General features: G+C 43.8%; 54 protein-coding genes and 1 tRNA gene (1 of these 55 cut by a window edge). 25 read left to right on the top strand and 30 right to left on the bottom strand.

The genetic code is table 11. The features are described from left to right. Positions 1 to 3 precede the first annotated feature (3 nt). Positions 4 to 936, top strand: a complete 933-nt coding sequence (locus JS40_RS01310) for a hypothetical protein (protein WP_152558104.1) — start codon at positions 4 to 6, stop codon at positions 934 to 936. 100 nt (positions 937 to 1,036) lie between these two features. Here the strand turns inward: JS40_RS01310 and JS40_RS01305 are convergent, their stop codons facing one another. Further along, positions 1,037 to 1,837 carry a hypothetical protein gene (locus tag JS40_RS01305; protein ID WP_034257803.1) on the bottom strand — a complete coding sequence of 267 codons (801 nt, stop codon included), beginning with the start codon at positions 1,835 to 1,837 and terminating at the stop codon, positions 1,037 to 1,039. 1,257 nt (positions 1,838 to 3,094) lie between these two features. On the opposite strand from JS40_RS01305, the gene JS40_RS15620 reads away from it, so the two are divergent. Next, the gene (locus JS40_RS15620) at positions 3,095 to 3,217 is read left to right on the top strand and encodes a hypothetical protein (protein ID WP_262482535.1); all 123 of its coding nucleotides are present in this window, start codon (positions 3,095 to 3,097) and stop codon (positions 3,215 to 3,217) included. Positions 3,218 to 3,309: 92 nt separating this feature from the next. Here the strand turns inward: JS40_RS15620 and JS40_RS15435 are convergent, their stop codons facing one another. Together JS40_RS15435 and JS40_RS15500 are read right to left on the bottom strand one after the other, a co-directional pair. Beyond that, positions 3,310 to 3,450 carry a hypothetical protein gene (locus tag JS40_RS15435; protein WP_160172944.1) on the bottom strand — a complete coding sequence of 47 codons (141 nt, stop codon included), beginning with the start codon at positions 3,448 to 3,450 and terminating at the stop codon, positions 3,310 to 3,312. Positions 3,451 to 3,464: 14 nt separating this feature from the next. After that, the gene (locus JS40_RS15500; RefSeq protein ID WP_173402302.1) at positions 3,465 to 3,620 is read right to left on the bottom strand and encodes a hypothetical protein; all 156 of its coding nucleotides are present in this window, start codon (positions 3,618 to 3,620) and stop codon (positions 3,465 to 3,467) included. Between the two features lie 169 nt (positions 3,621 to 3,789). On the opposite strand from JS40_RS15500, the gene JS40_RS01300 reads away from it, so the two are divergent. Then, complete coding sequence (locus JS40_RS01300) at positions 3,790 to 4,275, top strand: ferritin-like domain-containing protein (RefSeq protein ID WP_034257802.1); 486 nt, start codon at positions 3,790 to 3,792, stop codon at positions 4,273 to 4,275. A gap of 81 nt (positions 4,276 to 4,356) precedes the next feature. On the opposite strand, the gene JS40_RS01295 is transcribed toward JS40_RS01300, so the two are convergent. After that, positions 4,357 to 5,367 (bottom strand): T9SS type A sorting domain-containing protein, encoded by a 1,011-nt coding sequence (locus JS40_RS01295; RefSeq protein WP_034257801.1) that lies wholly within the window; start codon positions 5,365 to 5,367, stop codon positions 4,357 to 4,359. A gap of 115 nt (positions 5,368 to 5,482) precedes the next feature. Further along, positions 5,483 to 6,868: an MBL fold metallo-hydrolase gene (locus JS40_RS01290; RefSeq protein WP_034257800.1), complete on the bottom strand. Its 1,386-nt coding sequence runs from the start codon at positions 6,866 to 6,868 to the stop codon at positions 5,483 to 5,485. 140 nt (positions 6,869 to 7,008) lie between these two features. On the opposite strand from JS40_RS01290, the gene JS40_RS01285 reads away from it, so the two are divergent. Both JS40_RS01285 and JS40_RS01280 read left to right on the top strand, forming a co-directional pair. Continuing rightward, a complete protein-coding gene (locus tag JS40_RS01285) occupies positions 7,009 to 7,338 on the top strand; it encodes a hypothetical protein (RefSeq protein WP_034257799.1) in 330 nt (109 codons plus the stop codon). Positions 7,339 to 7,344: 6 nt separating this feature from the next. Continuing rightward, complete coding sequence (locus tag JS40_RS01280) at positions 7,345 to 8,367, top strand: M28 family metallopeptidase (protein WP_034257798.1); 1,023 nt, start codon at positions 7,345 to 7,347, stop codon at positions 8,365 to 8,367. Positions 8,368 to 8,495: 128 nt separating this feature from the next. Here JS40_RS01280 and JS40_RS01275 read toward each other — a convergent pair. The 3 genes from JS40_RS01275 to JS40_RS01265 all read right to left on the bottom strand — a co-directional run bounded on the left by JS40_RS01275 (position 8,496) and on the right by JS40_RS01265 (position 10,542). Then, a tRNA-His gene (locus JS40_RS01275) sits at positions 8,496 to 8,571 on the bottom strand. A 76-nt stretch (positions 8,572 to 8,647) separates the two neighbouring features. Next, positions 8,648 to 9,364: a bacillithiol biosynthesis deacetylase BshB1 gene (gene bshB1, locus JS40_RS01270; RefSeq protein WP_034257797.1), complete on the bottom strand. Its 717-nt coding sequence runs from the start codon at positions 9,362 to 9,364 to the stop codon at positions 8,648 to 8,650. After that, positions 9,361 to 10,542 (bottom strand): trans-sulfuration enzyme family protein, encoded by a 1,182-nt coding sequence (locus tag JS40_RS01265; protein WP_034257796.1) that lies wholly within the window; start codon positions 10,540 to 10,542, stop codon positions 9,361 to 9,363. The genes bshB1 and JS40_RS01265 overlap by 4 nt, the downstream gene beginning before the upstream one ends. 59 nt (positions 10,543 to 10,601) lie before the next feature. Here JS40_RS01265 and hutI point away from each other — a divergent pair, with 59 nt between their 5' ends. The 5 genes from hutI (at position 10,602) to JS40_RS01240 (ending at position 15,071) form a co-directional block, all read left to right on the top strand. Then, positions 10,602 to 11,837: an imidazolonepropionase gene (hutI, locus tag JS40_RS01260; RefSeq protein WP_034257795.1), complete on the top strand. Its 1,236-nt coding sequence runs from the start codon at positions 10,602 to 10,604 to the stop codon at positions 11,835 to 11,837. Continuing rightward, on the top strand, positions 11,834 to 12,847 hold the full coding sequence (locus JS40_RS01255; RefSeq protein ID WP_034257794.1) for a formimidoylglutamase: 1,014 nt from the start codon (positions 11,834 to 11,836) through the stop codon (positions 12,845 to 12,847). Before hutI ends, JS40_RS01255 begins: the two co-directional genes overlap by 4 nt. Further along, positions 12,844 to 13,299: a GNAT family N-acetyltransferase gene (locus tag JS40_RS01250; protein ID WP_034257793.1), complete on the top strand. Its 456-nt coding sequence runs from the start codon at positions 12,844 to 12,846 to the stop codon at positions 13,297 to 13,299. The genes JS40_RS01255 and JS40_RS01250 overlap by 4 nt, the downstream gene beginning before the upstream one ends. Positions 13,300 to 13,360: 61 nt before the next feature. Then, positions 13,361 to 14,155: an MBL fold metallo-hydrolase gene (locus tag JS40_RS01245; RefSeq protein WP_034261887.1), complete on the top strand. Its 795-nt coding sequence runs from the start codon at positions 13,361 to 13,363 to the stop codon at positions 14,153 to 14,155. Positions 14,156 to 14,159: 4 nt separating this feature from the next. After that, positions 14,160 to 15,071 (top strand): hypothetical protein, encoded by a 912-nt coding sequence (locus JS40_RS01240; protein WP_034257792.1) that lies wholly within the window; start codon positions 14,160 to 14,162, stop codon positions 15,069 to 15,071. Positions 15,072 to 15,083: 12 nt separating this feature from the next. Here the strand turns inward: JS40_RS01240 and JS40_RS01235 are convergent, their stop codons facing one another. After that, positions 15,084 to 17,120, bottom strand: coding sequence for a S9 family peptidase (locus JS40_RS01235; protein WP_394332682.1), 2,037 nt, complete (start codon positions 17,118 to 17,120; stop codon positions 15,084 to 15,086). A gap of 93 nt (positions 17,121 to 17,213) precedes the next feature. Here JS40_RS01235 and JS40_RS01230 point away from each other — a divergent pair, with 93 nt between their 5' ends. Continuing rightward, positions 17,214 to 19,751, top strand: a complete 2,538-nt coding sequence (locus JS40_RS01230; protein WP_051957452.1) for a VPS10 domain-containing protein — start codon at positions 17,214 to 17,216, stop codon at positions 19,749 to 19,751. 78 nt (positions 19,752 to 19,829) lie between these two features. On the opposite strand, the gene ettA is transcribed toward JS40_RS01230, so the two are convergent. Beyond that, positions 19,830 to 21,521 carry an energy-dependent translational throttle protein EttA gene (gene ettA, locus JS40_RS01225; RefSeq protein WP_034257790.1) on the bottom strand — a complete coding sequence of 564 codons (1,692 nt, stop codon included), beginning with the start codon at positions 21,519 to 21,521 and terminating at the stop codon, positions 19,830 to 19,832. A 91-nt stretch (positions 21,522 to 21,612) separates the two neighbouring features. Beyond that, a complete protein-coding gene (locus JS40_RS01220) occupies positions 21,613 to 21,789 on the bottom strand; it encodes a CAL67264 family membrane protein (protein WP_233273971.1) in 177 nt (58 codons plus the stop codon). A gap of 226 nt (positions 21,790 to 22,015) precedes the next feature. Between JS40_RS01220 and JS40_RS01215 the strand changes: the two genes are divergently transcribed. After that, complete coding sequence (locus tag JS40_RS01215; protein WP_034257788.1) at positions 22,016 to 23,644, top strand: acyl-CoA carboxylase subunit beta; 1,629 nt, start codon at positions 22,016 to 22,018, stop codon at positions 23,642 to 23,644. Between the two features lie 91 nt (positions 23,645 to 23,735). Here the strand turns inward: JS40_RS01215 and JS40_RS01210 are convergent, their stop codons facing one another. After that, entirely contained in the window at positions 23,736 to 24,590 is an 855-nt protein-coding gene (locus JS40_RS01210; RefSeq protein ID WP_152558103.1) for a hypothetical protein, read from the bottom strand. Positions 24,591 to 24,938: 348 nt separating this feature from the next. Between JS40_RS01210 and JS40_RS01205 the strand changes: the two genes are divergently transcribed. Then, complete coding sequence (locus JS40_RS01205) at positions 24,939 to 26,246, top strand: MFS transporter (RefSeq protein WP_233273931.1); 1,308 nt, start codon at positions 24,939 to 24,941, stop codon at positions 26,244 to 26,246. 93 nt (positions 26,247 to 26,339) lie between these two features. Beyond that, positions 26,340 to 26,762, top strand: a complete 423-nt coding sequence (locus JS40_RS01200) for a DoxX family protein (protein ID WP_034257785.1) — start codon at positions 26,340 to 26,342, stop codon at positions 26,760 to 26,762. 3 nt (positions 26,763 to 26,765) lie between these two features. Here the strand turns inward: JS40_RS01200 and JS40_RS01195 are convergent, their stop codons facing one another. From JS40_RS01195 to menA, 8 genes are all read right to left on the bottom strand, one after another. Further along, entirely contained in the window at positions 26,766 to 28,082 is a 1,317-nt protein-coding gene (locus JS40_RS01195) for a M24 family metallopeptidase (protein WP_034261883.1), read from the bottom strand. Between the two features lie 97 nt (positions 28,083 to 28,179). After that, positions 28,180 to 29,637: a vWA domain-containing protein gene (locus JS40_RS01190; RefSeq protein ID WP_316932500.1), complete on the bottom strand. Its 1,458-nt coding sequence runs from the start codon at positions 29,635 to 29,637 to the stop codon at positions 28,180 to 28,182. Continuing rightward, complete coding sequence (locus JS40_RS15650; RefSeq protein ID WP_034257784.1) at positions 29,537 to 30,025, bottom strand: carboxypeptidase-like regulatory domain-containing protein; 489 nt, start codon at positions 30,023 to 30,025, stop codon at positions 29,537 to 29,539. Before JS40_RS15650 ends, JS40_RS01190 begins: the two co-directional genes overlap by 101 nt. Positions 30,026 to 30,148: 123 nt before the next feature. After that, positions 30,149 to 31,228, bottom strand: coding sequence for an AMP-binding protein (locus JS40_RS01180; protein ID WP_152558102.1), 1,080 nt, complete (start codon positions 31,226 to 31,228; stop codon positions 30,149 to 30,151). Between the two features lie 8 nt (positions 31,229 to 31,236). After that, positions 31,237 to 32,193, bottom strand: a complete 957-nt coding sequence (locus JS40_RS01175) for a CPBP family intramembrane glutamic endopeptidase (RefSeq protein WP_034257783.1) — start codon at positions 32,191 to 32,193, stop codon at positions 31,237 to 31,239. A 29-nt stretch (positions 32,194 to 32,222) separates the two neighbouring features. Beyond that, complete coding sequence (menC, locus tag JS40_RS01170; RefSeq protein ID WP_034261876.1) at positions 32,223 to 33,290, bottom strand: o-succinylbenzoate synthase; 1,068 nt, start codon at positions 33,288 to 33,290, stop codon at positions 32,223 to 32,225. Between the two features lie 42 nt (positions 33,291 to 33,332). Beyond that, positions 33,333 to 34,013, bottom strand: a complete 681-nt coding sequence (locus JS40_RS01165) for a metal-dependent hydrolase (RefSeq protein WP_034257782.1) — start codon at positions 34,011 to 34,013, stop codon at positions 33,333 to 33,335. Between the two features lie 29 nt (positions 34,014 to 34,042). Next, positions 34,043 to 34,945, bottom strand: coding sequence for a 1,4-dihydroxy-2-naphthoate octaprenyltransferase (gene menA, locus JS40_RS01160; protein WP_034257781.1), 903 nt, complete (start codon positions 34,943 to 34,945; stop codon positions 34,043 to 34,045). A 170-nt stretch (positions 34,946 to 35,115) separates the two neighbouring features. Here menA and JS40_RS01155 point away from each other — a divergent pair, with 170 nt between their 5' ends. Further along, entirely contained in the window at positions 35,116 to 35,493 is a 378-nt protein-coding gene (locus tag JS40_RS01155) for a DoxX family protein (RefSeq protein WP_034257780.1), read from the top strand. Here JS40_RS01155 and holA read toward each other — a convergent pair. Further along, positions 35,490 to 36,494, bottom strand: coding sequence for a DNA polymerase III subunit delta (gene holA / locus JS40_RS01150; RefSeq protein ID WP_034257779.1), 1,005 nt, complete (start codon positions 36,492 to 36,494; stop codon positions 35,490 to 35,492). The two genes, JS40_RS01155 and holA, sit on opposite strands and share 4 nt — an antisense overlap. Before the next feature lie 53 nt (positions 36,495 to 36,547). Here holA and JS40_RS01145 point away from each other — a divergent pair, with 53 nt between their 5' ends. The 6 genes from JS40_RS01145 (at position 36,548) to JS40_RS01120 (ending at position 41,259) form a co-directional block, all read left to right on the top strand. Further along, positions 36,548 to 36,997, top strand: a complete 450-nt coding sequence (locus tag JS40_RS01145) for a type I restriction enzyme HsdR N-terminal domain-containing protein (RefSeq protein WP_034257778.1) — start codon at positions 36,548 to 36,550, stop codon at positions 36,995 to 36,997. Positions 36,998 to 37,015: 18 nt separating this feature from the next. After that, the gene (locus JS40_RS01140) at positions 37,016 to 38,011 is read left to right on the top strand and encodes a glycosyltransferase family 2 protein (protein WP_034257777.1); all 996 of its coding nucleotides are present in this window, start codon (positions 37,016 to 37,018) and stop codon (positions 38,009 to 38,011) included. 93 nt (positions 38,012 to 38,104) lie between these two features. Further along, positions 38,105 to 38,959 carry an OmpA/MotB family protein gene (locus tag JS40_RS01135; RefSeq protein WP_034257776.1) on the top strand — a complete coding sequence of 285 codons (855 nt, stop codon included), beginning with the start codon at positions 38,105 to 38,107 and terminating at the stop codon, positions 38,957 to 38,959. 146 nt (positions 38,960 to 39,105) lie between these two features. Next, on the top strand, positions 39,106 to 39,966 hold the full coding sequence (locus JS40_RS01130) for an OmpA/MotB family protein (protein ID WP_034257775.1): 861 nt from the start codon (positions 39,106 to 39,108) through the stop codon (positions 39,964 to 39,966). A 115-nt stretch (positions 39,967 to 40,081) separates the two neighbouring features. Further along, entirely contained in the window at positions 40,082 to 40,687 is a 606-nt protein-coding gene (locus JS40_RS01125) for a DinB family protein (RefSeq protein WP_034257774.1), read from the top strand. Positions 40,688 to 40,761: 74 nt separating this feature from the next. Then, positions 40,762 to 41,259 (top strand): nuclear transport factor 2 family protein, encoded by a 498-nt coding sequence (locus JS40_RS01120; protein ID WP_034257773.1) that lies wholly within the window; start codon positions 40,762 to 40,764, stop codon positions 41,257 to 41,259. Positions 41,260 to 41,264: 5 nt separating this feature from the next. On the opposite strand, the gene JS40_RS01115 is transcribed toward JS40_RS01120, so the two are convergent. The 3 genes from JS40_RS01115 to JS40_RS01105 form a co-directional block, all read right to left on the bottom strand. Beyond that, positions 41,265 to 42,107, bottom strand: a complete 843-nt coding sequence (locus JS40_RS01115; RefSeq protein ID WP_034257772.1) for an alpha/beta fold hydrolase — start codon at positions 42,105 to 42,107, stop codon at positions 41,265 to 41,267. 97 nt (positions 42,108 to 42,204) lie between these two features. After that, positions 42,205 to 42,822 (bottom strand): L-threonylcarbamoyladenylate synthase, encoded by a 618-nt coding sequence (locus JS40_RS01110; RefSeq protein WP_034261873.1) that lies wholly within the window; start codon positions 42,820 to 42,822, stop codon positions 42,205 to 42,207. A gap of 65 nt (positions 42,823 to 42,887) precedes the next feature. Then, complete coding sequence (locus tag JS40_RS01105; RefSeq protein WP_034257771.1) at positions 42,888 to 43,100, bottom strand: hypervirulence associated TUDOR domain-containing protein; 213 nt, start codon at positions 43,098 to 43,100, stop codon at positions 42,888 to 42,890. Positions 43,101 to 43,178: 78 nt separating this feature from the next. Here JS40_RS01105 and JS40_RS01100 point away from each other — a divergent pair, with 78 nt between their 5' ends. Beyond that, positions 43,179 to 44,096: an alpha/beta hydrolase gene (locus JS40_RS01100; protein ID WP_262482534.1), complete on the top strand. Its 918-nt coding sequence runs from the start codon at positions 43,179 to 43,181 to the stop codon at positions 44,094 to 44,096. On the opposite strand, the gene JS40_RS01095 is transcribed toward JS40_RS01100, so the two are convergent. Next, entirely contained in the window at positions 44,093 to 46,411 is a 2,319-nt protein-coding gene (locus JS40_RS01095; RefSeq protein WP_034261870.1) for an ATP-dependent helicase, read from the bottom strand. The two genes, JS40_RS01100 and JS40_RS01095, sit on opposite strands and share 4 nt — an antisense overlap. Before the next feature lie 198 nt (positions 46,412 to 46,609). Here JS40_RS01095 and JS40_RS01090 point away from each other — a divergent pair, with 198 nt between their 5' ends. Together JS40_RS01090 and JS40_RS01085 are read left to right on the top strand one after the other, a co-directional pair. After that, positions 46,610 to 47,833 (top strand): amidohydrolase, encoded by a 1,224-nt coding sequence (locus tag JS40_RS01090; protein WP_233273970.1) that lies wholly within the window; start codon positions 46,610 to 46,612, stop codon positions 47,831 to 47,833. Beyond that, the gene (locus JS40_RS01085) at positions 47,834 to 49,450 is read left to right on the top strand and encodes an FMN-binding glutamate synthase family protein (RefSeq protein ID WP_034257768.1); all 1,617 of its coding nucleotides are present in this window, start codon (positions 47,834 to 47,836) and stop codon (positions 49,448 to 49,450) included. 3 nt (positions 49,451 to 49,453) lie between these two features. On the opposite strand, the gene JS40_RS01080 is transcribed toward JS40_RS01085, so the two are convergent. The 3 genes from JS40_RS01080 to JS40_RS01070 all read right to left on the bottom strand — a co-directional run bounded on the left by JS40_RS01080 (position 49,454) and on the right by JS40_RS01070 (position 54,780). Beyond that, entirely contained in the window at positions 49,454 to 50,197 is a 744-nt protein-coding gene (locus JS40_RS01080; RefSeq protein WP_034257767.1) for a LytR/AlgR family response regulator transcription factor, read from the bottom strand. Then, positions 50,194 to 52,959, bottom strand: a complete 2,766-nt coding sequence (locus JS40_RS15000; protein ID WP_084677411.1) for a sensor histidine kinase — start codon at positions 52,957 to 52,959, stop codon at positions 50,194 to 50,196. The genes JS40_RS01080 and JS40_RS15000 overlap by 4 nt, the downstream gene beginning before the upstream one ends. A 75-nt stretch (positions 52,960 to 53,034) precedes the next feature. Further along, positions 53,035 to 54,780 carry a T9SS type A sorting domain-containing protein gene (locus JS40_RS01070; protein WP_034257766.1) on the bottom strand — a complete coding sequence of 582 codons (1,746 nt, stop codon included), beginning with the start codon at positions 54,778 to 54,780 and terminating at the stop codon, positions 53,035 to 53,037. 173 nt (positions 54,781 to 54,953) lie between these two features. On the opposite strand from JS40_RS01070, the gene JS40_RS01065 reads away from it, so the two are divergent. Continuing rightward, a complete protein-coding gene (locus JS40_RS01065) occupies positions 54,954 to 55,478 on the top strand; it encodes a DUF7935 family protein (protein WP_034257765.1) in 525 nt (174 codons plus the stop codon). On the opposite strand, the gene JS40_RS01060 is transcribed toward JS40_RS01065, so the two are convergent. Together JS40_RS01060 and JS40_RS01055 are read right to left on the bottom strand one after the other, a co-directional pair. Continuing rightward, complete coding sequence (locus tag JS40_RS01060; RefSeq protein WP_034257764.1) at positions 55,475 to 56,389, bottom strand: patatin-like phospholipase family protein; 915 nt, start codon at positions 56,387 to 56,389, stop codon at positions 55,475 to 55,477. The two genes, JS40_RS01065 and JS40_RS01060, sit on opposite strands and share 4 nt — an antisense overlap. After that, positions 56,386 to 57,671, bottom strand: the 3' portion of a protein-coding gene (locus JS40_RS01055) for a M1 family metallopeptidase (RefSeq protein ID WP_034257763.1). The gene runs 772 nt beyond the window's last position; the window shows 1,286 of its 2,058 coding nt (coding positions 773–2,058); the start codon falls outside the window, past its right edge — the gene reads right to left on this strand; its stop codon occupies positions 56,386 to 56,388. The genes JS40_RS01060 and JS40_RS01055 overlap by 4 nt, the downstream gene beginning before the upstream one ends.

Here is a 57,671-nt window from a genome sequence, read left to right as displayed (position 1 = left end):
CTTATGACAAACAATAGATTAAATAACCTAATTATATTTCTATTATTCTTTAGTATTATAAGTTGTTCAGATAAAGAGAATAATAATGACCTCAAAGAATTGAATATAAATGGAAAGGTTTCATTTATTAAAAAATCTACATACCGCGCTGAAGAAAAATTTGGAGAGATTCAAAAAGGAGAAAGAGTTAATAGGTTTTGGATGGTAGATGGTAACAATTATAGTTATTCATTTAACGAATTTGGTAATATAATTGAAATAATTGAATACACATCAGATGATGAAATAGACACCAAAAAAGTTATAACTTATAATGAAAATAATAAAAAAGGCGAACGAAATGATTATAATGCAGAAGGAGAACTTGAAGGTCGAGCAAAGTATGTCTATGATGAAGAAAACAATATTACAACTATTAATTACTATACATCAGATGGTTCTCTTAAAAACCAATATAAAGACAAATATGAGGGGGAGAAATTAGTTGAAAGAAGGCAATACGATAGTGACGGAAAATTAATGATAACTGTGGAATATGAGTTTGATGAAAATGACAATCCTATTCGGTTAAGGGTGCTTGATGACGAGGGTTTTGTGAAACAATACGAAGAGGGAAAATATGACGATAACGGAAATCGGATAGAAAAGAAAGAATATAGAGACAAAAAATTAATGAACGATTATAAATACATGTTCGACAATAACAACAACCTTTTAGAAGAAACAAATTTTACCACTAGTTCTAAAATAAAGTATGAATACAATAATCATGGAGATGTTATCAAAGAGATTCATTACAAGTCTTTTGATAATTTTAATTATAAAATTGAATATAGAATTGAGTACGATGATAAAAATAATTGGGTGAAAAAAATCTCACTGGAAAACGACAAACCTAGTTATTTCAACGAAAGAGAAATAAAATATTTTAAATAAGCAAAGTTGCCAACAATGCCTATAAATAATTGCTTGTCCTTACCTGCTGCTCCAACAACAAAAAAGGGACCGTTTCCGGTCCCCTTCTGGGAATACAAAATTAAGCTACGGCCAGGACCTGCAGGGCCTGTTCACTTTGCAGCGTTAAATAATCGGCATTTACCTGCTTGTAAAAGAACACCCCCGCCACGGTGATCGAGATCGCCGTATCCGGTAAGGGCGCTTCCAGTCCCAGGTCCGTCACCATCGGCATCGGCGCCTCCGGTGCAACCCCGGCGTCCAGATAGTCACTGTACGTCACCGCACGTTTTATAAAGGCGGCATCGGTGAGCGGTGTATAGGTCTCCGTGAGTGCATCATAACTGTGATCACTCAAGACCACGGTCGCCAGTACAAATCGGTAATGCGTCGTGCCACTGGGCATTTCCAATTCGTGTTCGGGATCAAACACCGGTACGGTCCAGGTCACCTCGTTTCGGTTCGCATCCACCACAGGGGCATCATATAGAGCCGTAAAGATGGAATCAAAACGCTTGGCCTCATTGAACTGGAACCCGCTAAAAAGTTCCTTGTTCGGCAACAAGATCATATCCCGCTGTCCGGCCTTTCCGGTACCTGTGTTCAGCACCTTTCTAAAGATGCGCATCAACCGTGCCTGTACCGTTGTGCCTCCCAACTGCTTGATAAGAGAATTCAACGACTTTCTAAAAGTGGTCGCCACCTTAGCCGCAGCCGTAAACTCGCTCATACTCTCCCGCACCCGGGCGTAGTTAGGATCGGTAAGGATCCGCTCGCGGTCCACCCCGCTCTTCTTTTTTACAATATACTTCCCCTTACTTCGGTAGAAGGTAAGGTCATCGATCGTTCCTTTGAACTTGATAAAACTTTCTTGCTTTGCCATAATTTCTAGGTATTAAAAGTTAAACATTCAGTGCATCGGTGTGTTTGTAGCGCGGTTCTTGTTTTTTTAACCCGTTTCCAAACACCTGTTCCGGAATCCGATACGCCAAACATAGAGCCCAAAAACCGAGTATGCAAATCGCATGTCCGATATCGACACAAAAAGGCACTCTTTGCCGAAATTGTCCGCTTTTGTCCTATTATGGCCATTTTGTCCGTTTTTGACCGAATTTGGTCATTTTGTCCGTTTTTGACCGCTTTTTCCAAAATACCTATCCCCAGGCTATCCCCACTCTATCCCCACCCTATCCCCACCTTACCCCCGGGGAGTGAGTAGCTAGGACTTAGGTATTAGGAATTAGGAGTTAGGGGTTAGGACTAAGTAATGAGTCAGCACTATAAAAGAGAAAGCCGCTTAGAATCAAAACACGGCCTCAGAAAGTATCCCGTAAAATGCAAGAAGGTGCAGCGCTAAGCGCGTTACGCTGTCTGAGGGCTGCGAAAGCAGCCCGAGTTCGGAACGTGTAGCGAACCGACGTAGCATTTAGGGATGGTTTCTGCAGCCTAGACATTTTTGCTTCTTTTTGCGGCAATGGGAAAAAGAAGAAAAAAAAATATAATTTATGATTACTTCTCCTCCGCGGTAATGGAAAAAAGAAAAACAATACTTCTCGATACAATGTGCTTGCAGCGCATCACTCGAAGTGACATATGCTAAGAGCGAATAGCAAAGAACTAGGGGTTAGGACTTAGGAGCTAGTAGTGATTAGTGATTGGTGAAGAGTGAATGGAATGGTTTTTTCTGTACTTCGGATTAAACAGCTAGCTTTAATTTTTATTGCTAAGTAAAAAATATTTATCTAGTTTGAATATTACGATACGAAGGACAACCCTTTTACGCCAGAATATGCACACAAAACTTCGAGATCCAGGAAGCCACCAACGGTGGCTGACGCGGAGTTTTTGGGGCGGTTCCCGGCATCAAAGGCCGGGAAATTCCTCGTAAAAGGCCTCCTTTTTTTCGTTCTTTTTTTGGAGGAGCAAAAAAAGAAAATAAATAAAAAAAAATTCATTTACACCAACATTCCACGGCAATGAAAAAAAAGAAAAGAAGAGAAAGTTGAATTGATAAACCACATGCGTTAAAGATCTTATAAATCAAACCTAACAGAATGTTAGCAACGCTACACCATGCGATTTTCTGAAGTATCTTCATACTACGATTTAATAACGGAGTATTAATTTAAATGAATTTGCTATGAGCACTCAAGACAGACAGAATCGTCAAAAGGATCCACAGCAGCAGCAAAACAAGCCACAGGCTCGTAATCAGCAGCAAGATCCAAAGCAGAAGCCACAGCCTTCTAAGAATCGCAAATAGGCTTTGCCTGTTCAGTTTGAATTAGTCAAAACTGAAATGAAACTCCCCGAACGTTGTATACGTTCGGGGAGTTTTAGTTTGGGTAAGATGTTTTAAACTTCTCGGTCTTTCCCTTCTTCGTTTTGCTCCCCATATTGATTGGGGTGCTTTTTCTTTTGAGGGCCTTTCTCTCTACTGGGATCCAGGCTTTTCAATGTTGGATCCTCCTTATCGCGCTTCTTCTTTTTCTCCATATCAATACTGTGTGTTAGGCGGTATCTCTTGGTTGATGTTTCTCGCGACGCTGCTTTTCTTGGTAATTGATCTCTCGTCCATCCGATTCCTTTTCTTTATGATTGATGGCACTCTCTTCAATTCCTTGGTTTCGCTTTTTGGTATTTTCAGATTTATGATTCTTGTCCATAATATGTAGATTTATGATTACATCTAAAAATACAAAGCCAAACAATTAATTGCAGTGCCTTTATAACTCTTTAACACCGAATGTTAAAGGCTTCTCAATTAGCAATTTCATAAGACAAAAAAGAAACGTGCTATTGTACATTTAACCATAACTTAAATTTTAAAAAACTATGAAAACGACACGAGAAGAAGCAAAAGAGAACATCCATGACGATCTTGTGGATAACTTGCAAGGACTGCTAGAGAAGAATTATGATGCTGAAAAGGGCTTTACCAAAGCCATGAAAAATGCCAAAGACAATCGCTTAAAATCTTTTCTGAAACATCAGGCGGCACAACGAAATCGTTTCGCCACCGAACTGGACAAAGAGATTCGGTCGCTTAATGAAACGCCCAAGGAAAGCGGAAGCACGACCGGCGCGTTACACAGAACTTGGATCGATGTGAAAACAGCGTTTACAGGTGATGATGACGAGGCTGTTTTGGAAGAATGCATCCGTGGAGACAAAGCCAGTGTGGAAGAATATGAAGAGAAGTTGAACGACAATCGTTTTCCGCCGCAAATCTCTTCCGTGCTAACGAATCAGTTGAGCCAGATCAAATCCACCCTTAACACGGTGAAGAAACTGGAAGACTTAGAAGATAACTGGAGCTAAAGATCCGTTATGCTTCAGAATCAAAAAGCCCACTCAAGTTGAGTGGGCTTTTCATATCAATCAAATAATTATGAAGTTCACTTACTCCTTCACAAAACGTTTTGTATACACGACGGCGGCTTCTCGCAGAATAGTCACTTGATATACGCCGGCGTTCAATCCGGAAACATCAATAGCCGCATTGTCCGAAACATTGGTGCTTTCTGCAACGATACGTCCCAGCATATCGGTGATCTGCAACGTAGTATTACTAAGATCGAAGCCTTGGACACTAAGGTTTAAAATATCTGATGTAGGATTTGGGAACACGCGCAGTGCGTTCGATCCAAATTCGTCCACCCCTAACGCAGCCGTTGGCAGTGCTAATAGCGCTCCTCCCAGTGGGCTCGCTACGAACAGTCCAAAACCGGGTCCGTTCGAATTCTGCGACGGATCCAAAAATCCTGAAGCCAATACCGTTAAAGCAGCTCCATCCAGCATTAAGGTTGACAAGGGTGCCTCATACGCGGCTACACCGGGTTGTGAGCCGTCCGCAAGACGTATCTCAACAGTATAATCGGCTGTTGGTAATTCTAAATACCCGTCAAATTCCGAATACGATATATCATCCACGATCGTTCCGGCCCCTACTCCTGTTTCTACCACATCTACGGTGGGAGCATCGGTAGCTCCGTGATGTACGAGAATATCCACATTTGACGGATTCGAAGCAGCTTCACGTGCCATGGCGTATACCTGCAGGGAGAGCGGAGGAGCCGGGTTATATCCGGACCCACTCACAATACCATCGGCAACCACAATATAGGTTTCGTCAGGCATAAGGGTAACGGTAACGGTTAAAAGGGCATCCCCTACTCCGGTACTGTTCCCGGGTGCTACCGACAGGTCTATGGGAGCTCCGGCGGGTAGGTCCAAAAAGGTGGTGGCGGTTCTAAATTCGAAATCATCGATCGCGATGTCACTGTTCAGATAAACATCTACTTCTGAGGCGGCAGCGTCTGCAGAATTGTGTATCACTTGTACACGGGCGGTTTGAGAAAAAGCAGTTGCCGTAAAGAGCAAGACTGCCACAAATAGTACTAGGTTTTTCATAGCTTTTGTTTTTTAGTTTCCTCAAAACTATGAAATTATACTTTTTGTTTAATCTTTTTTATATAATGTTTAACAAAATAATATTTTACTTACTAATAAATTGTTATTCAAACACTTATTGAACTACCGGAATAGCTGCTTCCTTGATCGCTTTAAAGCCTCCTGCTACATCCACTACATTGTGAATGCCTCTGCTTTTTAGAATGGACGCCGCGATCACAGATCGATAACCACCTGCACAATGGATATAGAATGGGTCTTCCTTTGGAAGCTCCTTTAAATGATCATTAAGGGCGCCTAAGGGTGCATGGATCGCTTCGGAAATGTGCGCGCCTTCAAATTCATTGTCATTTCGAACATCCACAATAGGTATGTCATTAGCCATGCGAGACTTCAATTCTTCCGCTGAAATAGACGTTAAGCTGTCTACCTCTTTTCCCGCTGCTTTCCAGGCGGCTATGCCTCCCTTTAGATATCCCAGTGTATTGTCGAATCCTACGCGCGACAGACGTGTAACAGCTTCTGCTTCTCTCCCTTCCGAAGTAACCAATAAAATGGGCTGCGAAACATCGGCGATCAGAGCTCCTACCCATGGGGCGAATCCGCCGTCCAGCCCTATAAAGATAGAACGAGGCACGTGTCCTGCAATAAAATCACTTTGATGACGCACATCCAAGACCACAGCACCGGTGGAATTGGCCAACTCTTCAAACGTTTGCGGTGTCAATGGTTCGGTACCACGACGAATAACCGTATCTATATCTTCATACCCTTCCCGGTTCATCTTTACATTGAGCGGAAAGTATACCGGAGGCGGCAACAGGCCATCGGTCACTTCTTTAATAAATTCCGCTTTCGTCATATCTGCGCGTAAGGCATAGTTTAATTGTTTCTGGTTGCCCAGCGTATCCACGGTCTCCTTCATCATGTTCTTTCCGCAAGCCGATCCCGCGCCATGGGCGGGATATACGATCACGTGATCCGGTAAGGGCATGATCTTGTTCCTTAAACTGTCGAACAGGAATCCGGCCAAGTCCTCCTGTGTGCGTTCTTTCCCTTTTTGGGCAAGATCCGGTCTCCCTACATCCCCCAGGAACAAAGTATCTCCACTAAAGATGGCATAGGGGTCTCCCGATTCATCTTTCAGCAAATAAGTGGTGCTTTCCATAGTATGACCCGGCGTATGCAGGGCTACAATGGTTACCTTGCCCAATTTGAACGCCTGACCATCGGTTGCAATAACAGCATCAAAAGTGGGGTTCGCGTTGGGCCCGTAGATTATCGGTGCTCCCGTTTCTTTTGATAAGGTTACGTGACCGCTTACAAAATCGGCGTGGAAATGTGTTTCAAAAATATACTTGATGGTGGCCTTGTCACGTTTCGCACGCGACAGATAGGGCGTAGTTTCCCGCAGGGGATCAATGATGGCAACCTCACCTTCACTTTCAATGTAATAGGCTCCCTGTGCCAAACAGCCGGTATATATTTGTTCGATATTCATGATCTGTAATTTTTAACAAATATAACCAATGAGATTCAGCCAAGGACTGCCTGTCTCTAATTTTACTAATTTTCACATAAATTTTAGACACAGCCAAAAATGCATGTTATATATTTACAACCGCTTGTAAGAAAATCTCAATGACCAGTTTTCGTATTTTGATCCTCTCGTTAGTTCTTGTTGGGTGTTCTTCGGAAAAACAACAAATGGAGACGCTGCGTACGCTTGCTATTCAAGACCTTAGCACGCAGCTTCAGTTACCGGAAGGAACAGTATTTCATAAGGAGACCATTGAAATTTCCGAAGCAAAAGACGTAGCAGAGATAGAGGCCCGATACATCGTAACATGTACCATACAATCTCAAAGTGCCGATGGTAATGAAGAGGCTCGAATCTACACCCTTACATACCAAAAAATTGGTGAAGGAGGACTGGATCCTGCAGATTATGAATTAATATCCTTTGAATAATAAACTATGAAATACCTATTCCTCTCGGCCATTGCAGCGCTCACGGTATCGTGCAATTCGGCTCAAAACTCTACCCAGGCAAACAGCACAAATACCCTAAACCGTGTGGATTACGCCAACACCATTACCGCCGAAGAACTTAAGACACATCTCTATATTTTCGCAGGGGATGCTATGGAAGGTCGTATGACAGGTACTAAGGGACAAAAACTTGCCGCCGAATACCTCCGCAATTTCTATATGGATGCCGGAATAGCCTCACCTATAGAAGAGAATAATTACTATCAGATCATCCCTTCCTCCTATTTCGAACGTATGAAGGAGCCAAAAGCATCAGAGAATGTGGTCGCTTTTATAAAAGGTTCTGAAAAACCGGAAGAAGTTATAGTGCTTTCTGCCCATTACGACCATGTGGGAACCGATAAAAATGGTGTTGTCTATAATGGAGCGGATGATGACGGAAGCGGAACGGTCGCACTTCTTGAGATTGCTGAAGCTTTTCAACAAGCGGTAAAGGACGGAAACGGACCAAAGCGATCCATACTATTCCTGCATGTTGCCGGTGAAGAGATCGGTCTTTGGGGATCCAAATACTATACAGATAACCCCATATTTCCTTTGGAGAATACCGTGACCAACCTTAATATCGATATGATAGGCAGGATCGACCCCGATAAAAAAGACAACCCAAACTATATCTATATCATTGGAAGCAACATGTTGAGCGAGGAGCTACACGAACTGGCTTTTGAAGTGAACGAAGCATACGGAGATCTGGAACTGGATGAGAAATATAACAGTCAGGATGATCCCAACCGCTTTTACTACCGCAGTGACCACTATAACTTTGCCAAGAACAACATTCCTGTTATATTCTATTTTAATGGTGTTCACGAAGATTATCACCGCCCCACAGATACCCCCGATAAGATAGAGTATCCATTAATGACCAAGAGAACCAGACTCATCTTTCAAACGGCCTGGGAGATCGCCAACCGTGAGGACCGAATAACAGCCGACAAGCTTTAAGGTTAAAAAAACCAATCAAAAACGCCTCCCGATACCGGGAGGCGTTTTTTTATTTATCATATCCTACAACGGGCACAAAAAAAGCTTCTCAATTCCGATATCGATCGGAAGGAGAAGCTTGTCTTTTTGGGTGGAAGATCGGTCTCGAACCGACGACCTCCTGAACCACAATCAGGCGCTCTAACCAACTGAGCTACAACCACCAGGTATGTTTCGCTTTGAAAACGGTTGCAAATATAACGCATTTACTACGTATGCGCAATACCAATGTTGAACAATTTTATTGCAATTTGAACAAAGAATCTACCGCAACATAGCGTTCGGCAGTAAATCCTTCTCCGTGGGCTACACCTATCAACCTCCCCAGGTCCTGTGCGCGGTAGGTAATACTATCTCTAAAATTGGTAGAAGAAATAGGAGTTTCAGGCTCAACGGCATTCTCGCGATGAAACTGACTTGCGTAAGCAAAGACAGCTTCAAGCTTTTTTTCAATGAATCCGGAAACATCCACTACCACATCGGGCGTAATATGCTTCCATTGTATATAGTGATATACCTGCTTGGGTCGCCAAGCTTTTTGATGATTGCCTTCAAAGATCGTCTCTATTCGTGCCAATCCGCTTAAAAAGCAGGCGTCACTGGCCAAGCGACTTCCCTTGGCATGATCGATATGACGATCGTCTACGGCATTACACAACACAATATCCGGCTGGTACTTTCGAAGGATCTTAATTACCTCTAGTTGGGAGGCGGCGTTATTTACAAAAAAACCATCTGCAAATTCCAGATTGAGTCGCACCGATGCTCCTAATATCTTGGCCGCTTTCCCGGCTTCTTTATCACGGATCTCGGCAGAGCCTCTCGTGCCCAGTTCGCCTCGGGTAAGATCTAAGATCCCCACCTTTTTACCGTTATTGATCTCTTTGGCCAATGTAGCACCGCAGCCTAATTCAACATCGTCTGGATGCGCTCCAATGGCAAGTATATCTAACTTCATGAAAGTAGTTTTTGTAGTTGTTCCTTTCCTACCGCATCAAAGGCTTGTTCAAAGTCGGCTATAAGGTCATCTTTGTCTTCGATACCCACCGAAAAGCGTAATAGTCCGTCCAAGATTCCCTGTTTTTCACGTTCTTCAGCAGATAACAAGGCATGAGATGTTTTTGCGGGAGAAAGAATGGTAGATTCAACACCGGCAAGACTCATGGACTGTTTTACTAATTGAAGCGCATTCATAAAGGCATCTGCGTCCACGGAGTCGATCAATTCAAAGGATAACATTCCGGTGAAACCACGCATCTGTTTTTTGGCAAGTTCATGATCGGGATGCGAGGGAAGCCCGGGATAATATACGCTGGCAACCAAGGGATGCTTATCAAGCCATTTTGCCATTTTTCTTGCATTCTTGTTGTGGGCTTTCACACGAAGGGCCAAGGTCTTCATACTTCGCTCTAACAACCAAACGGTATAATCGCTTAGGCTTCCTCCCAGATTCTTTGCCTTATGCCATATTTTCTGAATGTGTTCTTCACTCGCCGCAACCGCCCCTGCACATATGTCGCTGTGTCCGCCCATATATTTGGTCGCACTGTGAATTGAAATGTCAATGCCAAAATCCAATGGGGTTTGATTTATCGGGGATGCGAACGTATTGTCTATCATGGTCACCAGTCCATGCTCTTTCGCAATACGCGCGATCATCTTAAGGTCGGTGATTAGCATTAATGGATTGGAAGGAGTTTCTACATAGATCACTTTGGTGTTCTGCTTAATGGCATTTGTGAAATCCTTTTCTGAAAAACCTTGGGTGAAGGTATATTCGATTCCAAATTTCTCAAATTCTTCAGTTACAAAATTGTAGGTCCCACCGTACAAGGTCTTTGGCAGCACTACATGATCTCCCTTATCTAAGAATGCCAGCATGGTGGTACTCACTGCCGCCATACCGCTTCCAAAGATCAAACCACGTTCGGCGTGTTCCAGCATGGCGATCTTCTTGCATAATGCCTCCTGATTTGGAGTGTTGAAATACCGCGGATAGCGTTTTATATCGACATTCTCGTACGCATAGGAGCTTGACATATACAACGGGGAGATCGCTCCTTTAAATTGCTTGTCCTCTATTTCACCCACGTGTGTGCAAACCGTATTTACACCAGGTTTTTTTATTGAATTCATCTCAAATTTTTTGAAGCTCTAAGGTATAAATTCCTTTTAAGGTTTGCTATCTTTAGCCAATGAAAGTTTTACTCACCCACATCAAAGAACTGTTGCAAGTTCGGGACGCGGCACCCAATTTGGTTTCCGGAAAGGACATGGCCACGCTCCCAACCATAAAGAATGCTTGGTTACTGCTGGAAGGAGATCGTATTGCAGACTACGGAAGTATGGATACCGTGCCTCAGCACGAAGTTTCAGAAACCATCGATTGTTCCGGAAAAATGGTCTTGCCAACCTGGTGCGATTCGCACACACACCTGGTCTATGCAGGGAATCGAGAGCAAGAGTTCGTCGACCGAATTAAAGGGTTGAGCTATCAAGAGATCGCACAAAAAGGAGGCGGCATTGTAAATAGTGCTAAAAAATTACAAAATACTCCCGAAGAAGAGCTCTACCGCCAATCGGCTGCTCGATTGGAAGAGGTAATGCGTTTAGGTACCGGTGCCATTGAAATAAAGAGCGGTTACGGATTGACCACCGAAGCAGAACTAAAAATGCTTCGGGTAGCGAAAAAATTAGCAGAGAAATACCCTATTTCGGTACGTACTACGTTTTTGGGCGCACATGCCATTCCTTCAGAATATAAAGGAAATAAGAATGGATACATGGATTTACTTTGTAACGAAATGCTACCAAAAGTGGCTTCTGAAAATCTGGCCGAGTATGTAGATGTCTTTTGCGAAGAAGGGTATTTTTCAGTAGAAGATACCCACAGACTGCTCTCTGAAGCAGCTTCCTATCATTTAATTCCGAAGATCCACGTCAATCAGTTCACTGCACTGGGTGGTATTGCCGCAGGGGTACAACACAACGCGCTAAGTGTCGATCATTTGGAAGTACTTACAGACGCCGATATTGCAGCCTTGCAGGGTAGCAAGACGATGCCTGTGGCGCTTCCCTCCTGCTCTTATTTCTTAAGTATTCCTTATACCCCGGGACGTAAGCTAATTGATGCCGGATTACCTCTTGCGCTCGCAACCGATTACAATCCGGGTTCAACGCCCAGCGGGAATATGAACTTTGTGGTAGCAACCGCCTGCATCAAGATGAAATTAACACCGGAAGAAGCGATCAATGCTGCTACCCTAAACGGTGCTTATGCCATGGGCCTAAGTAGTTCGCATGGCAGCATCACGAAAGGAAAAAAAGCGAATGTTATTATTACCAAAGAGATTCCTTCGTACGGTTATCTACCTTACGCTTTTGGCAGTAACTTGATCGATGCTGTCATTATAAATGGTGAACAGTTATGAGTTCGGTGATCTTTTATACCGAAGAAGAGGTTCGCTCGCTTGTTACTAAACGGGAGGGAGAAGTAAAATTTGGAGAGGTCCTTTCGGTCGCACAAGATTGGCAAAGCCTTCAAACCAGCAAGCATCCCTATGTGCTGCTAGGTATTCCTGAAGACATTGGGGTTCGTGCTAATTACGGGATACCGGGAACTTCCCAGGCATGGACGCAGGCACTGCGCATGTTGTGTAACATACAAGAGAACGAATTCACTCAACCCGAGAGGATCTTACTCTTAGGTGAGATCGATTGCCGGGACGAAGTAAGTGCTCTTGCGCCGGTAGCAAAAGATGATGCCTTGAATACACAACGATTAGGATCCTTGGTGTCTAATATAGATGTTAAAGTCTCAGAAGTTGTGACTTCTATAATAAAAGCCGGTAAAATTCCTATTCTCATTGGGGGTGGTCACAACAATAGTTACGGAAACCTAAAAGGAGCCAGTCTGGCTTTGGGTGCCCCTGTTAACTGTATAAATTTTGATGCTCATACCGATTTCAGGGCATTGGAACACAGGCATAGCGGCAACGGATTCTCCTACGCGTTCAACGAAGGGTATCTTGGGAAATATTTTATTTTCGGCTTGCATCAAAATTATACCTCTCAATCAGTCTTTGATGCTATGAAAAAACATAAGGACCGTATCCAATTTGCACGTTTCGATTCGCTTCTTCAAGAGAATAACAGCTCATTTGAAGGGTTTTTACAAGAGGCAGCTAACTTTTGCGGGACCAGTCCATTTGGATTAGAACTGGACATGGATGCCATTGCAGAGATGGGTAGCAGCGCTCAATCGCCATGTGGGTTCTCGGTTATGGAGGCCCGGTCTTTCGTGCGTTATTTCGCCGCAAAAGGCCACTGCTCCTACATCCATATCTGCGAAGGGAATCCTTCCAAGGAGTCGTTCGCCAACCAAGTCGCAAAAACGATAGCCTATTTAATAAGCGACGTGATATCCGTCGAGCCGTCATGATTACAGCATTTCAACCCAAATATAAAGGAGCGTTCTACGACCTCAATATTGAATGGCTGGAGACCTACTTTTATGTCGAAGATTTTGACAGAGAGGTGTTGCGGCGACCCGAACACTATATTCTTGATCCCGGAGGACACATTTTCTTTGCGGTTGAAGAGGATCGCGTTTTGGGGACGGTTGCACTGTTAAAAAGAGCTGAAGGCGTATTTGAACTAACTAAAATGGCGGTGCTGCCGGAGGAACGAGGAAAAAAGATAGGTCAAAAACTCATGCAACACTGTATCGATTTTGCGAAAGTGCAGCAGTTTAAGAAACTCTTTCTGTATTCCAATACCAAATTAGCCAATGCTATTTTCATCTACCGCAAATTTGGATTCATTGAAATTCCGGTGGAACCTGACAGTCCGTATGAGCGAAGTAATATAAAAATGGAACTGCCGCTTTCATAAAGTGATGGAATACAGTTTATTATTTTCTGAAAAAATTGTATTTTCAAGAAAAATATCCGGTATGAAAAAAATTAGCTTCCTTGTTCTCATCACTATCACCCTTTTTGCCTGTAACAATAAGAAAACTGCTTCACAAAAAGATAGTGCCGTTGTGGTGGACAGTACGACCCTTGATTTTGAGCCTCAAGAGGTGGCGTTCAACATTCAACCCATTTCCCACGCCACCATGGTCCTAACGTGGAATGGCAGCATTATATACGTTGATCCCGTTGGCGGGTTAACCGCTTTTGAAGGACAGCCGGAACCCGATATCATTCTGGTGACAGATATACACGGTGACCACCTTAATGTCGAAACCCTAACAGCAGTTGTAAAAGACAAGACACATCTTTTTGCACCACAAGCTGTGTTCGATGAACTTTCAGAAGCGCTTCAGAAAAAGACAATGGTTCTCAACAATGGAAATTCTGCAAACATACTAGGTTTTACAATTACGGCTGTTCCTATGTACAATCTTCCGGAAACGGATGATAGCCGACATCCCAAAGGACGTGGAAATGGCTATGTGATCGAAAAAGACAACCGCCGTGTGTATATCTCGGGTGATACCGAAGATATTCCCGAAATGCGCCAACTGGAGAACATCGATATCGCTTTTGTCTGTATGAATCTTCCTTACACCATGACCGTAGAAAGTGCGGCCGATGCGGTGTTGGATTTTTCACCCGATACGGTATATCCGTACCATTACCGCGGCAAGGATGGACTTAGTGATGTAGAAAAATTTAAGCGCCTGGTAGAAATGGCAAATCACGATATTAAAGTGACGCAGTTGGACTGGTACCCCAAAAAATAACTGAATGAAAAAATCATGCGTCTTCCTCCTATGCATAGTTACCGTTTCATTGGGTTTCGGGCAGCAGGTAGCAGACTCGCTGTACAATCCGCCAATTTTAAATCCGGAATATGAAAAAGGTGAAGGCCCTGTAGTCTTAATTGACGAAGGTCATTTCAACTTTCATACTAAGGATGGACGGTATGGAGCCTTTGCAGCGCTTTTGGAACGAGACGGTTATGTTGTAGATGGATACAAAGGTGCTTTTACCAAAGAAGGCTTACAAAAAGGAAAAATACTTGTAATTTCTAATGCTTTAAATGAAAAGAGTGTCGGCAATTGGGTCAATCCCACATTGTCTGCTTTTACTGAAACTGAAATAAAAACGGTTAAAAAGTGGGTTGAAGACGGCGGAAATCTATTCCTTATCGCAGACCATATGCCGCTGGCCGGTGCTGCCGCCGACCTTGCTGCTGCATTTGATATTGAGTTCACGAACGGTTTTGTCTTTGACACTATATCTCGCGGCCCTGCATTCTTCAATAAAAAGGAAGGGACACTTTTGGAAAACTCCATCACCAACGGTAGAAATGCTTCCGAGAAAGTAACCGAAGTCGTTAGTTTTACGGGTCAGGCATTCCGGTCCAACGTTCCTGTAAAACAACTCTTGGTGCTGGACGAACGCTATGTAAATCTCCTTCCCGATACGGCCTGGGTATTTCATAAGAGAACTCCCAGACGAGAAGCAGACGGCTGGTCGCAGGGAGCTTATCTTGAAGTTGGCAAAGGACGTCTGGTGGTCTTTGGAGAAGCGGCTATGTTCTCTGCACAATTAGCCGGCCCCGAAAAGAACAAGATGGGGATGAACAACCCTATCGCTCCTCAAAATTACCAGCTGTTATTGAATATCATCCATTGGTTGGACGGGAAGTTGTAGGGCCACAGCCTTTTATTTAAACTTCTCAAACCACGCCAGTGTATGTGCTACCTTGGTAATTAAATTACTGGGACGGGAAGCGATCCCGTGAGAGGCTTCCGGTATTTCTACCAGCACGGTCTCGATCTTTCGCAACTTCAATGCGTGATACAATTGCTTGGCTTCACTGGGTGGCGTACGTAGATCGTTCATTCCTACCATCACCATGGTGGGCGTTTCCACATTCCCAACTAAAGAGATGGGGGAGAATTTCCAGTAGTTCTCAAAGTTCTCCCAAGGCTGACCCGGATACCTGGAGTCGGCATAACCATAATAGTTATCGGCTGTGAGCGTCTTAGAAATCCAGTTCATGACCGGTTTGGCAACCACCGCAGCTTTAAAACGGTTGTTCTTTCCAATGATCCAAGCGGTCATGATTCCTCCGGCACTTCCTCCCGTGACATATAATCGGTTCTCATCAGCAATACCTTTTTTGATCAACTCGTCCACACCGTCCATCACGTCGTTGTAGTCCTCACCGGGATAATTATTGAACAACAAGTTTCCAAACTCCTCTCCGTAACTGGTACTACCCCTTGGATTTGGATAAAACACGGCGTAACCTTCTGCTGCGTAAAGTTGTATTTCTGCCGAAAAATGAGGTCCGTAGTTTAAGATCGGGCCTCCATGATTCTCGACCAGCAAAGGCACTTTGGTGCCGGCTCTATAATTTGGCGGATATACGATCCAACCTTGTATCTTTCTTCCGTCTATGCTGGAAGTATACCAGATCTCTTCAACTTTTCCCAAGGTACGGTAGCCCAAAAGGTCTCCGTTAAGATCGGTAAGTACACGTGCATTCTTTCCTTTTGAACCGGTGATCGCTACATCCGATGGACGATCGGGACGTGAACGTGTATAGGCAATGGTCCCTTTTTCTGAAACACTAAAGCTCCCACTGGCATACGGTCTTCCCAATGTGGTTCCTCCTACATCCGAAACGATATCCGTCACCGAACCGTTCATATCCATATAGGCAATCTTAGTGAGCCCCAGATCGTTGTACATAAAATAGACCCCTTTACTGTCTGAAGCCCAAACGACCACATCCACATCGCGGTCCAGATTTGCCGAGACAGTGCGCTTTTCCGAACCGTCGAGTTGCATAAGCTGTAGGGTCTGTACTTGGTAAGCTTGCACCCTATCTTCAAAACCGGTATAGGCTACGTATGCGCCGTTAGGGGAGACCACCGGGGATCCATCGGGTCCGCTCCGCTCGGTCAATTGCGTGATGACCCCGGTCCGGGTGTGTACAGCATATACTTCCGAATTGCGAAACTCATACTCCCAATCGGTATTTCTATTTGCCGAAAAAAGGATCTTTTGGCTGTCGGGCGTCCATGACAAAGCACCACTATGGTTAAAATCACCGCTCGTTACTTGCAGCGGACTGCCTCCTTCCGAAGGAATTGTAAAGATATGCGTAAAACCGGGTTTAATATAGCCTGCACCATCGGCCTCATGCTTCAGCCGGTCGGTGATACGAGGTGCTTCAGCCCATTTTGCATCTTTAGGCTTTGGCGGCATCTTCGCTAAAACAGGCGGCTGAGCATTTACTTTCATCGTGAAAGCAATGCGTTTTCCGTCTGGTGACCATGTTAGCGAGCCGGGACTGTTCTCCAGTTGGGTGAGTTTTGCGACTGCACCCGTGTTTGTCCAGTAGACATAAAGCTCACTGCCCGCATCTGTGCTGCTTACAAAGGCAATTCGATCACCGGAAGGCGACCATTTAGCCGAACTCTCATTCCCTTCGTTGGCAGTTAGTTTATGATGGATGTTTCGGTCGTCTGTACTTAGCAGCCATAAATTACCTTTCGACCTGTCTTTCATGATATCGAACCCCATACGGCGGTACACTACGTAGTCCCCATCGGGTGAGATTTGTGGATCGGCGGCATATTCTAATTGAAATACATCCAGATAGTCAAAATTTTTCTGAAGCTGCGCGTGCAGAGAAAAGCTGGTTAGGCAGGCAATAAAAATAAGGGAACGAAATAGTATAGACATCATTTAATTTTTTTTTTTGAAACTGAAAGATACTTCTTTTGCAAGGGTTTTTCAAATTAAGATGCATTCGCCTATCTTTGAACAAATTGCTATGTCATGAAAAAAATTATTTTCCTCGTATCGGTTGCTCTACTGATCTTTTCCGTGTTTATTTTTTCTGAAAAAGAACCGCGTGCTACGAAAGCCACGCTTCAAAATTTTAAGGAATATCCGCACGAATGGATGTACAATCAGCGTGCCTACCCCAATAATATCATTAATAAGGGAGCTATGGAGAATGCCTTGGCTCAATCACGAGCCATCCTCTCTTCGCGCCCGGAAAGCAACGGTAGCGACTGGACCCTGGTAGGACCCCTGAATACAGGAGGACGAATAACCGATGTGGCCATTGACCCTACTAATGACGACGTTCTGTACGTGGGAGCCGCTACAGGTGGTGTTTTTAAAACGACCAATGGCGGGACGAGCTGGACGCCTATTTTCGATCAAATAGGAAAACCCTCCATAGGCGATATCGCTATTGCTCCTTCCAATGCACAAAGGTTGTATGTAGGAACGGGTGAAGCCAACGGAAGTGCTACCGACGGGGCTTATTTTGGCGACGGCGTCTATCGATCGGACGATGGTGGGAATAACTGGATGAACGTAGGTTTAAACGATTCAGATCATATTGCCCGAATTGTTGTAGACCCAACAAACCCCGACAGGGTTTTTGCAGCGGCCACAGGACGACTGTACGGGTATAACAATGAACGGGGTATCTATCGTTCTACCAATGCAGGTGCCAATTGGGAGCAAGTCCTCTTTGTAACAGATTCCACTGCGGCTATCGATGTGGTCATGAATCCTCAGAATACCAATATCCTTTTCGCAGCCATGTGGGAACGTACCCGCAAGCCCTGGCAACGGGATTATGGCGGTGTGACTTCTGCGATACACCGCTCGACAGACGGCGGAAACACATGGACCCAACTAGGTGCATTGAATGGGCTTCCCGCACCTAACGGACAAACAGGCCGTATTGGACTTGCGATCTCACAATCCAATCCTGCTACGGTCTATGCACGTTATACCACCAATGAGATCACCAATACCTTTAACGGACTCTACCGTTCGAACGACAACGGAAACACCTGGTCATTGGTTACGCTTTCAGATCTCGCAGGTATCGATGCGAATTTTGGATGGTATTTTGGGAACATAAGAGTAAGTCCTACAGATCCTGATGAAGTATTCGTTTTGGGCCAAGGAATTGCACGAACCACTACCGGCGGAGCAAGTTGGGAAACTATCAATGGGATGCATGTGGACCATCATGCTCTAGAGTATTCTTCCACAAATCCAAATTTTCTTTTGGCCGGAAATGACGGAGGTGCGTATACCTCTCAAAATGGAGGAACCTCATGGACAAAATTCACTAACCTTCCTATCACTCAGTTTTACAATATTGAAGTAGACAACCTGGAGCCCGATGGCGTCTATGGGGGTACTCAGGACAATAACACCATACGAACTCTTACGGCGGGAACCAACGACTGGAACTCGATCTGGGGAGGTGACGGATTTCACGTAAATGTCGATCCGGTTGATAATAACTTCATATATGTCGAAGCTCAATATGGGAATCTAGGGCGCTCTACCAATGGTGGAGCCAGCTTTTCAAGTGCCACTGCGGGTATTAACGGTGGGGATCGAAACAACTGGAATACACCGGTGGTCCTTTCTCCTTTCAACCCCGAAAAAGTGTATTATGGTACCAACCGTTTGTATATATCAGACAGAGCCGTACTATGGAGTCCGATAAGTCCGGACCTCACTAATGGACAACATCCCAGCGGTTCTTTGTCCTATGGCACGTTAACTGCCATTGCACCCTCTTACAATAATCTGGATGTTATCTACACGGGGAGCGATGATGGCAACGTCCATGTTACCACAAACGGAGGTACCTCATGGGCCAATGTGAGTGGCGGACTGCCGGACCGGTATGTTACTTCTATCGCGATCTCACCAAGTGATGATGCCACCGCCTACATTACCTTTTCGGGGTTTAGTTTGCTCGACTATACACCCCATGTCTTTAAAACCATTGACGGCGGACAAAACTGGACAGACATATCGGGGAATCTCCCCAGCATTCCTGTAAACGACATTGTACTCACGCAGGACGAACAATTACTCTTTGTAGCAACCGACACGAACGTATGGTATTCTTCGAACGAAGGAACTAGTTGGAATATTCTGGGCAACGACCTGCCTATAACAGTGATAAGAGACCTAAAGATCCACGAACCCACAAACATGTTGTATGCGGGCACCTTCGGAAGATCCATTCACCAATACGACCTTTCCAATATCGTACTGGATGTTTCAGATTATATTAATTCCGAAGAAAGCATCACACTGTATCCTAATCCTAGTCGGGGCTCTTTTCAAATATCGCATACCCTGAACACGCAGGGTACGATCACGCTTTACGATCTCTTCGGAAAAAAAGTTCGCGTATTGTTCGAAGGAACCTTCAGCAGTGCAGCACCCCTGTCTTTTTCTACGGAAGGTATTTCAGAAGGAATTTACTTTGTGAACATCACAGGGAATGGTCGTACAGTTACCAAGAAACTTCTCGTTAAGTAAAAGGAACGTTATACCCATATACTGTCGCATGTCTCAAGCCGACATGCGACAGTATATTGAATGTTTATTAGGAAATTCTTATCGGATCAATTTCTTGTACTTGATGCGTTTAGGCAGAAGATCTCCTCCCAGGCGCTTCTTCTTGTTCTCTTCGTAATCGCTAAAACTTCCCTCGAAGAAATAGACCTCACTGTTTCCTTCAAAGGCAAGTATATGTGTACAAATTCTGTCGAGGAACCACCGGTCGTGAGAGATTACCACGGCACAGCCTGCAAAATTCTCCAAACCTTCCTCCAAAGCTCGCAGGGTATTTACATCAAGGTCGTTGGTGGGCTCATCCAGCAACAGGACGTTTCCTTCTTCCTTTAATGTCATGGCCAAATGCAGACGGTTGCGTTCACCTCCCGAAAGCGCCGAAACTTTTTTATTCTGTTCGCTTCCGCTAAAGTTGAACCGACTGAGATAAGCGCGGGAATTCACCTGCTTGCCGCCCATCATGATCAATTCCTGGCCGTCGCTAAAATTCTCCCAGATACTTTTATCGGGATTGATATTGGAATGCGCTTGATCTACATACGCGATCTTCGCTGTGTCACCCACTATAAATTCACCTTTATCCGGTGTCTCTTCTCCCATGATCATTCTAAAGATCGTCGTTTTTCCCGCACCGTTCGGACCAATGATCCCCACGATCCCTGCTTGAGGCAGTTTGAAGTTTAGGTCGTCATAGAGTAATTTGTCACCATATCCCTTAGCAACCCCCTTGGCCTCGATCACATTGGTTCCCAGACGCGGACCGTTGGGGATGTAGATCTCCAGCTTCTCGTCCAACTGCTTCTGATCTTGACTCATTAACTTGTCGTAGTTGTTCAAACGGGCTTTTTGCTTTGCTTGGCGTCCTTTGGGGGCCATTCGTACCCACTCCAACTCGCGCTCCAGGGTCTTCTGTCGCTTACTGGCTTGTTTTTGTTCCTGTGCAAGTCGCTTCGATTTTTGATCCAGCCAAGAGCTGTAATTTCCTTTCCACGGAATCCCCTCACCGCGATCCAGTTCCAAGATCCAACCGGCCACATTGTCCAGAAAGTACCGGTCGTGTGTTACGGCGATCACCGTTCCTTTATAGGCCGCTAAATGATGTTCCAGCCAGTGTACACTCTCTGCATCCAAATGGTTGGTGGGCTCATCCAGCAATAGCACATCCGGCTCTTGTAGCAATAATCGGCATAAGGCAACACGACGACGCTCTCCCCCGGACAAAACGCCTATCTTCTTATCGGGTTCCGGAGTGCGTAAGGCATCCATGGCGATCTCGAGTTTGGTGTCTAGTTCCCAGGCATCACTGGCATCGATCTTATCTTGAAGGACCGCTTGACGATCCATTAATTTTTGCATCTTGTCCGGATCGCTGTACACTTCTTCCAGACCAAACATGTCGTTGATCTTATTGTATTCGTCCAAAATGGCAACCGTTTCGGCCGCCCCTTCCCTAACCACTTCAAGCACTGTCTTCTCATCGTCCAGCTTGGGTTCCTGTTCCAAGTAGCCTACACTGTAGCCGGGAGCAAAGACCACATCCCCCTGGTAGTTCTTTTCCACGCCTGCGATGATCTTCAGCAAGGTAGATTTTCCACTTCCATTCAACCCCAGGATACCGATCTTGGCACCGTAGAAAAAACTTAAATAAATATTCTTTAGGACCGGTGTTTGCGCATTTTGATACGTTTTCGTCACCCCGGACATCGAAAAGATCACTTTCTTATCGTCAGACATTTTTTTGTAATTTTTTTTTGATTATTTACTAGTGGGAGTAGATGGCGCAATCCTTGTTTGTAGCTTTCGGTCGCGCCAACGATCAAACCCCTTATACTCTTCCTTTCAAGGCATTGAATACCCAAGCAATGGCAAAGAAGCCAATTCCAACAGCGGCAAAGCCCCAGCCCGCCACATCGTCATATCGAAAGGCTCCCATGGCAATAAGTGCAACACCTACCACGATCATAATAAAGGTGGCCCATGCTAATACTGTATTTTTATTCATCATCTTATATGTTTTTTGGGCGTTTGCGCTCTAACGCGCACCGCGCTCTCACCAGTCGCTTCCGCCGGGGGCGGAGAGCTTCAACAATGGCTCGATCGCTAACGCATGTTCTAAACTGTTCCTATAATGTCACTAAAACAACGTATCGCAAATATCGGTAATAAAATAGATTTTTCAGTATGCAAAATACCATACTTTTGTATTTTTGAACAAATCTCAAGCACGCATGGATATTAACTTCAATAAAAACGAAGATCACAATAAACTCTTACTGTCCGATTTAAGAAAACGCCTCGCCGAAGTAAAATTGGGTGGTGGTGAAAAACGTATTGCAAAACACCATGCGAAAGGAAAAATGACCGCCCGGGAGCGTATCAATTATCTTTTGGATGATAAAAAACCTACCATCGAAATTGGCGCATTCGCAGGAGACGGTATGTACGAAGAACATGGAGGGGCCCCCAGCGGCGGTGTGGTCGTGAAAATGGGCTACGTTAAAGGGAAACAGTGTATTGTGGTCGCAAACGATGCCACCGTAAAAGCAGGTGCCTGGTTTCCTATCACGGCAAAGAAGAATCTTCGGGCACAGGAGATCTCCATAGAGAACCGGCTTCCCATCATCTATCTCGTGGACAGCGCCGGTGTGTATCTGCCAATGCAGGATGAGATCTTCCCGGACAAAGAACATTTTGGACGGATCTTTCGGAACAATGCCGTCATGAGCAGTATGGGAATCATACAGATCTCTGCGGTCATGGGCAGCTGTGTCGCGGGTGGGGCGTATCTCCCTATTATGAGTGACGAAGCGCTTATTGTGGATAAGACCGGAAGTATCTTCCTCGCAGGAAGCTATCTGGTAAAAGCCGCTATTGGCGAAAGTATCGATAATGAAACCTTGGGCGGTGCTACCACCCACTGCGAGATAAGTGGTGTGACCGATTACAAAGCGAAAGACGATAAAGATGCATTGGACACCATCAAAAATATCATGTCCAAAATTGGAGATTATGATAAAGCGGGCTTTAACCGGGATACACCGGCCAAGCCCAAGGAGAACCCGGATGACATTCACGGTATCCTCCCTCGCTCCCGAGCCGATCAATACGATATGCTCGAGATCATCAAACGACTGGTGGACAACAGCGCATTCGAACAATATAAGGAAGGGTACGGAAAAACCATCCTCACCGGCTATGCCCGCATTGACGGCTGGGCTGTTGGTATCGTGGCGAACCAGCGTAGTTTGGTAAAGACCACAAAGGGCGAAATGCAGTTTGGCGGTGTGATCTACAGTGATAGTGCCGATAAGGCCACGCGATTTATAGCAAATTGCAATCAGAAAAAAATCCCTTTGGTCTTTCTACAAGACGTCACCGGTTTTATGGTGGGTAGTAAAAGTGAGCACGGCGGGATCATTAAAGACGGTGCAAAAATGGTGAATGCCGTTAGCAACAGTGTGGTCCCAAAATTTACGATCGTTATAGGTAATTCGTATGGTGCGGGTAATTATGCCATGTGCGGAAAAGCCTACGATCCACGGCTCATTGCCGCCTGGCCCAGTGCCGAACTTGCCGTCATGAGCGGTAACAGTGCCGCAAAGGTGCTTTTACAGATAGAAACTGCCTCCTTGAAGAAAAAGGGAGAGACCATCACCCCGGAGGTCGAAAAAGAACTCTTCGACCGGATCAAGGCACGTTACGATAGACAAATATCACCATATTATGCAGCTTCCCGCCTGTGGACAGACGCAGTGATCGATCCTTTGGATACCCGAAAATGGATCTCCATGGGGATCGAAGCAGCGAACCACGCTCCTATGGAAAAGCCCTTCAATCTGGGGGTGATCCAGGTATAGTCGCGCTGCATATTGACAAAAAGAAAAGAGCTGTGAAAATTCACAGCTCTTTTTTATGGTGCCTCAACAAGGAGGCGCTGGTTAGTTACAATTAAAAACTAAACGCACAGCGTAAGATCTTCGCCTTTTGTCCGGCAGTGATCAATCCATCATGCACCCAGTCGTTGGTCAATTGCCCTAAACAATGCAGGAACGCTCCTGTATTGGAAGCATTGTCCATACAATCCTGAATAAGATCGTTCATGGTACTACACTGTGTTACGAACACGTTAGGCACTCTTGAATTACACCCGTTAATGCGTACCTTATTGCGAACGTCTGAGTTAGGATGCGGATCCACATTATCGTTACACCCGTCACCATCTGCGTCGCAGGAGATGCCTGTAGTAACTATTTCATAATCATACGGAGTCGTTCCGCAATTTGCCCAATAATACACAGCTAGAGTATAACTTCCTGTAGAGGGTAACACTATAGCAGAATAAGGATCTCCAAAACATCCGGGATGAGGTATTTCATCATCTCCAAAGTCTAAAAAGGTCATGTTAGCACCTCCATTTAAAAAGTTAACACCGTCTGAATCATTAGTAGTGCCTTCGAAAAGTGAAAAAGCAGCATCCATCCCATCATCTAGACGATTCACCTGTATGGTGATATTATCACCGGCATTACCTTCAAAAGAATAATAGTTCCATCCCGTAGGGTTACCTATAGACTGTCCAGAATTTACGGTGCCTTGAACAACTTCATCACAAAGTTCTCCTACATAAGTCACCGGTGCACGTTGTGGTAAATTAGAGTTCGTTTCTCCATACAATTCTAACTTTTGCTCAAAAGTTAGATTCTCTTCCTGCGGAAGGTCGTTGGCCTGTTCTTTGGAACAGGAAAAGGTCATACTGAGTGCTATGCATAAGCCCAGCACAAAAACGTTGTTTTTTGTTTTCATATCGAATTAATATTGGTTAATAGTTTCTTAAATATACGTTAATTATCTATATTTTTTTTACTGAAATATTATTTTATCTAAATTTTTCGCAAAAAAATATTATTTTATTTAAGAATGTTATTTTTATCGTAATTTTTTAACGGTACGTCCGATTTTTACTATATACTTGAATTTGAAACTGTTGTGAAATGTTGGAGTTTTGAGGCCGAAATGCATCATAATAGTGTGTTCCATTCCTAAAAATGCGCTCCGCGCCGCTTAAAACAAGTAGATTTTCCTCCCGGTAAAGGCGATATCGATAAACGTACTAAAATATTCGTTCAACGCTATTTCCAGATTCACTATCTTTTGCAGGTGAAAACCGGTGCTTCCCTATCTTTTCAGAAAACATTCACTATTATACTGCTCATTCTTGCGGGAGAGGCGGTCTTCATCCTGCCCTTTGTACTGGCACGGGTCTTTCGCCCTACATTTTTAGATGTTTTCGAACTTACTAATTTAGAACTGGGCACCTGTTTTTCGGTCTACGGGATGGTTGCTTTTATCTCCTATCTCTTTGGTGGCAGTCTTGCCGATGCCTTCAAACCCAAGATACTCATTGCGGTGGCCTTGTTTCTCACTGCAGCCGGAGGGGTGGTCCTGGCTACCTATCCTTCAAATACTACACTACACCTGCTCTATGGGTATTGGGGCTTCACCACCATCTTCCTGTTCTGGGCGGCCATGATCAAAGCGACCCGTGTATGGGGTGGCCAACACCGACAAGGAAGAGCCTTCGGATTTCTGGACGGGGGTCGTGGACTCGTTGCCGCAGCCTTCGGATCTCTGGGGGTGTTCGTTTTTTCCCTTTTCATTACTTCCGAAATTGCCGAAGCGGCCTTCGCCGAGCGGAAAGAGGCGTTTAGGTATGTGATATTGATCTCCTCTGCGATCATAGGACTCATAGGGTTGCTGGTACTGTTCTTCTTGAGAAGTGACCCTTCCGAAGAACCGCTTGAATTGCCAAGACGTTCCTTCCACGAAACGCTCCTTAATTATGCTGTCGTTATAAAGATCCCAACGGTTTGGCTCTTAATGGTCATTATTCTTTGTGCCTACGTAGGCTATAAGATCACCGATGTCTTTTCGCTGTATGCAAGAGAGGTTATGTTATACAACGAGATCGAATCGGCAGAGGTGGGCACGTACCTGCTCTATATTCGTCCTGTGGTAGGTGTGGGCATCGGGTTTTTAGCAGATAAAACAAAAACCTCCTTGATGATGGTTTTAGGATTCGTGGTCATGTTGATCGGCTCGCTGCTCTTTGCTTCGGGCATATTGGGTCCTTCTGTATCGTTCTTCTTTTTACTTTCTTTACTTATCACAGCTACGGGTGTCTATGCGTTTAGAACCCTGTACTTCGCTGCGCTACAGGAAGGATATGTCCCCTTGGCGGTAACGGGAACTGCGGTGGGTCTTATCTCGCTTGTGGGGTATACTCCGGATATTTTTATGGGTCCTGCCATGGGATATCTGCTGGATGCTTCACCCGGAGAACCGGGACATCAGCACGTGTTCTGGATGCTTTCGGCTTTTACTGTTATAGGATTAGCGGCAGCCATCCGGTTTTACCGGATTACCCGAAACCCGCAGTTTATAGAAACAAAGACGCAATAATCCCGCGTAACCTTCAGAATAAATTTATAAAAATTTCTTTATTATTCTAATTATGAGTACCTTATGGTAGTCTAACACACAACCTTTTCAATCATGGGTACTATTAAGTCATTAAACAAATGGGCGAATGCGCATACCTATTATCCGCTGGATATTGTACGCGTTGCCCTAGGAGCTTTCCTTTTTATAAAAGGAATCAATTTCATGGCAGACGCGGCCATGTTGGTAGAACTCTTTGAGCCTTTGGAAGGATACGCCGGTGGCATGCTGGCGGTCCATTACGTTGCTCCCGCACATTTTATAGGGGGATTGTTGATCGCTTTCGGATTATTGACACGTTGGGCCGTGATCGCGCAATTACCGATACTGATAGGTGCCGTGCTCATCAATTTTCTGGGTGAATTTAACACCGGGAACTTCTTGCTGGCCAGCATTGTGTTACTTGTATGTATCTTCTTCCTGTTCTATGGCTCCGGAAAACATTCCGTAGACAAATATTTAAAGATGCAACAATAAGCGTTATCTTACCTGTATTGGCTTGATGGCTTCCTGTCTTCCATTTACATAACGGAAGCCATTAGGGCCAAAGTAACCGGCTTCTTCCAGCATGATGCGTATGTCCTTTCCCCATTCGGGAAGGTTGACCGTGGTATTGAGTTCAATCGCATAGACAGTATTGCGATGTAACGGATAATCTCCGTTAACAGGAACTCCTTCCTGTGAATCCCACATCCCAAAGGTAGTCCCGGCACTGTGACCGTAGGTCCCTAACGGATGGGTATATATGGAAGGTTCCAACCCTTCTTCCCTGCCCTGGGATAATGAAGTGAGCAAAATTTCATTCCCTGTTTTGCCTTCCTCAAAATTAGCTGTAAATATATCCTGTACCCTGTTCCCTTTTGAGAATGCCTGTTGCAGGAATTCTGGTACTTCGGTCTCTCCTTCCTTTAACACATAGGCGTGCTGCTGACAATCGGTATTAAGGCCTACGTAGGTAATACCAAAATCACAATGCAGCAGGTCTCCCCGTTGGATCACGGCATCTTTTTTTGCTTTACTGAAGGATTCAATATGACTCTTGAGTGCTTCTTGATTCCGCTGAATATCCACCGTTGGATGAAACCATGTCTCCAAACCCATATCTGTAACTTTTTGGCGCATCCACCAGACCACGTCATCGGTAGTAGTTTCCCCTGGGGTGATCACTTTAGCCGAGAATGCTTCATCGATGATATCGTGAGTGATCGCGACCAGGGTATTGTAAAGATCCATCTCCTTTTGCGTACGCGTTTCGATCCAAGCGATCGCCAATTTTTCAGCTGAAACCAGACGCTCCTTATAGGTTTCGGGCAAAGTATTCTGCAGCTCTTTATGATCGGTTTGAACGAGGCCGTCTGCGATTCCGAAATACTGAGAAGTGTTGATGCCAATGCGTTTAGGATCTCGTTCTTCTATGATCTCTACCAGGCGTTGCCATTGATCGGGTTGTTTTTCTTTGTCCCAGGCCGATGTAATGTTCTCGCCAACATCGTATCGTGCCACGGCCAATTTCTCTATGGTATTCTTTTCCTTATTTCTGTAAAAAACCAAGATCGTTCGTCTGCGAGCATTCAACCAGGTAGCGGGCAGCATGGTTCGCATCACCGGATCTTCGTTGTATTCGCGGGCAATGACCAGCCACATATCTATATCAGTGGCATCCATTAGTTGAGGAAGCAAGTTTGTAAATCGGTCTGCTAAGATCTCATCTCTTAGGGTCGCACGATCGCGTTCTGAAAGAATTTGAGCATTTAGGGATAACGAAACGAGCAAGAGAAGTAATAGGATTTTTTTCATAGTGATATTTTTATCCTTTAAAAGTAAACAGATTTCAGAAATAAAAAAAGGAGTGAACACCATCACTCCTCTTTATTTCCAATTACTGTTATGAAGTCTATTGATAACTCTTCACCAGTCTTATAAATTCTGCGCGATACCCTTCAGGGTCGTCGCCTTTTCCGGCTTCCGCAAGTGCTATAACATCTGCCGCTCTTTGAGTATTGATAAAAACAGATTTTCGCAATTGCATACCAAATAAGGCCACCGAAGCTGCATATTTGAAGTCGGAGGAAACCTCTTCAAAAGGGGTATCATTATCCAAAACAGTCCGTTCGATCAATTTGCTTATTTCCCCATCCGGTTCTTTATACCGAAATTTTACAGTGAGAACCTCATTAGAGTTGGCGATTAACTTGGCATTTGTATATTTCAGTCCAGGTACATTCTTTACATACATACTCTTTACCCCAACCGGTATGATCTCATACAGCGCCGTCACTGTATGACCACTTCCCAGCTCCCCGGCATCTTTGGTGTCATCTTGAAAATCCTCATCATTCAGCAAGCGATTCTCATATCCAATCAAACGGTAAGCTTGAACCTTATTAGGGTTGAACTCAATTTGTAGTTTCACATCTTTGGCTATGGTATACAGCGTCCCGAAAAACTCACTCCCCAATGTTTTGCGCGCCTCCTGCATGGTATCGATATAGGCATAATTCCCATTGCCTTTATCGGCCAGGGTCTCCATTTTAGAGTCTTTGTAATTTCCCATCCCGAAGCCCAAACACGTTAAAAAGACGCCGCTTTTTCGTTTTTCAACAATTAGATCTTCCATAGCACGATCGCTGGACGCACCAACATTAAAATCGCCGTCGGTAGCTAAAATTATCCTGTTGTTCCCTCCGGTTATAAAGTGCTCCTCTGCTATCTTATATGCAAGTTTTATACCTTCACCTCCGGCAGTAGATCCGCCGGCCGAAAGATCTTCAATTGCCTTCAAGATACGCTCCTTATTACTTCCGGACGTAGGGGACAATACCAATCCGGCCGCACCCGCATACACAACAATGGACACTTTATCCTCTGCCCTTAATTGTTCAACCAGCACTTGCAACGCCGATTTTAAAAGCGGTAACTTATTTGGTGATTCCATAGACCCGGAAACATCTAATAAGAAAACGAGGTTCGACGGAGGGATCCCTGAGGCCGAAATATCCTTGCCTCTTAGACCAATTCGCACAAGCTTAGCATCGCTGTTCCATGGTGAGGCCGCGATCTCTGTGGTTATTGAAAAAGGAGCATCTCCTTCGGGCTGCGGATAGTTGTAATTGAAATAATTTATCATCTCCTCCACTTTCACTGCATCTTTGGGCACCTCCTGACCGTTGTTTATAAATCTTCTTATATTACTATACCCGGCTCTGTCAACATCTATCGAAAAGGTACTAAGCGGTGCTGTTTCTACGCGTTTAAAGATATTTTCTTGAATTCTCCCATACGATTCGTTGTCTGTATTGGTATTTCTGTACCGGTTTATATTTTTTCCGTTCTTTCCGTATAACTGAAACACCGGACACTTTGCCTTGTAATGATCTTGCTCCGCGAATCCGAATGTTCCTTGCACTTCCGGCTGCACCGTAAGCTGTCACAACTACTTCTTCCAGTTGTGCACCTGCGTTCATCTGAAGGTTGAGAATGCTCTTTCCTGAATTAATTTTAAATTCTTGCGACTCAAATCCTACATAAGAAAAGACCAAAGTGCTCCCTACCGAAGTGGTAATGCTGTAATTTCCATCGAAGTCTGTCTGACTTCCATTAGTGGTTCCTTTTTCAATGATGTTCACGCCCGGCAACGGTAGTCCGACATCATCGGTAACAGTGCCTGATACCGTGATTTGCTGTGCCGAAAGTTGAAGGGTGAACAATGTAAAAATAAACACTAGTACTACTGATTTCATAACGTTGTGGTTTTATGATTCAAGGATAAAACTACGTTGTAAGATGTGCTTATAAAACCAGTATTGAGGTAATCGTTGTTTTTAGTTAGGCAACGCACCTAAAGGATGAGGATGCGCTTGGGACTATCGATATTTCTGCATGACCTGCAGTACATCCGCTCTTTTGATCTTCCCGGTTTCGGTGTAAGGGAATTTTGAGATGGAATACACTCTTTTAGGACGTTCATAGGCGTCTAATGTTGCAAATGCTTCAGAGTAGTTGGGGATACTGCCGCTGCGGTCACTCTCAAATATAAGGATAACCCGTTCGCCCAGTTCGGGGTCTTTTTCCGAAGTAATGATAAAAGGAAGCTTGATAAAAGCCGACAGTTTTTCTTCGATCTTCTCGGGGAATAATTTGATCCCGCCGGAATTGATAAGGTTGTCGTACCTGCCCAACCACCGAAACGATGAAGGAGATTCTAAATGTACCAGATCGTTGGTGACGATAGATTCTGAAAGGATCTCGGGCGCGTGTATTACCAGACAGCCGCGATCATCTAGAGCGAACTTTACATTGGGTAAAGCAGCGTAAATATCAGACCGAGCCGGGCCATTGACCCTGCGAACGGCTATATGCGTACTCGTTTCGGTCATGCCGTAGGTTGCAAAGGCTTCTGTTGGAACCTGCTGAAGCTTTTCTTCCAGTGTCGCAGAAACGGGTCCGCCACCTATGATCAATTTTTTGACCTTTACCAGTGCCTTGATGGAATGTATCACCTGGTAGGGAACCATTGCTACGAAATCGTAGTCGTTGTCGTATTGCGTAAGAGCATCTTTTTCGGGCGCCACTACATGGAGCTCCCAACCCAATACCATGGCACGCACCAACATCATCTTACCGGCTATAAAATTGGGAGGAAGGCATAACAAAGCAGATGTCTTGGCACCCAACTTGAAGAAGGTTCCTGTCGCTTTGGCACTGTTGACCATCCATTGCTTTTCGAGACGTATCTTCTTGGACCTGCCTGTCGCACCGGAGGTCTTTACCGAAATATACGTCTTACTGTTGAACCATTTTTGGATGAACTTACCAATACCAACCTCATGCTCATCCCCGTCCCGCACTAATTCAACCGCAAAATCAAGCAACTCTTCAACAGATTCGAAGTGGAGTCCGTTGAGGGTGAAATCGGGATGGAGTATGTGCGGGGTTGGATTCACAATAAGGGCTATACAAATTCGTCGTATACTTCGTCTTTTGGCGGAGGGACTACCTTTCCGAAGAGCTTTTCGCCCCAATCACTCCATCCGTATTTCCATGCCATGATCGCTAAAAATATTGGATAGATAATAATTACGGGCATGATAACATCTACCCCTGCAGAAGGTTCTGAAACATCCTTTAATATGGAGTTTGTTTGAAACACGGTCCAGTCTGCTGTCACCAGGAGAGCCGCCACCAGATTGTTCCCTGCGTGGAACCCAAGGGCCAGTTCCATTCCTTCGTCCATAAGGGTCATGATACCCAGAAAGAAACCTGTACCAATATAATAGACCATGATAATGTTCCCTATTTTGGACACTTCAGGGTTAAAAAAATGCAACCCACCAAAGATCACCGAGGTAACCACTAACGGAACCCATCGGTTTTTTGCGCCCACGCCAATCCCTTGCATTAAGTACCCGCGAAACAGGTACTCCTCAAAGCTGGTTTGTAAAGGAACCATGACAATGGCGATCACAGCAAGGATCAAGAACGGCACCAGATCAAACTGCACTACATAGTCCGCAGGATTCATATAGTAATCGATGCTTGTTAACACCACCGTTGCAACGGCAATAAGACCAAAACCAAACCAGACACGGCCCCAGTCGGTGCGTTCTCGGGAGGTGGTAACCGTTTTAAAAGGTTGTTTATGAAAATACCGCACGACCAGATAAAGCACTCCCAAGCCTATCGCAAAGCTCAACAGCATTAAAAAAAGTGTGAGATTAGAGTCCAAGGTCGTCATAAGCGTATTGGGGTCTTCAAGCGACGCGAGGTCACCCCCTTCCGCCATTACTTTGAATAGTACTAAGGCCAACAGAGGGATCGCCCCTAATTGAGATGCGATAAAAATAAGGACGCCACCCAAAAGATAGCGCCACCAGTCATGAAGGAAATAAAATGCTTGTTTTATGTACATGAATTATAGTTTAATTGGGGAATTCTTTTTCAATTTTTTGTTTTGGTTTCCATAGCTGCCAAGCCTGTAATGTCCCACTGTTCATTGGTCTCATAATACAACGCTCCGTTACGCACTTCTAAAGGCGATGCGATATTATTTTTAAACAGGCTGCCGGTGCCCAAACCTTGTGGCAATTTACTATTTTTTGTGAAGGTGAATTGTGAAATGGCGTTTAATCCTACATTACTTTCCAAGGCCGAAGTGATCCACCAACTTATGTCTAAATTTTCGGCAATTTCTATCCAAGAATCGCTCCCTTTGAAACCACCCACCAGGCTAGGTTTAAGTATTATATATTGTGGTTGTATGATTTGTAGCAGTGCTTTTTTTTCTTCAGAAGCGAAGATACCAATAAGTTCTTCGTCGAGCGCGATGGGTAGTGGTGTGTTCTCACAAAGTTGTGCCATTTCCTCCCATTGTCCTTGTTTTATGGGTTGCTCTATGGAGTGGATTTGAAGATCGGACAAATATTTAAGTTTTTCTAATGCTTCGGAAGGGCTAAATGCCCCGTTAGCATCGACACGAAGTTCTATTTCTGAAGCAGAGAATTCCTTCCGAAGCGATTTCAACACATCCAATTCGGTCGTAAAATCGATCGCTCCTATCTTCATTTTAATACACTTAAAACCTGCTTTCAGTTTATCACGGATCTGTTTTTTCATAAAAGACGCATCGCCCATCCAAACAAGTCCGTTAATAGGTATAGGCATTTTGCCATGCGTAAATTGTGAAGGAAATAAAACAAAGGGATCTTTAGCCTCCAATGAGAGAAAAGCCGTTTCTACACCCAGTTGAATGGAAGGAAATTGTGTAAGCGCTTTATATAATGCCTCCTCTCCAAGGTGAATGTTGTCGCAGGTCCATTGCAGTTGTTCTTCATAATCCGGACGATCGTCTATTGAAAGTCCGCGTAGAAGCCCACATTCTCCAATGCCCCGGCGTTCCCCGTCACGCAAAGAAATATAGAAGGTTTCTTTGCTATTGAGGATTCCCCTAGACGTGCCGCTGGGGCGTTTAAACCGGAGGGTGTGTTTGTAGTAGGAAGCTTTTAGCATGGAAATAGAACCCTTCGACAAGCTCAGGGTAACAATTAAAGTTTAAAGTTCTAAAGATTCCCCAATTCCCAGAAGCATAAGGTCTTTGCCCGCATCATAGAATTTTCGCTTGGCTTCTTCGTGGTCGATCTCTATATACCCGAAAGTATCGTAATGCACGCCCAGTACCTTGTCGCATTTTACAAAGTCGCTTGCCAAAATAGCATCTTCGACGCCCATCGTAAAATTGTCGCCAATAGGGAGAACTGCCAAGTCTAACGAAACACGCATAGGGATGAGTTTCATGTCCATGGTCAACGCTGTATCTCCGGCGATATAGATATTCTTGTGCTCTCCTTCAATAACAAAACCGCCCGGCTGTCCGCCGTAACTCCCGTCGGGAAAAGAGCTTGTATGGATCGCATTTACATACTTTACCTTTCCAAATTCAAAGTCCCAGCTACCGCCGTGATTCATGGGGTGCACATTAAAACCTTTGTTCTCATAATGTGTAGCGATCTCGTAGTTACTTACAATCATAGCGTCGGTGCGCTTGGCGATCGCTTCTGCATCGAGAATGTGATCTTGATGGGCATGGGTCAATAGAATGTAATCGGCCTTAAGGTCTTGAATATTCACTTTGTCTTTGGATAACGGATTTCCCGAAATAAAAGGATCGACAAGAACATGCGTGCCGGACACTTCAATGGCCAAGCTGTTCTGACCGTAGAATGTAATTTTCATGATAGTGAAATTTTTTCTTAAAGATAAATCTAAAAGATTTGGGTAGCAAAAAACAGTGCCGAAAATAAGAAAGTGCTAAGCGCCACTTTTTTTAATTCGGGGTCCAGCAATGCGGGAGCTTTATTCTTTAGAACGGTGATGATGTTGAAAAACAGCGGTATGAAAGCAAGTAGCGGAAGATAGTCCCAATATCTTTCGGCATTCAAGAAAAAATAAATACCCGCACATCCAAAGGCACAAAGCAGTAACAAAGTATGATAGCCCTTTACTCTTTTGCCTCCCAACACTACGGCAAGAGTATTCTTATTCACTTTTGCATCGGCCAAACGATCACGCATATTGTTCAAGTTGAGCACTGCGGTACTCAGTAATCCAATAGTGATGGCGGGCAACAAAATAAAATTTGAAAGCTCCTGAGTAAACAGAAAGTAACAGCCCATCACTCCCACCATTCCGAAGAAAATAAAAACAAATACATCACCCAGAGCACGATAACCATAAGCACGCTTCCCCACAGTGTACGTAATAGCAGCAATAATAGCGGCGATCCCGAGATTAAAAAATACCAAGGACAAGACAAAATTATCATTCCCAAAGGCTAAGAATATGAGTAAACTGGCTAAAAGTAAGGTGATGGCGGCAGTAACGGCCATGCCTGTTTTTAGTTCTTTCGCGGTAAGCAATCCGCTTTGCATAGCTCTTGCGGGTCCCACACGGTCTGCGTTATCGGTTCCCTTCACGCCGTCCCCATAGTCATTCGCAAAATTAGACAGCACCTGAAATCCCAGGGTGGTAGCCAAAGCCAATACAAAGATCGCCCCGGAGAAACTGTTAGCATCGAGCGCAACAGCAGCAGCGGAAATAATTCCTGAAACGGACAAGGGCAAGGTTCGTAATCGGGCGGCAGCGATCCAGGCACGTACTTTTGTCATGCTTTATTATTTTGATGCTGCAAAAATACATTTAAAATAAAAAACCTACCTCATGGAAACCTGGTAGGTTGTTCGTATTTTAAAATTAAACTAACGTACATTACAATACTCTTTTTGAAAATCCTTGCGGCTTTCTTACATTTGGGCATATTGTTAAAATAACAACCAAAATGACCAACACCACACGTTATCACTTAGGATTACTGCTACTGCGCATAGGTTTTGCAGGTATGATGCTTACACATGGTATACCCAAACTAATGAAACTACTGGGTGGAAATTTTGAATTTGGAGACCCCATTGGTTTGGGGGAACCAATTTCCTTGGTACTTGCCGTAATAGGAGAAGCGATCTGTCCTTTATTGATCATCGTTGGCTTTAAGACCCGATGGGCAGCCATTCCCGCATTTCTAACTATGGGTGTGGCCGCATTTATTGTGCATGCGGATGATCCCTTTGCTTCCAAAGAAAAAGCCTTGTTATATCTGGTGGCATTTTTAGTGATCGCGCTTCTGGGAGCGGGGAAATATTCTCTCGACCGGAACTAATAGAAGATCTTCACTAGCAATTCCTTTAAAAGGTCACCCTGAGAAAGATTTGCTGCCCCCACTCCTTTGCTCTTCATATCGATCTCGCGAATAGAAGCAATAACAGCACTCGCTTTTTTCATAGGATAATGTTGGGAAGCCATCTCATAATCCTTAATGAAATAGGGACTAACACCCAACACTTTAGCCGCCTCCCCTTTATTGGACAACGCATGATATTTTAAAACTTTCGAAAAGAAACTATAAAGCAACGCAATTGTCATTACCAAAGGGTGGTTCTTCGGATTTTGCGCAAAATATTGAATAATGGTGAACGCCTTTTGAATGTCCTTGTTCCCAATAGCATTTTGAAGCTCGAAATTGTTAAAATCCTTACTAATACCTATATTTTCCTCTATGAGATGAGGGGTGATCTGTGCTCCCGGTTTTAGGATGAGCTGTAATTTTTTCAATTCGTTATTCACCTTACTAAGGTCATTGCCTAAAAACTCCACCAGCATTTGTGCCGCTTTGGGAGTAATGGTATATCCTCTACTAGCAAGCACCCGCCGTATCCAGTCCGGAACCTGATTCTCATACAATTTCTTACTTTCAAAAAGGACACCCGATTTCCCAATGACCTTGGCAAGTTTTCTGCGTTTGTCCAACGTCTTGTATTTATAACACACCACGAGCACTGTGGTGGGTTGCGGATTTTCGGCATAAGAGACCAAATTCTCGATCGTTCGAGAGAGTTCTTGCGCCTCTTTTACGATCACCACCTGTTTCTCTGCCATCATGGGGTATCGTTTTGCCTGACTTACTATATCCTCGACCGTGACATCCCGACCGTACAATACCATTTGATTGAACCCCTTTTCTTCTTCGGAAAGGACAGATTCTTCAATGAACTTCGCAATACCATCGATATAATAGGGTTCCTCACCCATTAAAAAATAAATAGGCCGAATGACTCCGGATTTGATTTCGCTGATAATGGATTTGGCTTTGTCTAAGGGCACAAGGTTTTCTTTTTAATTTATGAAAAATCCTTCGGAAATTGTTATTTTGCCGAATGCTGAAATTGAATTTTCCCGGCTATTCCTTTCGTTTCAAAAGTAACGAAAACAAACCATTGATTTTTGATCAAATCCGAAAAAAATTCGTTGCCCTAACGCCGGAAGAATGGGTCCGACAGCATGTGATTCGATACCTCCTTTCAGAAAAAAAGTATCCTGCTTCACATATCAACGTTGAAAAAAAGATTCAACTCAATCAAACCACAAAACGATATGACATCGTGGTATATAATGCAGACGGAAGTATTCATTTGATCGTTGAGTGCAAGGCTCCCTCCATAGCGATCACTCAAGATACTTTTGATCAGATCGCACGTTACAATCTGGTTTTAGAGGCAGATTTTCTGTTGGTCACCAATGGCTTAAACCATTATTATTGCAAACTGGATTATAGCGCAGAACGTTATGATTTTTTACAAACCATTCCCGCCTATGAATCTAAATAAAGAACGTTCTTTGTGATGATGAAGACTGCAGTGGTCATATTGAACTGGAACGGCAGAAAATTGCTGGAGGAATTTCTTCCATCGGTAGTAGCATACTCAACAGAAGCTACCATATATGTCGCAGATAATGCGTCCACCGATGACTCTGTCGCCTATCTAACTACGCAATTCCCAATGGTAAAGATCATTCAGAACAAAAGGAATGGCGGCTATGCCCAAGGATACAATGACGCCTTGCAACATCTCACCGAAGATATCTTTGTCCTTCTCAACAGCGATGTAGCAGTTACCCCGGGTTGGCTACCGCCTGTGATCGCAGCATTCCAGGAGAATCCTGAACTTGTTGCCGCGCAACCAAAAATCCTCGATTATAAGAATAAGGAATATTTTGAGTATGCCGGTGCTGCAGGAGGCTATATCGATAAACTCGGCTATCCGTACTGCCGTGGCCGTATCTTTCACACACTGGAAAAAGATGAAGGTCAGTATAACGATACTGTAAATATTTTCTGGGCGAGTGGTGCTTGTCTATTCATACGCCGGACCGCCTTCTGGGAAGCCGGGGCACTGGATGCCCACTTCTTTGCACATCAAGAAGAGATCGATCTCTGCTGGCGATTACATGCTAAGGGCGGGCACATCAAGTATATTGGGGCTTCACACGTTTTCCACCTAGGCGGCGCCACCCTAGCTGTGGCTAATCCTAAGAAGACGTTTTACAATTTTAGAAATACATTACTGGCGCTTGTTAAAAACGTAAAGGGAGTTCGCTTGTGGTGGCTTTTGTTCCAGCGAATGATTTTGGACGGTGTTGCTGCTTTTCAATTTGTGTTTCAAGGAAAAATCCATCACTTTGTGGCTGTTTTTAAGGCACATCTTAGCTTTTATCGCCTACTTCCTATATTTCTGAAAAAGAGAAAGATACACGCAACAAATTTCAAATATTACAGAATAAACAACATTGTTTGGCGGTATTTTGTTCTGAAAAAAAGAACCTTTTCTAAAGGCTACTAAAATTTTACTTAAAGTTGTGTTAATCGTTATGATAGCTAGCCTCCATTTGATAATTTTGGGTAACAATTTAACACTTTAAAAAGAACAACAATTATGAAAAAACTATTGATATTGGCGATCTGTTCCAGTTTTGTCCTTACCTCATGTGTTTCGAAGAAGAAATACGCAGAGTTGGAAGAGAAGCAAAAAAATACGCAGGACATGTTGAACACGGCAACGGTGAAATTAAACAGCTGTTTGACCGACAAGGCAGCCTCAGATGCGAGAGCACTGGCGCTTGAGCAACGTCTTGCCGACATGAAGAAAACGAACGAAGATCTTATTCAAAGTTCGAAAGACCTTACAATGTTAACCGCCAAAGGTGCAACCAACCTTGAAAAGTCTTTGGAAAGCCTGAAGGAAAAAGATCTAAAGATCACTCGCTTACAAGATGCACTTAATAAGAAGGACAGTGTGACACTAGCGCTAGTGACCAGTTTAAAGCGTGAAGTAGGTATTAACGACCCAGATATCGAGATCGATGTGGAAAAAGGTGTCGTTTATATTTCACTTTCAGACAAGGTTATTTTTAAGAGTGGAAGCTACCAGATTTCTTCTCGTGCAAGAGAGATCTTAGGTAAAGTTGCCAAAGTGATCAACGGAAAACCTAATTTTGAAGCAATGGTAGAAGGTCACACAGATAATGTTCCCTACCGTAACGGATTGTTACTGGACAACTGGGATCTTAGTGTGAAGCGTGCTACTGCCATTGTTAGAGAACTACAAGACCTGGGTGTTAGCCCCAGTCGCTTAGTAGCTGCCGGACGTGCAGATTACGTGCCGCTAGTACCTAATGATACTGCCGAGAACCGCTCGATTAACAGACGTACAAGGATCTTAGTATTGCCTAAAATCGATCAGTTCTACGACATGATCGAACAGGAAATGAAAACCTTGGAAGGTAAATAATATCAATTGTTCTTACATATATAAAAACCCGGCGCCCTGCCGGGTTTTTTGTTTTTTAGATAAGACGCCTAGAAGATTTAGTAACTCTTAATTATTTCTTACTTTTATATACCTTCTATAAATCAATAATCATTAAATAAAGACCCATGAAAAAAATAGCATTACTCCTACTTTCAGTAACCTTTCTCGCTTCTTGTGTATCGAAAAAAGATTATATTGAACTGGAGAACCGGTACCAAAAATCACAAGATCTATTGAATTCCACTACGGTGAAGTTAAATAGCTGCCTTACCGACAAGGCTGGTTTAGAAGCGCGCGCCAATTCTTTGGAAGAACGACTCGCCGATCTCAAAAAAACCAATGAAGACCTCATACAGAGCTCCAAGGACCTCACCATGCTTACGGCACAAGGGGCTTCCAACCTTGAAAAATCATTGGAAAGTTTAAAAGAAAAGGACCTCAAGATTTCCCGACTTCAGGATGCGATTAGTAAAAAGGATAGTGTCACACTGGCCCTGGTGACCAGTCTAAAACGAGAAGTTGGTATCAACGACCCGGATATTGAAATTAGTGTTGAAAAAGGCGTCGTGTACATTTCGATAGCCGATAAATTATTGTTCAAGAGCGGCAGTTATGAGATCTCTGCCCGAGCGAATGAAATTCTGGCTAAAGTTGCCACAGTGATCAAAGGGAAGCCAAATTTTGAAGCCATGGTAGAAGGACATACCGATGATGTTCCCTATAAAAACGGATTGCTTCTTGACAACTGGGACCTAAGTGTGAAGAGAGCTACTGCTGTAGTACGAGCCCTTCAGTCGCAAGGGATCGATCCGGGCCGACTTGTAGCAGCGGGACGCGGGGAGTACGTTCCATTGGTTCCCAACGATACGGCCGAAAACCGTGCGACCAACAGACGTACCCGTATTTTGGTCCTTCCGAAGATCGATCAGTTCTACGAAATGATCGAAGAGGAAATGAAAACCCTTTCCGAAGAAGAAAAAAAATAACACCAGAACACACAGGAACCCGGCTCAGGTCGGGTTTTATTGTACAATAAATTGCCTATCTTTAGACAATTCGCATCACACCGAAAATAAAAATGAATAATATAACACATACCTCATGAAAAAATTCCTTTTACCCCTAGTAGCTGTATTGCTCCTTAGTTTTACTGCTTCTGAAAATAAGCTTACCGAAGCCGAAAGAGATTTTGCCATCTTTGAATTGAATAAATCCCGCGAGCTGTTGCTTACCGCACTGGATGGCCTAACCGAAGCACAACTCAATTACAAGAGCAGTCCTGAAAGTTGGTCGATCGCCGAATGTGTGGAACACATTGCTATTTCTGAAAATAATATCTTCGGAATGATGCAAGGGAATTTGAAGTCTGAAGCCGATGCTTCAAGACGTGCTGAAGTGAAAATGAACGACGAGCAAGTCCTCAAGGTGATTACCGACCGAAGCAATAAGGTTAAAACCCAGGAGCCTTTCGAGCCAACCGGTAAATTCGGTTCCTTTGAAAAGACCCTTAAAAATTTCAAGGAAAAGAGAGCCGATAACATGAAATATGTACTTACTACGGAAGACGATCTTCGCAACCGCTACGCTGTCCTTCCATTCGGGACGCTTGATCTTTATCAGGTAATTCTCTTCATGTCCGGTCACACCGAAAGACACGTGCTTCAGATCCAGGAAATCATGGAGGATGCAGACTTCCCGCAGGAATAGGCTACTAATTACCTCTAAAAATATCGAACTCCGGCTTTACCGGAGTTCATTTTTTATGTACTTTGTATTGTATTATGGGGTCTTCAGAAAACATCATTGAGAAATTCTACGAAGCATTTGCCAATCTCGATGCAGAACGCATGATCGAGTGGTATCATACCGATGTCACTTTCGAAGATCCTGCTTTTGGAATTTTAAAGGGAGCCCAAGCCCGAAACATGTGGCGTATGTTATGCGAAACGCAAAAAGGGCAGGATTTCACGGTACAGGCTTCTAATATTGAATTTAATGACACCCGCGGAAAAGCCCGTTGGGAGGCTTATTATACGTTTTCAAAAACCGGACGACGCGTTCATAATATCATCCATGCCGAATTTGAATTTAAGGACGGCAAGATCATTAATCATGTAGATCGTTTCAATTTGTATCGCTGGGCTAAGCAATCAATGGGTTTTAAAGGCTTTTTGATGGGGTGGACCGCCTTTTTCAGAAAAAAATTGAATAAGAAAGTTCGTCACTACCTTTCAGAATTTGAAAACAAACAACACAACGAAAAAACTCTTATCCGCTAGCTTATTCAGGACCTTATAAAGTTGATTACTATTTTATTAAGCAGCTCGGTATGTGTGAAAACACATCCGTGTGGCGCGCCGTCGATCACCTGCAACATGCTGTTGCGCACAAGTTCATGTCCTTGCTGTGACGTAGGTTCCATAGGGACAATGTCATCGGCATCTCCATGTATAAAAAGAGTGGGAACATCGATCTTCTTCAAATCATCACGCAGATCGGTCTTACCGAAGGCATCGATGCAGTCCAGGGTGGCCTTTGGAGAAGCTCCGGCAGCGATCCCCCAGTTATAGTGCAATTGGCTTCCGCTTACGTTATCTTTATTGTCCTTGTAACTAAAGAAATCCTTTCCGAATTCTTCCAAGAACCCAAGTCGGTCCTTTTTGATCGCCTCTTTAAATTCTTCAAACGTTTCAGCCGGCACGCCCTTTGGATTATCGTCGGTTTTCAGCATAAAGGGTGCAATAGAGCTAATAAAGACCAATTTCGATATTTTTGTAGTTCCAAACCTGCCGACATAGCGCGCCAGTTCACCGCCTCCCATGGAAAAGCCAATTAGAATGACATCGTCCAAATGTAATGATGTGATAAGATCGTTCAGATCATCCGACATAGTATCGTAATCATATCCGTCCCAAGGTCGATCGCTGCTGCCAAACCCTCTGCGGTCATAACTTATACACCGAAATCCGGCTTCCACAATGTCTTGCTTTTGATATTCCCACATGGCGTGGCTTAGTGGCCATCCGTGGATCAATATTACCGGTTGTCCGGTACCGTAATCTTCGTAGTACAGATTAACAGCATCATTTTCGTTGCGTGCTTGTGAAGTTGTCTTAATGTATCCCATAATGCGTTATTTTTCACATTAAAATACTACAGTTCGCTCTTTATAAAAAGTTCTAAAGCGTGTTTACCATAAGTTTAACGGGGGTTGTTAAAAGAAACTAAATCTCCAGACTTCCCTTTCCTTCCCGAATTAGCACGGGCTGATCACCGGTAAGGTCTATCACTGTAGAAGCAATATTACCCCCATATCCTCCATCCACGACCACATCGACGAGGTGTTCCCATTTTTCGAAGATAAGCTCGGGGTCTGTGGTATATTCGATGACCTCATCGTCATCCTTAATAGACGTAGAAATTATGGGATTGCCAAGTGCCCGTACGATCGCCTGAACGATCGAATTTGCCGGAACCCGAATCCCTACTTCCTTCTTTTTCTTGAAGACGGTGGGAAGATTATTGTTTCCGGGCAGGATAAATGTGTAAGGTCCCGGAAGGGCGCGTTTTAATATTTTGAAAGTGGGACTGTCGATCTGTTTCACATAATCTGAAAGATTACTTAAGTCCTCACACACAAAAGAGAAGTTAGCTTTTTCTAATTTTACGCCCTTTAGTTGAGCAACCCTTTCTAATGCACGGTTGTTCATGATGTCACAGCCTAACGCATATACGGTATCACTGGGGTAGATCACCAAGCCTCCATCACGTATAATATCGACTACTTTCTTTACATCCTTCGGATTGGGGTTTTCTTCGTAGATTCTAATAAATTCAGCCATAGTCAAACAATTTTGATCGATCATTAAAGATACCGCTTCGCCGGATAAAATTCAATAAAAATGTATTAGTCCTGTCGTGTCACTTCACTTTCAAGTTTCAGCACAAGGGTACCATCGTCCTGTTCAATGAGCAAAGCCTTATTGGAGGGAGTTCCTTCTCTTGTTACTTCAGTACCGGACAGGGACCTGCTTACCTTCTTTGTAAACGATTCCTTCACTACACCCCGGGCAGTTCCCTGCCCCCATTTCCATTGGATCTTTGTTCCTTTTCGGATCATATCTCTTTTTTACCTAAAAATAAGGCTTCAAAAATAAAATTCGGTCTTTCTAACGAATCCTTAACATAAAAAAATCTTTTGAACGTTAAGGGGTGTAAACACATTTCAATGAAATCGTTTCATTTTCTATTGATACCTCTATTGGTCCTGTCCTTTTTAAGTGTTTCCTGTTCTTCGGAAGGAGAGCAGAACGGGTCGCAAGAGGAACAACCCCTTTTAGCCAAAACCGAACTGAACGTACCATACGGTCCTTCTTCACAGCAAGTCTACGACCTGTACCTTCCCGAAGGGCGATCTTCGACGTCTACAAAGGTGCTCGTGTTGGTTCATGGTGGCGGCTGGACCGGAGGTGATAAAGCCGATATGCAACAATTTGTAACCCTGTTGCAACAAGAACACCCCAATCATGCCATCGTGAATATGAATTATGTGTTGGCAACCCTTTCTACGCCCGCTTTTCCCAATCAGTTTTTAGACATCAAAAAAGTAATAGAAAAATTATCCGCAGAAAAAGAGGTATTGCAAATCCAGCCAACGTTCGGGTTGATAGGAACCAGTGCCGGGGCGCATTTGTCCTTGCAATACGATTATGTTTACGATACCGGCGATCAAGTAACCTTTGTGGCCGATATTGTAGGTCCGACAGATTTTACAGATCCATTTTACGCAAATGATCCTAACTTTCAGTTGGCATTAGAAGCGTTGGTCGATGAGAGCGCATATCCGCCGGGGACCAATTATGCCCAAGCTGTTAGCCCGGTTTTTCAGGTAAGCAACCATAGCAGTCCATCCATTTTATTTTATGGCTCCAAAGACCCTCTTGTACCGCTTACTAACGGCGAAAGACTTCAGCAGGCATTGAGTCAACACGATGTGACTAACAGTTTTTCTGTATATGAAGGCGGACACGGGGATGATTGGAGTGCTGCCAGTATCGCCGACCTACAAACACAGCTATCGGCTTTTATCAATGTAAATCTGGCTATTGAGGACTAATCCAATACATTGAGCTTTGCGAATCGAAGTAGTAGTTTTTTGAGTCCGCCGTTCTCAAATTGGATCTCGGCTTTGGTATCGGCACCTACCCCCTCGATCTTTAAGATCTTTCCTTTTCCGAAGCGAACATGCTCTACTTTCGTTCCTTCACTTAAATTGGCGTCCTTCGCGTTAAAATTCTTGTCGGAATCACTGCTCACAGGTTTTAATCGACGCAGTTTCCGCAGTTGATCTTGCGTTGGCCCCTTGGGCGGGCTTCCTGCTGCAGGTTTTTGAAGCCGTAATTTACTTTTATCTACCTCACCAAAGATATCGGCATCTAAGAGTGGTTTGTACCTATGTTCTGTGACGGGTGTTAGATAGTGCAGGTAATCTCCTTCGATCTCTTCAATAAAACGGCTGGGTTCTGCATCGATCAATTTACCCCATCGGTAGCGAGATTGGGTATAAGTGAGGTACGCTTGTTTCTCGGCACGTGTTAAAGCCACATAGAAGAGGCGGCGTTCTTCCTCCAATTCACTGCGCGTATTCATACTCATGGCACTGGGGAATAAGTCTTCCTCCATACCCACGATGTATACATACGGAAACTCCAACCCCTTAGCCAAATGAACAGTCATGAGTGCAACGCGGTCCTCGTCTCCCTTTTCATTGTCGAGATCTGTTGCCAGGGCCACATCTTCCAGAAACTCTGCAAGCGAACCTGTGGTATCTGCCAGCTCTTTTTGTTCCTCGACAAAATCCCGCATCCCGTTCAACAATTCTTCAATATTCTCGATACGGGCAATCCCTTCGGGAGTACCGTCCTTTTTCAGTTCTTGCAGCAGTCCGGTTTTCTTTGTTACGTGTTCGGCTATCTGAAAGGCATCGTAGTTTGTATTAAGTATCTGAAAACTTTTGATCATCGTCACAAAATCCTCTAGCTTGGCTTTTGTTCCGCTATTGATCTTCAGGTCGATCTTTTCAATATGCTCCATGACCTCGAACATGGAACGGTTGTAATGATTGGCAGCTACGATCAACCGGTCGATCGTGGTCTGTCCGATACCACGAGCAGGATAATTGATGACCCGTTTTATCGCTTCTTCATCCTTCGGGTTCAGGATAAGTCGTAAATAGGCGATCACATCTTTGATCTCTTTCCTCTGATAGAAACTGAGTCCGCCGTAGATTCGATAGGGAATGTCTTTCTTCCGAAGTGCATCTTCCATCGCTCTTGATTGTGCATTGGTACGATATAAAATGGCAAAATCTCCATTCTTTAACTGATGGTTCATTTTATTCTCGAAGATCGAGCTCGCCACAAAACGTCCTTCGTCCCCATCGGTCATAGTTCGATTTACAAGTATCTTGTTCCCTTCATCATTGGCAGTCCAGACTACCTTCTCCAATCGTGTCTTGTTCTTTTCTATAATGCTGTTGGCTGCGTTGACAATATTCTTGGTCGAGCGATAATTCTGCTCTAAGCGAAAGACCTTGACATCGTCATAGTCTTTCTGAAAGTTAAGAATGTTATTGATGTTAGCACCTCGAAACGCATAGATACTCTGGGCGTCATCCCCTACCACGCAAATATTTTGAAAACGGTCGCTCAAGGCGCGTACGATAAGGTACTGACTGTGATTGGTATCCTGATACTCATCGACAAGAATATAGCGAAACCTGTTTTGATATTTTGAAAGCACGTCCGGAAAACGGGTAAGAAGTTCGTTCGTCTTCAGCAAAAGATCATCAAAATCCATTGCACCTGCCTTAAAACACTTGTCGACATAGGCCTTATACACATCCCCCAACCTGGGGATCTTTGCCATGGCATCGGCTTCCATCAGTTCCGGATTATTAAAATAGGCTTTAACGGTAATAAGACTGTTCTTATAGGAAGAGATACGTGAATAGACCTGCTTGTATTTATATATATCCTTGTCTAAGTTCATCTCCTTAATCACGGCCCGTATCACACTGTGAGAATCCTGAGTATCGTAAATTGTAAAATTAGAGGGATATCCCAATTTGTCGGCTTCAAACCGCAGGATCTTAGCAAAGATACTGTGAAAGGTGCCCATCCATAGATTCTTTGCTTCACTGTTCCCAACGATCTGGGCGATCCGCTTCTTCATCTCACGCGCAGCTTTGTTGGTGAAGGTAAGCGCCAGGATATTGAAAGGATCCACTCCTTGCGACATAAGATATGCGATGCGGTAGGTCAACACACGTGTTTTTCCCGATCCGGCACCCGCAATCACGATCATCGCTCCATCCTTTTGCAAAACCGGAGCGCGCTGTGCTTCATTGAGTTGTTCTAAATACTGTTGCAATTTTTTCTGAAGAAATTTGAATGCGAAAAATAGGGAAATTCGTGCAAAATCACAGGGTGAATGGCTACTAATTATAAACAGCCGCTCCAATTTTTGGTTTGCTGAAATTTAAATATCTTTAGCTGAAATATTCCAGCTATGATTCGATTTTGCCTACTACTACTTACTTTTCTAATTTCTGCTGCGGCATTCCCGCAAATGGACAAAGCTTTACTGAAGGATATTCAGGACATCGAAGATCAGGTGATCCAATGGCGACGTTATTTCCATGAGCATCCCGAGCTGTCGAATAGAGAGTACAAAACCGCCGAAGCAATCACCAAGCACCTTCGTTCCTTAGGCCTGGAAGTGACCACAGAAGTAGCCAAAACAGGGGTTGTGGGAATACTGAAAGGAAAAATGCCCGGTAAGGTCGTTGCGCTGCGTGCAGATATTGACGCACTTCCCGTCACCGAACGGAACGATCTTCCCTTTAAAAGCACTGTTACCGATACGTTCTTGGGTACAGAGACAGGAGTGATGCATGCCTGTGGACACGATGCCCATATTGCTATACTTATGGGTGTTGCCGAAGTGTTATCAAAAAACACAGACCTCATCAAGGGAACGGTAAAGTTTATATTCCAACCCGCAGAAGAAGGACCACCGCCCGGTGAAGAAGGCGGCGCAAAGCTTATGATCAAAGAAGGTGTCTTAAAAGATCCGGATGTGGATGTGATCTTTGGACTGCATATAAATTCTGGCACCGAAGTAGGTACCATAAAATACAAACCCGGTGGCATGATGGCTGCTGTAGAACGATTTGTTGTGACGGTGAACGGAAAACAATCACACGGTTCGGCACCCTGGACCGGAGTGGACCCCATTCTCATTTCAGCAAAGATCATTGACGGGTTCCAGACCATTATAAGCCGAGAGTCCGATCTCACAAAGGAAGCAGCGGTGATCACTGTGGGTAAGATCACCAGCGGGGTGCGATTTAACATAATTCCCGAGAGTGCCGAATTGATCGGGACGGTTCGAACCTTGGACCCGAAGATGCGTGACCATATCATTAGACGAATGACAGAAATGGCCCAAGATATCGCCAAGGCCTATGGCGGAAGCGCATCTATCGAGTGGCAAAACAATACAGCTGTGACCTTTAACGACCCGGATCTAACCGCTCAAATGCTTCCCACTCTTCAGAAAATAGCAGGAAAAGAAAATGTTTCTTTAATGAATGCAACTACCGGGGGTGAAGACTTCTCGTTCTTCCAGGAAATTGTCCCCGGTCTTTATTTCTATCTGGGTGGCATGACACCCGGAACCGCAGTTCCCTACCCTCACCATACACCCGATTTCATAATTGATGATTCAGGTCTGACGTTAGGAGTGAAAAGTCTGTCTCAGCTAACCTTAGACTACCTAAACAATCAATAGATGGAAACAGTGCTGGATTTTTTTTCATCGGTGCCATGGTGGGCATGGATCCTTGTATTTCTCTTTATAGTAGCTGTTCGTGATGTGTTTTTTAATAAGCGCCACACGATAAGCCACAATTATCCTGTCGTGGGGCATATTCGTTATATGCTGGAAAGTATTGGTCCTGAATTACGGCAATACATTGTTGCCAATAACCGTGAAGAGCTTCCCTTTAACCGAATTGAACGTGGCTGGATCTATGCTTCGGCAAAGAACGAAAACAACTACGAAGGCTTTGGCACCGACAGGGATATCTATGAACCCAACTACATTTTCATTAACAATGCCATGCTTCCTTTTAAGGTTGAAAAAGGACATCCTAATGCCAAGGACCCCTACTTTGTTGCTTCAGCAAAAGTAATAGGCGCGTACAATAAACGAAGAAGACCATATCGCCCCGCTTCGGTGATCAACGTCTCTGCCATGAGTTTTGGATCCCTTTCTGCCAGAGCAGTGGAGTCACTAAACATAGGATGCAAATTGGCCTCTGCGTATCACAATACCGGTGAAGGTGGACTTTCGCCTTATCATAAAAAAGGGAGTGATATCGTCTTTCATTTTGGGACGGGTTATTTTGGCGTGCGTGATGACGAAGGTAATTTTTCCATGGAAAAAATGGTTCAATTGGTTCAAGATTACCCTCAAGTACGAGCCATAGAGATCAAATTGTCCCAGGGTGCCAAACCGGGAAAAGGAGGTGTTCTTCCGGCTGCTAAGATAACCCCTGAAATTGCGAAAATCCGTCACGTACCCCTGGGAAAAGATGTGCTCTCCCCTCCTACACATTCAGCTTTCGATGGCGTGGATGGTCTGTTGGAGTTCGTGGAGGCCATTGCGCATGCTACCGGATTACCCGTTGGGATTAAGTCGGCTGTGGGAAAACTCGACGATTGGGAAAAACTTGCCGGATTGATGAAGGAGACCGGCAAAGGACCGGATTTTATCACAATTGATGGTGGCGAAGGCGGGACCGGAGCTGCCCCACCCAGTTTTGCAGACCATGTGGCGCTGCCGTGGCTTTTTGGTTTTGCAGAAGTCTACAAGATATTTAAGAACCATCAATTAACCGAACGTGTTGTATTTATTGGAAGCGGAAAACTTGGGTTTCCTGCAAGAGCGGCCATGGCTTTTGCTATGGGTGCGGACATCATTAATGTAGCTCGTGAGTCTATGTTATCCATAGGATGTATCCAGGCTCAGGTATGTCATAACAACAGCTGTCCCAGTGGTGTTGCCACGCAGAACAAATGGCGCCAAAGAGGTATCAATATTGAGGATAAGTCGGTGCGTGCACAGTTCTATTTCAAAAACTTCAGAAAGGAATTGTTGGAAATGACACATGCCTGCGGTTACGAACATCCCTGCCAGTTCACCATGGACGATGTAGAACTGAGCGTGGGTGACAAGAATCTTTTAAAAACCTTGGGAGAATCCTTTACCTATAACAAAGTTCCCGTACCCTTCAATGGCGTGAAGGAACAACAAGAATGTCCTCATTTAGGAGGGAATTATAATCGGAAAGAAGAAAAGAAAGAAGTCAAGAAGTTGAAGAAGGAAGATAAGGTGCGTTATTAGTTTTTACTTCCCTATTAGCTGTAAAAAGGCTTTTCGATAGGTTTTTGAGATAGGAACACGCCGGTTACCGTCAAGAACGACATAGCCTTCATTTTCAAAACTACGTACTTTCTCCAGATTGATAATATGAGACTTATGACATTTAAAAAAAAGCCGACCCACCTCTTTTTCGAAGCGTCCAAGGTTATAGGAGCTGAGAATTTCAGAAGTATCGGTTAAATGAATCTTCGTATATCCGTCGCATCCTTCCAGGTGCAACACTTCTTCTTGAGGGATGAACGAAAGACCTTTAGCCGTAGGCACAATAAGTTTGTCACTTTTACTGAAAGTTTCATGAAGAATGTCTACAAGTTTATGATGCATTTCATTTTGTGATTTCTCCTTAATGTTTGCAAGTGCCTTTTGAACGGCTGTTTTCAATTCTTCGGAATCGACCGGTTTCAGGATATAATCCACAGCAGATCGTTTCAAGGCTTTGAGTGCATATTCATTGTATGCGGTTACAAAAATAACCTGAAAGCTTATGGTTTCTAATGCGGCCAAAAGTTCAAAGCCATTCATTCTGGGCATTTCGATATCTAAGAATACTATATCGGGACTCTTTTTTTTAAGTGCTACAATTGCTGTTTCGGGCTTTTGATATGTTTCCAGTATCTCGATCTCCGGAAACAGTTTTTCCACTTTATGCTGAAGTCCTTTTAAAGCTGAGATCTCATCATCTATAATGATTGCAGTTGTTTTTTTCATAGCATTCGTTTTATTGTGAACGTGGTGCAATACCCTCGGTTGAGCTGTGAAGGATCGACTTCGCCTTGGGTCATCGATATTTCCCATTGCCCTGATTTGTTCAATTGCAGGATGCGTTCTTCGAGCACCTGTGAAGATTTCAATCTTTTATCTGAAACGCTTGTACGCTGCACCACGCCCACACCGTCATCCTCGACCGAAATCTGTATCGTTTGAGAAGAAATGTAGTTGAACCTAATATGTACTTTTCCGGCTTCCGTTTTATTAAAAATACCGTGATTTACCGCATTTTCCACTACCGGCTGAAGAAGCATGGTAGGTATTGAAAATGCTTCGGAAGAGATCTTCTTATCGAGATGCACCGCATACTGCAGCTTCTCTTTGAATCGCATTTTTTCAATTTCCAGATAGTTCTTCAGCAAGGAAATTTCTTCTGCTACCGAAATTTCTTTCTGTTTGGACAACTCGAAAAATTGACGGATAAGCCTTGAGAACTTGACCAAATATCGTTCAGAGGTTTCCATTTCATTATTATTGATGTAATACTGAATTGCTGCCAGAGAATTAAAGACGAAGTGGGGATTCATTTGAGATCGCAATGCATATAATTCATTTTCGGCTAGTTTTTTTTCGGCTTGTATCTTTTGGGTCTTTTTAGCGAGTTCGTGTTTTCTTATTAAAAACAGGACCATTCCTAAGATTACAATCGCCAAAATGAACATCCCTGCTTTAAAAAGCATTGTCTGATGCCATAACGGAGTAATCTCAACTTCGAAAGTGGCGCGCTTATCTTCGCATTTAACCTCCAATTTGTATGGAGCCGGTGCTAATTCATTAAATGTAATGGTTCCCGAAGCAGTAGAAGACCATTGTTGTTGTATGGGTAATAAACGATACTCATAGGAAACTTTCGTATGCTTTGGCGCATAATTTATCTGGTCTACCGAAAATGTAAGCGATGAATTAGAGCGATACTCCGTAACGGGTTGCTCATTCGAGAGTATTTGATCTCCATAGCTAACCTTTGAGATATAAATGTTCAGCAAATGTGATTTTTGTTTGGTCTCGGTAGGCACAAACACAATCCCGGTATCCGTACTGGCAATAAGGGTATCATTGACCGTAAAAACTGAATTGATTTTTTTGGAAGGTAGTCCGTCACTTTCATCAAACTTTCTTTTTAAGGTATACCGCCCGTTGTGTTTTTCATATTGAAGGACACCCTGTTCTGTTGCAAGCCACACCATGTTATCCTGTACATAGGCATCTTCAATACTAGCAAAATCTGAACGTTCCAAAAGGTAGGTTGTTTCAATATCGGTTATATACGCTCCAAAACCGTCGGTACCAATAAGCAACTGGTCCGACCCTATGTGTGAGAGCGTGAGAATGGGATACGAGAGCAATGCTTCATCAGGTTGTACCGTATGTATAGCATCATTGGATAGAAGCCGCAGTCCGTTCGAGGTTCCCATGTACAAGTTATCTTTAAAGATCGTCATACTCTTAATCCCTACCTGCGGCCACTGTTTCTCAATTTGCAAGGTCTCAGGATGCAAACGCTCCAATCCGCCTGCGGTATTTCCAAAAAGCGATCCCTTCCAATATAAAAGAGAGCGTAATTGTCTGTTTCTCGCTATGGTTTTAGGCGATTCCTTTAAGTTTTTTGTGGTTAAGATATTATTTTCAGTAGTAAAGAAATAACGATCTACTTCTGGAATATACATGGCATTGTATAAGAACCCTTTTTCTTTGAGGTAAGGTACAAATGTTTTTGTGGTGAGGTCGTACAAATAAAAACCTTCATCGTATACATTGGCTATCAATTTCGACCCTACGCTTCGTAAAGCTTTAACCTTTTTATCTTCAAAATAATAGTGGTTATTGCGTTTCTCAACAGGTAGCATATACACTCCATTGTTAAATGTAGCGATCCAGATATTTCCGGAGCGATCTTGGAACGAGAAATGCGACTGGAATGCTTGCGGAATGTCGACCAGGCTTGTCATGTGATATGTATCATCCAACAGAGCATTAAAATGAAAGCCTGTTAGTTGCAATGTTTGGTTCACATAATGATTCCGTAGAAAATTTGGATGTTTAGGACTGTTGGTATTCCTAAAATAACGAATGTAGAGCTCTTCTTTATTGAAGTCCATGACGGCATACCCTTCGTCGTATAATAAAAAGCCCAAAGAATCCTTATTGCGATACTTTAAATTTGTGGCCCCGTCCTTTTTGGTTTCATGAAAGCGTTCAAATAACTTCGGAAAGGCTTTAGGAATCTTTGAATTTGTATGCTCCATCGAAAAGGACTCCCAGCACGAAGCCGATAAATAAAACCATTCATTCGAATTACCTAAAACAACGGTATTGCCATAGGTATTGGTCGAAGTAGGATAAAGAACATCCCCTGCTTCACAAACCGGGAAGCGATAGACACTATCGTTATAAATATATCCTAATTCCGAAGCTTTTGAAAAATACCAGATCTTCCTGTCGGGCGTTATTCGAATATCCCAAATATCGTTTGAGGGCAGCCCATTCCGAGTGGTAAAATTTTGAAACTTCGATCCGTTAAACTTGGAAATTCCCTTGTCGGTGATTATCCAAATAAAACCGTCTGCATCCTGGGTAATACGATAAACATGGTTGCTTGGGAGACCGTGTTCTATATTGTAGTTCTGATACCGTTGAGCGAACGAAACATTCCAAATAAGCAACACAAATAGTAGCGATATTAGGAATGTTCTTGTGTTCATATCAATAAATAACTGAATTTTCTGAAGATGACCTCTGCTACTAAAATTACGCAAAAAATATCTTGAACAGCTGTACTACTTGACAATCAGTTTCTTTATAGTATATCTCCCGTCTCTCAATTGAATCTTCAAAAAATAAACTCCTGAAACTACTGTGGATAAAGAAATATTCTCCCCGGAACTTAGCGTACCTGTAAGAACCACGCGCCCTAACGAATCTAGCAGGTGGTAAGAAGACAGATCCATACCGTACACATAAACATGCTGTGAAGCGGGATTAGGATACAGTTTTATAGCCGGCAGCTCATTATCTGAAACTGCCAAGGTATCATCACATATTCGTTCTTGAACATTGAACGGACTGGCGACAAGCTGTAATGTTCCCATACTGGGGGTTACATGCCCCGTAGTGCCTATAATTGAATTAAATACCAATGGCTGTAGCGTTAACGACTTGTCCAAATTCACACACTCATTATCCATAGATCCGGGAACCGCAAACAACTCGGCCGCTGTAGTCGAATTGGGTGTGGTACGGTACCCTGCGTGGTACAAATAAGTGCCCGAACCATCGTTTAACGTATAGGGAAGGCTTATATCCGGGTAATAGATAACAGGTTGCTGAAAACCCCAGAAGTTAAACTCTTCGGGCCCATGCTCTACGTGAGGCACCAGATATTGACGTGTACCTCCCGTTATCGCCCCGGTGTTCTTGTTGAATTCATGAACAAATACATTTGTTTGTCCAAACTGTGGGTTGTTAGAGCCATCTACCCACGATTCATCGCGGTCGTATCCCGATATCAATAGTGTATTGGGATTATTGAATGATTCCATGATCCTAAAAGCATATGTATTAAGATCGTTTCCGGTTAAAAACCAACTACCGGGGTCGATGACTCCGGTAGCATCCGCCAATTTAGTAACACCAAAATAATGTGTTTGTGAATAATTACAAAGCATGAATATTTGTTGGGAATTACTGTCGTAGTAAGCATCGACACTTACATCTTGAGAGTTACCAAAGATGTAGCTTTGATCCCAAAGCGGATTCCCCAGAAAATCGATTTTGTAAGCAAGGACGCCCTGTTGATCAACTCCGGGAGTGACCTGACCGGTAATACTTCCCGTAAGAAAAAAACCAGTGGGTGTTTCGGTAATGTCATTAATAAAGTCGAAATCGAAAGTCCCGGCCGTGCTATTATTATTCTCAAGTTCAATGGTCCATATAGGGGCCAGATTCATATCGGTTCTTAACACAAAACCTATGTTCAAAGCACAGCTAATATCGGTTGCTTGACAGGCGCCAAAGAGCCCTACGACCAAAAATCCCGGATCTGAAACCGTATCATTATTGGCGTCGCTATTTGTTTGAACAATTTTAAACCCTTGTGAGTTGAAGCCCGGGTTCACAATGTCATAAAAATGCGCATTTAACACGGCTCCGTTACTGGCTTGTATCTCTGCAATGAAGGTGCTTCGTTTTCCACTGCCGTCTGCCACATACCCGGTTGCGTAGATTTTGTCTACAACGTTCACAACATCAAGTACTCTCACTTCCGGAAAAACGGCATCGGTATACGTGTTGGACCATTGTATCGTTCCTGCTGCATTCATACGATGGATCGCCATGAGTTGTGTAGTAAAGTTGGTGTCGAAAATATTTGCTGCAATCGCAAAATCATTTGAGAGGTCATTGATCGTTTCTATATTGATATCGTGATAAAATCCATTAGCCACTTCCACATTGGTTTGAAACGGTTGACTGTAGATCGTTAAAGAGAATAAGGAGATCGAAAATAAGAATAGCGTTGTTTTCATGACACATACGTTTGGTTGAGATAGGGAAAGTAACAACCTATCACATAAGTAACAAGACGCATTCCATCATCGCATCACTTCATATAACGAACGATACGTTTCGTTACAGCAATCCAATTTCTTTTGCCCACATACTAAAAAGACACTAAGTTTGTTATCTTATAAAATCACTTATGGAAGATGTTACTCTAATTCTAAGTTATGTGGCTTACCTGTTGCCGGCCATTGTCGTGGGACTGGTTGCTTATTATTTCTTTAAAGGACATACAGCGAACGAAGAAGGACGACGCCGTTACTTGATCCAGAAAGAAGCGCAAAACAAAGTTTTACCCATGAGGCTCCAGGCGTATGAGCGAATGACACTCTTTTTGGAACGCATCGACCCCAATAAACTGTTGGTGCGAATACGACCTTTCGCCGATGAGGTAGATAAATACGAAGCATTACTTATTAAAAATATCGAACAGGAGTTTGAACACAACCTTACCCAGCAGATCTATGTTACGCCGGAATGCTGGAACCTCATCAATGCAGCTAAAAACGCCACCATTCATGTGATACGACAAGGTGCTATGCACGAAAAGGAGCATAACGCAGATCAGATGCGGGAATGGCTGCTACGTAATTTCATGGAAGAGATAACGCCTTCCCAAAAAGCGCTGGCATACATTAAAAAAGAGGTGAGCGAACTCTTCTAACGATCCTGTGTCTTTATTTCGTTAAGTTCTGTGTTCTTTTGTTTTGCATAATTGAACCCACTCTCCCACCACGTTGCCATCATTTTTTTATCGAAAATTAAAGAATTGGTCGTAAGTACCGTAGGCGTGTAATAGAGGTTGATGATAGCGTCATGATTCCCGGCCACAAATTTCCCAATGCGAATGTTCTGCTTCTCGATACGATCTAACATAAACGCATGCATGTTGGTCAAAAGTGAAAAGGGGTTCTTGGACGGCAATCTGTTGTAATAGGTGACTTCAGTTTCCAATATAATTACATCTACCGTCGTCGCCCCGCGATTGATCGCTTCTTCAATGGGAACCATGCTTCCGAAGCCACCATCGGCATATTCACAACCGTCTTTCTTGACCATGCTCATAAACGGGATATAATTGCAAGAGATCCATATCCAGTCTAAAAAATCGTCATAATTAAAATCGTTGATCGATTTATATTCCACCTGATTGAGACTAAGGTTGGAAACCGTTACGACCACATCTTTAGGACCTTCTTTTAGCGCATTGAACTCAAACTGTGTAAAGGTCTCTTTTATGAGTTTTCGCAGGTTTTGACTTTCCCCAAATGTCTTACTGCCCCGCAAGAAATTACGCAACACGCTAAAATGGTCGATCCCTATCTGTTTTCCGCCGTACTTATCCTTCTTAATTAGAAAAGGACGGTGATTAAAAATGCTGTTTTGATTCACCGAAGTGTACACCTCTTTTATCTTTTCCACCTTGTGTAACGCAAGATGTGAAATAAGCAAACTTCCCGTAGACGTCCCTACAAAGAGATCGTAGTTGTGAAATAGCTCCTCGATAAGGTATTGTGCCACGCCGCCTGCAAACGCACCTTTACTTCCCCCTCCTGAAATTACCAATGCCCTCATTCTGCTGTTTCTATGGATTGAACACTACTTTTTTCCGCTTCGGAAAAGGAATCCCAAATACCGGTTATTTTCTCTTTCAAAGCGGGATTTTTGAGCACTGCCTTCAACATTTCCCGTGCGGAATTTCGAAATCTCCAATTGTGGTGCACCGAAGCATTTACAAGATGTGCCAATGTACTTTCGTCGAACAACTGAAGCTCCTGTACATAGCCAAACGCCCGTTCGCGCACTTCGAACCCGAAATCGGAACTGGTGTATCCTTTTAGTTCCTCTAGATAACCGCGTTTGTTCGTTTCCCGGTAGTCTTGGGTAAGCAGTGCGAGTGCCAACCACAACTGCCTTACATTCCTATCCTGAAAACCAAGAACACCCTTCATTTTATCTAAATAGACGGTTCTTTTCTCGGGTACTAGTGACCACAATCGATACAAGGCCGCTTCTTGCGTGATGTAAGAAGCATCCTCCAACAATCCTTCAAAGTGAGTTCGTAGAGAAATCGGAATCTCCTCCATAGTAAGTGCAACGGACTGCCGTATATAAAGGTTGTCACTTTCCAACGCTTTTATATAAAGGGGCAATGCTTCAGAAATGGGCTCACTGGCCAATTGATATACAGCCTCCTGCCCAATATAGTCGTTGTTGGATTGTAATGCCTTTATCAAACTTTTCTTTTTTTCAGCTAAAGAAACATCCCGAAGGCTGGCCAATTCAAAGAAACGCATCATTGCATCGTTCTTCTTTAAAGACTCATACGCCTGGGTTGCCTTAAAAGCCGTTTGTTGTAACCAGTCCTTTTCCCACTGCGAAATGTCCACCGTTGTAACCGCCTTGACCTCATCAAGGAAATTGGCAGTCGTAACATTTTGAAAGGCATATTTATTAAGATAGTTCTTCACGGCCTGCCGGAACTGGCGTTCCCCAATCTGTTCCTTTAAAATGTGTAAAGCCCAGGCTCCCTTTTCGTAGAAAGTAAGGGAGCTTGCTTTTGGATCCAGAAGAGATTCTCCTTTTCCTTCGTCGCTTGCTGCTTTTAACTGTTCTGCACTTTGGTAGAGCTTCCAGTAATAATACGCATCGCCAATGCTCTCTTTTTCGACCAATAAAGCATAGTAGGTGGCAAACCCTTCGTGCAGCCAGTGGTGGGTGCCTTCGGTTTCAGTCACCAAATTACCAAACCACTGATGCGCGAGCTCATGTGCGTTGACATTGATGTAATTCCTGTCGTTAAAGGCAATGCTGTCTACAACAAAAGCTTCAGAAAAGAAGGTAGCCGTAGTGTTCT

This window comes from Altibacter lentus (assembly GCF_000746845.1).
GTDB classification, from domain to species: Bacteria; Bacteroidota; Bacteroidia; order Flavobacteriales; family Flavobacteriaceae; genus Altibacter; species Altibacter lentus.
The sequence above is the reverse complement of the archived record's forward strand: the minus strand, read 5'-3'. Positions and strand labels throughout refer to the sequence as shown.

Coding starts and splice junctions, on each gene's coding strand:
- JS40_RS01310 (WP_152558104.1), top strand. CDS start 4: ATGACAAACAATAGATTAAATAACCTAATTATATTTCTATTATTCTTT.
- JS40_RS01305 (WP_034257803.1), bottom strand. CDS start 1,837: ATGGCAAAGCAAGAAAGTTTTATCAAGTTCAAAGGAACGATCGATGAC.
- JS40_RS15620 (WP_262482535.1), top strand. CDS start 3,095: ATGAGCACTCAAGACAGACAGAATCGTCAAAAGGATCCACAGCAGCAG.
- JS40_RS15435 (WP_160172944.1), bottom strand. CDS start 3,450: ATGGAGAAAAAGAAGAAGCGCGATAAGGAGGATCCAACATTGAAAAGC.
- JS40_RS15500 (WP_173402302.1), bottom strand. CDS start 3,620: ATGGACAAGAATCATAAATCTGAAAATACCAAAAAGCGAAACCAAGGA.
- JS40_RS01300 (WP_034257802.1), top strand. CDS start 3,790: ATGAAAACGACACGAGAAGAAGCAAAAGAGAACATCCATGACGATCTT.
- JS40_RS01295 (WP_034257801.1), bottom strand. CDS start 5,367: ATGAAAAACCTAGTACTATTTGTGGCAGTCTTGCTCTTTACGGCAACT.
- JS40_RS01290 (WP_034257800.1), bottom strand. CDS start 6,868: ATGAATATCGAACAAATATATACCGGCTGTTTGGCACAGGGAGCCTAT.
- JS40_RS01285 (WP_034257799.1), top strand. CDS start 7,009: ATGACCAGTTTTCGTATTTTGATCCTCTCGTTAGTTCTTGTTGGGTGT.
- JS40_RS01280 (WP_034257798.1), top strand. CDS start 7,345: ATGAAATACCTATTCCTCTCGGCCATTGCAGCGCTCACGGTATCGTGC.
- bshB1 (WP_034257797.1), bottom strand. CDS start 9,364: ATGAAGTTAGATATACTTGCCATTGGAGCGCATCCAGACGATGTTGAA.
- JS40_RS01265 (WP_034257796.1), bottom strand. CDS start 10,542: ATGAATTCAATAAAAAAACCTGGTGTAAATACGGTTTGCACACACGTG.
- hutI (WP_034257795.1), top strand. CDS start 10,602: ATGAAAGTTTTACTCACCCACATCAAAGAACTGTTGCAAGTTCGGGAC.
- JS40_RS01255 (WP_034257794.1), top strand. CDS start 11,834: ATGAGTTCGGTGATCTTTTATACCGAAGAAGAGGTTCGCTCGCTTGTT.
- JS40_RS01250 (WP_034257793.1), top strand. CDS start 12,844: ATGATTACAGCATTTCAACCCAAATATAAAGGAGCGTTCTACGACCTC.
- JS40_RS01245 (WP_034261887.1), top strand. CDS start 13,361: ATGAAAAAAATTAGCTTCCTTGTTCTCATCACTATCACCCTTTTTGCC.
- JS40_RS01240 (WP_034257792.1), top strand. CDS start 14,160: ATGAAAAAATCATGCGTCTTCCTCCTATGCATAGTTACCGTTTCATTG.
- JS40_RS01235 (WP_394332682.1), bottom strand. CDS start 17,120: ATGATGTCTATACTATTTCGTTCCCTTATTTTTATTGCCTGCCTAACC.
- JS40_RS01230 (WP_051957452.1), top strand. CDS start 17,214: ATGAAAAAAATTATTTTCCTCGTATCGGTTGCTCTACTGATCTTTTCC.
- ettA (WP_034257790.1), bottom strand. CDS start 21,521: ATGTCTGACGATAAGAAAGTGATCTTTTCGATGTCCGGGGTGACGAAA.
- JS40_RS01220 (WP_233273971.1), bottom strand. CDS start 21,789: ATGAATAAAAATACAGTATTAGCATGGGCCACCTTTATTATGATCGTG.
- JS40_RS01215 (WP_034257788.1), top strand. CDS start 22,016: ATGGATATTAACTTCAATAAAAACGAAGATCACAATAAACTCTTACTG.
- JS40_RS01210 (WP_152558103.1), bottom strand. CDS start 24,590: ATGAAAACAAAAAACAACGTTTTTGTGCTGGGCTTATGCATAGCACTC.
- JS40_RS01200 (WP_034257785.1), top strand. CDS start 26,340: ATGGGTACTATTAAGTCATTAAACAAATGGGCGAATGCGCATACCTAT.
- JS40_RS01195 (WP_034261883.1), bottom strand. CDS start 28,082: ATGAAAAAAATCCTATTACTTCTCTTGCTCGTTTCGTTATCCCTAAAT.
- JS40_RS15650 (WP_034257784.1), bottom strand. CDS start 30,025: ATGAAATCAGTAGTACTAGTGTTTATTTTTACATTGTTCACCCTTCAA.
- JS40_RS01175 (WP_034257783.1), bottom strand. CDS start 32,193: ATGTACATAAAACAAGCATTTTATTTCCTTCATGACTGGTGGCGCTAT.
- menC (WP_034261876.1), bottom strand. CDS start 33,290: ATGCTAAAAGCTTCCTACTACAAACACACCCTCCGGTTTAAACGCCCC.
- JS40_RS01165 (WP_034257782.1), bottom strand. CDS start 34,013: ATGAAAATTACATTCTACGGTCAGAACAGCTTGGCCATTGAAGTGTCC.
- menA (WP_034257781.1), bottom strand. CDS start 34,945: ATGACAAAAGTACGTGCCTGGATCGCTGCCGCCCGATTACGAACCTTG.
- JS40_RS01155 (WP_034257780.1), top strand. CDS start 35,116: ATGACCAACACCACACGTTATCACTTAGGATTACTGCTACTGCGCATA.
- JS40_RS01145 (WP_034257778.1), top strand. CDS start 36,548: ATGCTGAAATTGAATTTTCCCGGCTATTCCTTTCGTTTCAAAAGTAAC.
- JS40_RS01140 (WP_034257777.1), top strand. CDS start 37,016: ATGAAGACTGCAGTGGTCATATTGAACTGGAACGGCAGAAAATTGCTG.
- JS40_RS01135 (WP_034257776.1), top strand. CDS start 38,105: ATGAAAAAACTATTGATATTGGCGATCTGTTCCAGTTTTGTCCTTACC.
- JS40_RS01130 (WP_034257775.1), top strand. CDS start 39,106: ATGAAAAAAATAGCATTACTCCTACTTTCAGTAACCTTTCTCGCTTCT.
- JS40_RS01125 (WP_034257774.1), top strand. CDS start 40,082: ATGAAAAAATTCCTTTTACCCCTAGTAGCTGTATTGCTCCTTAGTTTT.
- JS40_RS01120 (WP_034257773.1), top strand. CDS start 40,762: ATGGGGTCTTCAGAAAACATCATTGAGAAATTCTACGAAGCATTTGCC.
- JS40_RS01115 (WP_034257772.1), bottom strand. CDS start 42,107: ATGGGATACATTAAGACAACTTCACAAGCACGCAACGAAAATGATGCT.
- JS40_RS01110 (WP_034261873.1), bottom strand. CDS start 42,822: ATGGCTGAATTTATTAGAATCTACGAAGAAAACCCCAATCCGAAGGAT.
- JS40_RS01105 (WP_034257771.1), bottom strand. CDS start 43,100: ATGATCCGAAAAGGAACAAAGATCCAATGGAAATGGGGGCAGGGAACT.
- JS40_RS01090 (WP_233273970.1), top strand. CDS start 46,610: ATGGACAAAGCTTTACTGAAGGATATTCAGGACATCGAAGATCAGGTG.
- JS40_RS01085 (WP_034257768.1), top strand. CDS start 47,834: ATGGAAACAGTGCTGGATTTTTTTTCATCGGTGCCATGGTGGGCATGG.
- JS40_RS01080 (WP_034257767.1), bottom strand. CDS start 50,197: ATGAAAAAAACAACTGCAATCATTATAGATGATGAGATCTCAGCTTTA.
- JS40_RS15000 (WP_084677411.1), bottom strand. CDS start 52,959: ATGAACACAAGAACATTCCTAATATCGCTACTATTTGTGTTGCTTATT.
- JS40_RS01070 (WP_034257766.1), bottom strand. CDS start 54,780: ATGAAAACAACGCTATTCTTATTTTCGATCTCCTTATTCTCTTTAACG.
- JS40_RS01065 (WP_034257765.1), top strand. CDS start 54,954: ATGGAAGATGTTACTCTAATTCTAAGTTATGTGGCTTACCTGTTGCCG.
- JS40_RS01060 (WP_034257764.1), bottom strand. CDS start 56,389: ATGAGGGCATTGGTAATTTCAGGAGGGGGAAGTAAAGGTGCGTTTGCA.